At 70.2% G+C, this 56,107-nt stretch carries 52 protein-coding genes, 3 pseudogenes and 5 riboswitches (1 of these 60 cut by a window edge); of the genes and pseudogenes, 31 read left to right on the top strand and 24 right to left on the bottom strand.

Annotated features, from left to right (window positions below; all coding sequences use genetic code 11):
• The 4 genes from ACIP5M_RS16345 to ACIP5M_RS16330 all read right to left on the bottom strand — a co-directional run.
• Window positions 1-84, bottom strand: partial view of a copper chaperone PCu(A)C gene (locus tag ACIP5M_RS16345; protein WP_401197347.1) — the 5' end (the start) only. 444 nt of this gene lie to the left of the window's left edge; 84 of the gene's 528 nt are visible here — the first part of the coding sequence; it begins with the start codon at window positions 82-84; the stop codon falls past the left edge of the window.
• Entirely contained in the window at window positions 81-2,387 is a 2,307-nt protein-coding gene (locus tag ACIP5M_RS16340; protein ID WP_401197345.1) for a heavy metal translocating P-type ATPase, read from the bottom strand. Before ACIP5M_RS16340 ends, ACIP5M_RS16345 begins: the two co-directional genes overlap by 4 nt.
• The gene (locus tag ACIP5M_RS16335; RefSeq protein WP_401197342.1) at window positions 2,384-2,632 is read right to left on the bottom strand and encodes a hypothetical protein; all 249 of its coding nucleotides are present in this window, start codon (window positions 2,630-2,632) and stop codon (window positions 2,384-2,386) included. The genes ACIP5M_RS16340 and ACIP5M_RS16335 overlap by 4 nt, the downstream gene beginning before the upstream one ends.
• Before the next feature lie 151 nt (window positions 2,633-2,783).
• Window positions 2,784-3,728: a 5'-nucleotidase gene (locus ACIP5M_RS16330; protein WP_401197340.1), complete on the bottom strand. Its 945-nt coding sequence runs from the start codon at window positions 3,726-3,728 to the stop codon at window positions 2,784-2,786.
• 278 nt (window positions 3,729-4,006) lie between these two features.
• A riboswitch (cobalamin riboswitch) is annotated at window positions 4,007-4,235 on the top strand.
• 168 nt (window positions 4,236-4,403) lie between these two features.
• On the opposite strand from ACIP5M_RS16330, the gene metE reads away from it, so the two are divergent.
• Window positions 4,404-6,728, top strand: coding sequence for a 5-methyltetrahydropteroyltriglutamate--homocysteine S-methyltransferase (metE, locus tag ACIP5M_RS16325; RefSeq protein WP_401197337.1), 2,325 nt, complete (start codon window positions 4,404-4,406; stop codon window positions 6,726-6,728).
• A gap of 71 nt (window positions 6,729-6,799) precedes the next feature.
• Here the strand turns inward: metE and ACIP5M_RS16320 are convergent, their stop codons facing one another.
• The 8 genes from ACIP5M_RS16320 to ACIP5M_RS16285 all read right to left on the bottom strand — a co-directional run bounded on the left by ACIP5M_RS16320 (window position 6,800) and on the right by ACIP5M_RS16285 (window position 14,439).
• On the bottom strand, window positions 6,800-7,639 hold the full coding sequence (locus ACIP5M_RS16320; protein WP_401197334.1) for a CbtA family protein: 840 nt from the start codon (window positions 7,637-7,639) through the stop codon (window positions 6,800-6,802).
• A gap of 13 nt (window positions 7,640-7,652) precedes the next feature.
• A complete protein-coding gene (locus tag ACIP5M_RS16315) occupies window positions 7,653-7,880 on the bottom strand; it encodes a CbtB-domain containing protein (protein WP_401197331.1) in 228 nt (75 codons plus the stop codon).
• Window positions 7,881-8,224: 344 nt separating this feature from the next.
• Entirely contained in the window at window positions 8,225-8,830 is a 606-nt protein-coding gene (locus ACIP5M_RS16310; RefSeq protein ID WP_401197328.1) for a cadmium resistance transporter, read from the bottom strand.
• Window positions 8,831-9,022: 192 nt separating this feature from the next.
• Window positions 9,023-9,799 carry an enoyl-CoA hydratase gene (locus ACIP5M_RS16305; RefSeq protein WP_401197326.1) on the bottom strand — a complete coding sequence of 259 codons (777 nt, stop codon included), beginning with the start codon at window positions 9,797-9,799 and terminating at the stop codon, window positions 9,023-9,025.
• Window positions 9,796-10,710: a 3-hydroxyisobutyrate dehydrogenase gene (gene mmsB, locus ACIP5M_RS16300; RefSeq protein ID WP_401197323.1), complete on the bottom strand. Its 915-nt coding sequence runs from the start codon at window positions 10,708-10,710 to the stop codon at window positions 9,796-9,798. The genes ACIP5M_RS16305 and mmsB overlap by 4 nt, the downstream gene beginning before the upstream one ends.
• Entirely contained in the window at window positions 10,707-11,792 is a 1,086-nt protein-coding gene (locus tag ACIP5M_RS16295) for an enoyl-CoA hydratase/isomerase family protein (protein ID WP_401197321.1), read from the bottom strand. The genes mmsB and ACIP5M_RS16295 overlap by 4 nt, the downstream gene beginning before the upstream one ends.
• Window positions 11,789-12,943: an acyl-CoA dehydrogenase family protein gene (locus tag ACIP5M_RS16290; protein WP_401197318.1), complete on the bottom strand. Its 1,155-nt coding sequence runs from the start codon at window positions 12,941-12,943 to the stop codon at window positions 11,789-11,791. The genes ACIP5M_RS16295 and ACIP5M_RS16290 overlap by 4 nt, the downstream gene beginning before the upstream one ends.
• Entirely contained in the window at window positions 12,940-14,439 is a 1,500-nt protein-coding gene (locus ACIP5M_RS16285) for a CoA-acylating methylmalonate-semialdehyde dehydrogenase (protein ID WP_401197316.1), read from the bottom strand. The genes ACIP5M_RS16290 and ACIP5M_RS16285 overlap by 4 nt, the downstream gene beginning before the upstream one ends.
• A gap of 191 nt (window positions 14,440-14,630) precedes the next feature.
• Window positions 14,631-14,816: riboswitch (cobalamin riboswitch) on the bottom strand.
• Window positions 14,817-14,862: 46 nt separating this feature from the next.
• Here ACIP5M_RS16285 and ACIP5M_RS16280 point away from each other — a divergent pair.
• Window positions 14,863-15,777 (top strand): cobalamin-binding protein, encoded by a 915-nt coding sequence (locus ACIP5M_RS16280; RefSeq protein WP_401197313.1) that lies wholly within the window; start codon window positions 14,863-14,865, stop codon window positions 15,775-15,777.
• Between the two features lie 3 nt (window positions 15,778-15,780).
• On the opposite strand, the gene ACIP5M_RS16275 is transcribed toward ACIP5M_RS16280, so the two are convergent.
• Window positions 15,781-17,184 carry a short-chain fatty acyl-CoA regulator family protein gene (locus tag ACIP5M_RS16275; RefSeq protein WP_401197310.1) on the bottom strand — a complete coding sequence of 468 codons (1,404 nt, stop codon included), beginning with the start codon at window positions 17,182-17,184 and terminating at the stop codon, window positions 15,781-15,783.
• A gap of 382 nt (window positions 17,185-17,566) precedes the next feature.
• Between ACIP5M_RS16275 and aceA the strand changes: the two genes are divergently transcribed.
• The 4 genes from aceA (at window position 17,567) to ACIP5M_RS16255 (ending at window position 22,796) form a co-directional block, all read left to right on the top strand.
• On the top strand, window positions 17,567-18,853 hold the full coding sequence (gene aceA / locus ACIP5M_RS16270) for an isocitrate lyase (RefSeq protein WP_401197307.1): 1,287 nt from the start codon (window positions 17,567-17,569) through the stop codon (window positions 18,851-18,853).
• Window positions 18,854-18,963: 110 nt separating this feature from the next.
• Window positions 18,964-20,556: a malate synthase A gene (gene aceB / locus ACIP5M_RS16265; protein WP_401197304.1), complete on the top strand. Its 1,593-nt coding sequence runs from the start codon at window positions 18,964-18,966 to the stop codon at window positions 20,554-20,556.
• Window positions 20,553-21,422, top strand: coding sequence for a 3-hydroxybutyryl-CoA dehydrogenase (locus ACIP5M_RS16260; RefSeq protein ID WP_401197301.1), 870 nt, complete (start codon window positions 20,553-20,555; stop codon window positions 21,420-21,422). The genes aceB and ACIP5M_RS16260 overlap by 4 nt, the downstream gene beginning before the upstream one ends.
• Before the next feature lie 598 nt (window positions 21,423-22,020).
• Window positions 22,021-22,168: riboswitch (cobalamin riboswitch) on the top strand.
• A gap of 133 nt (window positions 22,169-22,301) precedes the next feature.
• A complete protein-coding gene (locus ACIP5M_RS16255; protein ID WP_401197298.1) occupies window positions 22,302-22,796 on the top strand; it encodes a DUF4430 domain-containing protein in 495 nt (164 codons plus the stop codon).
• Window positions 22,797-22,856: 60 nt separating this feature from the next.
• Here ACIP5M_RS16255 and ACIP5M_RS16250 read toward each other — a convergent pair whose 3' ends face one another.
• Window positions 22,857-24,266, bottom strand: coding sequence for a prenyltransferase/squalene oxidase repeat-containing protein (locus ACIP5M_RS16250; RefSeq protein WP_401197295.1), 1,410 nt, complete (start codon window positions 24,264-24,266; stop codon window positions 22,857-22,859).
• Between the two features lie 108 nt (window positions 24,267-24,374).
• Window positions 24,375-24,511, bottom strand: a riboswitch (cobalamin riboswitch).
• A gap of 110 nt (window positions 24,512-24,621) precedes the next feature.
• Window positions 24,622-24,694, top strand: a riboswitch (cobalamin riboswitch).
• Between the two features lie 136 nt (window positions 24,695-24,830).
• Here ACIP5M_RS16250 and ACIP5M_RS16245 point away from each other — a divergent pair.
• The 7 genes from ACIP5M_RS16245 (at window position 24,831) to ACIP5M_RS16215 (ending at window position 33,531) form a co-directional block, all read left to right on the top strand.
• The gene (locus tag ACIP5M_RS16245; RefSeq protein WP_401197292.1) at window positions 24,831-27,629 is read left to right on the top strand and encodes a prenyltransferase/squalene oxidase repeat-containing protein; all 2,799 of its coding nucleotides are present in this window, start codon (window positions 24,831-24,833) and stop codon (window positions 27,627-27,629) included.
• The gene (locus ACIP5M_RS16240; RefSeq protein ID WP_401197290.1) at window positions 27,626-28,555 is read left to right on the top strand and encodes a hypothetical protein; all 930 of its coding nucleotides are present in this window, start codon (window positions 27,626-27,628) and stop codon (window positions 28,553-28,555) included. The genes ACIP5M_RS16245 and ACIP5M_RS16240 overlap by 4 nt, the downstream gene beginning before the upstream one ends.
• A 4-nt stretch (window positions 28,556-28,559) precedes the next feature.
• Window positions 28,560-29,747: an energy-coupling factor transporter transmembrane component T gene (locus ACIP5M_RS16235; protein ID WP_401197288.1), complete on the top strand. Its 1,188-nt coding sequence runs from the start codon at window positions 28,560-28,562 to the stop codon at window positions 29,745-29,747.
• Window positions 29,744-31,402 (top strand): ABC transporter ATP-binding protein, encoded by a 1,659-nt coding sequence (locus ACIP5M_RS16230; protein WP_401197285.1) that lies wholly within the window; start codon window positions 29,744-29,746, stop codon window positions 31,400-31,402. Before ACIP5M_RS16235 ends, ACIP5M_RS16230 begins: the two co-directional genes overlap by 4 nt.
• A 53-nt stretch (window positions 31,403-31,455) precedes the next feature.
• Window positions 31,456-32,214 carry an ECF transporter S component gene (locus tag ACIP5M_RS16225; RefSeq protein WP_401197996.1) on the top strand — a complete coding sequence of 253 codons (759 nt, stop codon included), beginning with the start codon at window positions 31,456-31,458 and terminating at the stop codon, window positions 32,212-32,214.
• A 127-nt stretch (window positions 32,215-32,341) separates the two neighbouring features.
• The gene (gene tsaD / locus ACIP5M_RS16220; protein ID WP_401197994.1) at window positions 32,342-33,400 is read left to right on the top strand and encodes a tRNA (adenosine(37)-N6)-threonylcarbamoyltransferase complex transferase subunit TsaD; all 1,059 of its coding nucleotides are present in this window, start codon (window positions 32,342-32,344) and stop codon (window positions 33,398-33,400) included.
• Complete coding sequence (locus tag ACIP5M_RS16215) at window positions 33,397-33,531, top strand: hypothetical protein (RefSeq protein WP_401197282.1); 135 nt, start codon at window positions 33,397-33,399, stop codon at window positions 33,529-33,531. The genes tsaD and ACIP5M_RS16215 overlap by 4 nt, the downstream gene beginning before the upstream one ends.
• A gap of 53 nt (window positions 33,532-33,584) precedes the next feature.
• Here ACIP5M_RS16215 and ACIP5M_RS16210 read toward each other — a convergent pair whose 3' ends face one another.
• Complete coding sequence (locus ACIP5M_RS16210) at window positions 33,585-34,004, bottom strand: arsenate reductase ArsC (RefSeq protein ID WP_385193576.1); 420 nt, start codon at window positions 34,002-34,004, stop codon at window positions 33,585-33,587.
• Between the two features lie 42 nt (window positions 34,005-34,046).
• Window positions 34,047-34,391 carry a low molecular weight phosphatase family protein gene (locus tag ACIP5M_RS16205; RefSeq protein WP_401197279.1) on the bottom strand — a complete coding sequence of 115 codons (345 nt, stop codon included), beginning with the start codon at window positions 34,389-34,391 and terminating at the stop codon, window positions 34,047-34,049.
• Window positions 34,392-34,409: 18 nt separating this feature from the next.
• Here ACIP5M_RS16205 and merB point away from each other — a divergent pair, with 18 nt between their 5' ends.
• Together merB and ACIP5M_RS16195 are read left to right on the top strand one after the other, a co-directional pair.
• The gene (gene merB, locus ACIP5M_RS16200) at window positions 34,410-34,703 is read left to right on the top strand and encodes an organomercurial lyase (protein WP_401197277.1); all 294 of its coding nucleotides are present in this window, start codon (window positions 34,410-34,412) and stop codon (window positions 34,701-34,703) included.
• 83 nt (window positions 34,704-34,786) lie between these two features.
• Window positions 34,787-35,353: a DinB family protein gene (locus ACIP5M_RS16195; RefSeq protein WP_401197274.1), complete on the top strand. Its 567-nt coding sequence runs from the start codon at window positions 34,787-34,789 to the stop codon at window positions 35,351-35,353.
• On the opposite strand, the gene ACIP5M_RS16190 is transcribed toward ACIP5M_RS16195, so the two are convergent.
• Window positions 35,346-35,840, bottom strand: a complete 495-nt coding sequence (locus ACIP5M_RS16190) for a GNAT family N-acetyltransferase (RefSeq protein WP_401197272.1) — start codon at window positions 35,838-35,840, stop codon at window positions 35,346-35,348. The two genes, ACIP5M_RS16195 and ACIP5M_RS16190, sit on opposite strands and share 8 nt — an antisense overlap.
• Entirely contained in the window at window positions 35,837-36,199 is a 363-nt protein-coding gene (locus tag ACIP5M_RS16185; RefSeq protein ID WP_401197269.1) for an ArsR/SmtB family transcription factor, read from the bottom strand. The genes ACIP5M_RS16190 and ACIP5M_RS16185 overlap by 4 nt, the downstream gene beginning before the upstream one ends.
• A 115-nt stretch (window positions 36,200-36,314) precedes the next feature.
• On the opposite strand from ACIP5M_RS16185, the gene ACIP5M_RS16180 reads away from it, so the two are divergent.
• From ACIP5M_RS16180 to ACIP5M_RS16155, 6 genes and pseudogenes are all read left to right on the top strand, one after another.
• Window positions 36,315-37,679 (top strand): FAD-dependent oxidoreductase, encoded by a 1,365-nt coding sequence (locus ACIP5M_RS16180; RefSeq protein WP_401197267.1) that lies wholly within the window; start codon window positions 36,315-36,317, stop codon window positions 37,677-37,679.
• Between the two features lie 5 nt (window positions 37,680-37,684).
• Window positions 37,685-38,044 (top strand): annotated as a pseudogene (locus ACIP5M_RS16175) (MFS transporter); the annotation flags it as partial.
• A gap of 777 nt (window positions 38,045-38,821) precedes the next feature.
• Window positions 38,822-39,673, top strand: a complete 852-nt coding sequence (locus ACIP5M_RS16170; protein ID WP_401197264.1) for an RICIN domain-containing protein — start codon at window positions 38,822-38,824, stop codon at window positions 39,671-39,673.
• 184 nt (window positions 39,674-39,857) lie between these two features.
• Window positions 39,858-40,325 carry a tyrosine-type recombinase/integrase gene (locus ACIP5M_RS16165; RefSeq protein ID WP_401197261.1) on the top strand — a complete coding sequence of 156 codons (468 nt, stop codon included), beginning with the start codon at window positions 39,858-39,860 and terminating at the stop codon, window positions 40,323-40,325.
• Entirely contained in the window at window positions 40,229-40,429 is a 201-nt protein-coding gene (locus tag ACIP5M_RS16160) for a recombinase (RefSeq protein WP_401197992.1), read from the top strand. The genes ACIP5M_RS16165 and ACIP5M_RS16160 overlap by 97 nt, the downstream gene beginning before the upstream one ends.
• A 59-nt stretch (window positions 40,430-40,488) precedes the next feature.
• Window positions 40,489-41,640: a hypothetical protein gene (locus ACIP5M_RS16155; RefSeq protein WP_401197259.1), complete on the top strand. Its 1,152-nt coding sequence runs from the start codon at window positions 40,489-40,491 to the stop codon at window positions 41,638-41,640.
• A gap of 164 nt (window positions 41,641-41,804) precedes the next feature.
• On the opposite strand, the gene ACIP5M_RS16150 is transcribed toward ACIP5M_RS16155, so the two are convergent.
• Window positions 41,805-42,059: a hypothetical protein gene (locus tag ACIP5M_RS16150; protein WP_401197256.1), complete on the bottom strand. Its 255-nt coding sequence runs from the start codon at window positions 42,057-42,059 to the stop codon at window positions 41,805-41,807.
• Between the two features lie 214 nt (window positions 42,060-42,273).
• On the opposite strand from ACIP5M_RS16150, the gene ACIP5M_RS16145 reads away from it, so the two are divergent.
• The 4 genes from ACIP5M_RS16145 (at window position 42,274) to ACIP5M_RS16130 (ending at window position 47,024) form a co-directional block, all read left to right on the top strand.
• Entirely contained in the window at window positions 42,274-42,477 is a 204-nt protein-coding gene (locus ACIP5M_RS16145) for a hypothetical protein (RefSeq protein WP_401197254.1), read from the top strand.
• 276 nt (window positions 42,478-42,753) lie between these two features.
• Window positions 42,754-43,473, top strand: coding sequence for a peptidase inhibitor family I36 protein (locus tag ACIP5M_RS16140; RefSeq protein WP_401197253.1), 720 nt, complete (start codon window positions 42,754-42,756; stop codon window positions 43,471-43,473).
• Window positions 43,470-44,942 carry a phosphodiester glycosidase family protein gene (locus ACIP5M_RS16135; RefSeq protein WP_401197251.1) on the top strand — a complete coding sequence of 491 codons (1,473 nt, stop codon included), beginning with the start codon at window positions 43,470-43,472 and terminating at the stop codon, window positions 44,940-44,942. The genes ACIP5M_RS16140 and ACIP5M_RS16135 overlap by 4 nt, the downstream gene beginning before the upstream one ends.
• Window positions 44,943-46,436: 1,494 nt before the next feature.
• Window positions 46,437-47,024, top strand: coding sequence for a lipopolysaccharide kinase InaA family protein (locus ACIP5M_RS16130; protein ID WP_401197248.1), 588 nt, complete (start codon window positions 46,437-46,439; stop codon window positions 47,022-47,024).
• A 483-nt stretch (window positions 47,025-47,507) separates the two neighbouring features.
• On the opposite strand, the gene ACIP5M_RS16125 is transcribed toward ACIP5M_RS16130, so the two are convergent.
• Window positions 47,508-48,374, bottom strand: coding sequence for a tryptophan 7-halogenase (locus tag ACIP5M_RS16125; protein ID WP_401197246.1), 867 nt, complete (start codon window positions 48,372-48,374; stop codon window positions 47,508-47,510).
• Between ACIP5M_RS16125 and ACIP5M_RS16120 the strand changes: the two genes are divergently transcribed.
• Complete coding sequence (locus ACIP5M_RS16120) at window positions 48,360-48,830, top strand: phage tail protein (RefSeq protein WP_401197244.1); 471 nt, start codon at window positions 48,360-48,362, stop codon at window positions 48,828-48,830. The genes ACIP5M_RS16125 and ACIP5M_RS16120 overlap by 15 nt on opposite strands.
• Window positions 48,831-49,151: 321 nt before the next feature.
• Here the strand turns inward: ACIP5M_RS16120 and ACIP5M_RS16115 are convergent, their stop codons facing one another.
• Window positions 49,152-50,402 (bottom strand): Vps62-related protein, encoded by a 1,251-nt coding sequence (locus ACIP5M_RS16115; RefSeq protein ID WP_401197242.1) that lies wholly within the window; start codon window positions 50,400-50,402, stop codon window positions 49,152-49,154.
• A gap of 343 nt (window positions 50,403-50,745) precedes the next feature.
• Between ACIP5M_RS16115 and ACIP5M_RS16110 the strand changes: the two are divergent.
• The 4 genes and pseudogenes from ACIP5M_RS16110 to ACIP5M_RS16095 form a co-directional block, all read left to right on the top strand.
• A pseudogene (locus ACIP5M_RS16110) lies at window positions 50,746-51,348 on the top strand (cadmium resistance transporter); the annotation flags it as partial.
• Window positions 51,349-51,708: 360 nt separating this feature from the next.
• On the top strand, window positions 51,709-53,244 hold the full coding sequence (locus ACIP5M_RS16105) for a hypothetical protein (RefSeq protein ID WP_401197239.1): 1,536 nt from the start codon (window positions 51,709-51,711) through the stop codon (window positions 53,242-53,244).
• Window positions 53,245-53,268: 24 nt separating this feature from the next.
• Window positions 53,269-53,802 (top strand): recombinase family protein, encoded by a 534-nt coding sequence (locus tag ACIP5M_RS16100; protein ID WP_401197237.1) that lies wholly within the window; start codon window positions 53,269-53,271, stop codon window positions 53,800-53,802.
• A 388-nt stretch (window positions 53,803-54,190) separates the two neighbouring features.
• Window positions 54,191-54,538, top strand: a complete 348-nt coding sequence (locus ACIP5M_RS16095; RefSeq protein ID WP_401197234.1) for a hypothetical protein — start codon at window positions 54,191-54,193, stop codon at window positions 54,536-54,538.
• Between the two features lie 102 nt (window positions 54,539-54,640).
• Here the strand turns inward: ACIP5M_RS16095 and ACIP5M_RS16090 are convergent, their stop codons facing one another.
• Window positions 54,641-54,922 (bottom strand): DUF6233 domain-containing protein, encoded by a 282-nt coding sequence (locus ACIP5M_RS16090; protein ID WP_401197232.1) that lies wholly within the window; start codon window positions 54,920-54,922, stop codon window positions 54,641-54,643.
• 16 nt (window positions 54,923-54,938) lie between these two features.
• Here ACIP5M_RS16090 and ACIP5M_RS16085 point away from each other — a divergent pair.
• Window positions 54,939-54,995: pseudogene (locus tag ACIP5M_RS16085) on the top strand (IS630 family transposase); the annotation flags it as partial.
• A 357-nt stretch (window positions 54,996-55,352) separates the two neighbouring features.
• Here ACIP5M_RS16085 and ACIP5M_RS16080 read toward each other — a convergent pair.
• Both ACIP5M_RS16080 and ACIP5M_RS16075 read right to left on the bottom strand, forming a co-directional pair.
• Window positions 55,353-55,559 (bottom strand): hypothetical protein, encoded by a 207-nt coding sequence (locus ACIP5M_RS16080; RefSeq protein WP_401198026.1) that lies wholly within the window; start codon window positions 55,557-55,559, stop codon window positions 55,353-55,355.
• A gap of 83 nt (window positions 55,560-55,642) precedes the next feature.
• Complete coding sequence (locus ACIP5M_RS16075) at window positions 55,643-55,984, bottom strand: hypothetical protein (protein ID WP_401197230.1); 342 nt, start codon at window positions 55,982-55,984, stop codon at window positions 55,643-55,645.
• Window positions 55,985-56,107: the final 123 nt, after the last annotated feature.

The raw sequence follows: 56,107 nt of genomic DNA, 5'->3' as shown, positions 1-56,107 counted from the left end.
GGCCGCGGCCAGGTAGGCCTCGCGCAGCCGGGTGCGGACCGGGAGCCGGTGGGCCGCGTCGTCCGGTCGGTCGGCGGAAGTCATCGGACGGAGCCCCCTCGGGCGCGACGCGGGCGGGACGATCCGCCCCGATCCGGGCTCCAGCCCCTGAGACGAAGGCTGTTGCCCACGACCAGCACCGAGCTGGCCGACATCGCGGCGGCGGCGATCATCGGGCTCAGCCAGCCCACGGCCGCCAGCGGCACGGTGACCAGGTTGTACCCGAAGGCCCACACCAGGTTCGCCCGGATCGTCGCCAGGGCCCGCCGGGCCAGGCGGACCGCGTCGGGCATCGCTTCGATGCCACCGCGTACCAACGTCACGTCGGCCGCGCCGATGGCGACGTCCGTACCACTGCCCATGGCGATGCCCAGATCCGCGCCCGCGAGTGCGGCGGCATCGTTCACCCCGTCACCGATGACGGCGACCCGTCGGCCCTCCGCCTTCAAGTGCGCGACGAGTTCGGCCTTGCCTTGCGGGGTGCAACCGGCGTGCAGCCTTGTGATGCCCAGTTCCGCCGCGATCGCCCGGGCAGGCGCCTCACGGTCTCCCGTGGCGAGGATCGGCTCCACTCCGAGCCGGCGCATCCGCTCGACGGCCCGGTAGCTTCCCGGCCGCAGGACGTCCCCGAGCGCGAGGAGCGCGCGAGCGGTGCCGTCGACCCGTACGACGACCGGGGTGAGCGCCGCGGATTCCGCGGCGACCAGCGCTTTCGCCAGTACCTCCGGCAGCTCGCCCGCGGGGGCGCCGACCTCGACCACGTGCCCCTCCACCCGGCCGGTCACGCCCGCACCGGGCGTGGCCCGGAAGTCCTCGACCGGTGGCAGCACTTCGTCCGGCCGTGCGTGCCGTGCGTGGGCGGCCAGGGCGCGGCCGACAGGGTGCTCGGAGCCCTGCTCGACCGCCCCGGCCAGCCGGAGCACCGCATCGGCGTCGAAACCGTCCGGTGCCACCGTCAGCCGTGCGACGCTCATGATCCCCGTGGTGAGCGTGCCCGTCTTGTCCAGCACGATCGTGTCGATGCGGCGCAGGGACTCCAGTGCCCGCGGTCCACGCACCAGAATGCCGAGTTGGGCGCCGCGGCCGGTGGCGGCCAGCAGTGCGGTGGGTGTGGCGAGGCCCAGTGCGCAAGGACAGGCGACGACCAAGACGGCTACCGCCGCCGTGATCGCGGGCTGTGCGTCGGCTCCGGCTCCCAGCCAGAAGCCGAGTACGGTGACGGCTACCGTCAGGATGACGGGGACGAAGACCCCGGCCACCGCGTCGGCCAGCCGCTGGGCCGCCGCCTTGCCCGCTTGGGCGTCGGTGACCATACGGGTGATGCGGGCGAGCTGGGTGTCCGCCCCGACGGCGGTCGCCCGGACGACGAGCAGCCCTCCCGCGTTCACCGCCGCGCCCGTCACCCCCTGACCCGGCCCGACTTCGACGGGATCGCTCTCGCCCGTCACGAGCGAAAGGTCCACGGCGGAACTCCCCGAGACCACCACACCGTCCGTGGCGACGCGCTCGCCCGGACGGACGATGAACTCCTGCCCCACGTTCAGCCGGTCGACAGGGATGCGCCGCTCCCGCCCGTTCTCCCGGACCGCAACATCCTTGACGGCCAAGGCGGACAGCGACCGCAGGGCCTCCCCGGTGCCGTGCCGGGCCCGCTCCTCCAGGAAACGCCCCGCCAGCACGAACAGCGGCACGCCCACGGCCGCCTCCAGATAGACGTGCGCGACACCACCGGTGGCCGACGGCCACACGGTGAAGGGCATCCGCACGTCCGGAACTCCCGAACCACCCAGGAACAGCGCGTACACCGACCAGGCGAATGACGCGGCGACCCCGAGGGAGACCAGGGTGTCCATCGTGGTCGCCGAGTGTCGAAGGCCCCGTACGGCACGCTCGTGGAACGGCCAGGCGCTCCAGACGACGACGGGAGCGGCGAGCACGAAGCAGAGCCACTGCCAGTTGCGGAACTGGAGGGCCGGGACCATGGACAGGACGAGCACGGGGACGGAGAGCAGTGCGGTGATCAGCAGCCGCTCATTCGCGCGGCGCCCGTCCCGCTCGGCCGGCGTCGCCTTCGCGTCCTGCTCGGGGGAGGCGGGCGGCGGATCGGGTAGGGCGGCGGTGTAACCAGCCCTCTCCACGGCCGCCACCAGGTCGCCCACCGTGACCTCGGCCGGGTGGCGTACGCGGGCCTGGCCCGTCGCCAGATTGACCGTGGCGGTTACACCGGGGATCCGGCCGAGGCGCTTCTCCACACGGTTCACGCAGGCCGCGCAGGTCATGCCGCTGACGATCAGGTCAGTGCCGACCCGGTCCGTGCCGGTCATGGCGACCGTCTGACCCGCGGTCATCGCGGCCCTCCCGAGTGCGCGCCGCCCGAACCACCGTGGCCGTGGCCGCCGGAACTCCCGTTCTCCACGGGCACGGTCTCGTCGGCGTGCATGCCGGGCGCGACCGGACCGGCCAGCGAGCCGACCCCGTAGGAGACGGCGAACACCAGGACGAGCAGGGCGAGGAACCCCGACAGGGCTGGTGGCGGAGCCCAGCGCCTCCGGGAGGGGCGCGATTCACCGGGAGTCTGCTGCTGTCGGGCCATCGTCGCTCCTGAACGGGCCCCTGGCAGGTGCCCCTCGCCTGTGTCCGTTCCGTGCTCGGGGCACGGTGACCTGCCCGTGCGGGTGCTTGGGCAGGCGCTTCCTGGCAGGTAGTCGTCGCCACCCGGGCGGGAGTTCCCGACGTAGCTGGTCTCATCCAGGCGTGCGAGGAGGTGCGTTGACGACTCCGAACGGTACGTGGACGCTCGGGGTGGCCGGCGCCGTGCCGTTCAGGTGCGAGACCTGGTCGTCGAAGAAGATGTGCGGATCGAGGGCGCGCATCACGGCGGCTTTGTCGATGCCGCCGAGGAAGAACGCCTCGTTGACGCGAAGTCCCCACTGCTTGAGACTCCGCACGGCACGTTCATGCGCGGGGGCGTCCCGGGCGGTGACCAAGGACACCCGGAGGCGGGGTTGATAGGCGGGATCCTTGCGGCGCTCTTCCTCTTCGCGGCGCTGGATGCGGTTGATGCCTGAAAGGAAGTCCTTCAAGGGGCCGGGGTCGTGCGGGGTGGTCGCGTTGAGGACTTCGTGTGCGCGGAACTCGTCGATGCCGGCGCTTTGGTAGATCCGCTCGGAGGAGTCGCCGGCCAGTACGCCGTCGAAGTCGAAGGCGATGCGGAGCTCTTGGTCGGCGTCGTCATCGACCCGTTCTGTCTTGAGTACATGGCCCGCCGGCATTCCGTCGGCCACTGCTGCGCGCACGTCCGAACCGTTGGCCGACAGGAACAGGGACATGTTCAGAGCGGGCATGAAGCGGTGTGTCGACCGACCCTGCCGGAACACGGCCCGGCTGATGTGCAGGCCGTGCGCCGCGATGGAACGCATGACGCGGAGCCCGGTGTCCGGGTCGTTGCGCGACAGGATGATGACTTCGACCAGCGGATCGAGGGGCTCTGCGAGGTCGTTCAGCGACAGCAGGCGCCGGACGAAGGGGAAGGCCACGCCCTTGTCCAGGACGTCGTCCACGTGGGCCTCTTGGTAGGCGCGATACGCGTCCTCACCTTGCTCCCGGAACACCGCGTCGCAGTCGGTGAGGTCGAACAGGGCGCTGGAGGCGATCCCTATGACGAGGCGGTCGGACAGGTCGTACTTCATCTCGCCCCCTGCTGGCACACGTGCAACATTGAGAGCATTATCGCCTTTTCGAATATGCCGAAAACATGTTCGGCTACTTCGTGGGGGTGTGAGTGAACGCCGCGCAAGAGGGCGGTCGTCGGCGCCGGACGCGGCGCGGTGGGAAGAGGATCTGCCAGGCATGACCGACCGGTCGGGCCTGCTGGAGCCGCTCGGCAGTCAGCTGTGCTCCCGCGGGCCTGTCTCGTGTGAGTGTCCGAATGATGGACGACGGTCGTCGCGTAGCGGGCGCTCGGCCTACTCTGGCCGGTGCAGCTGGTTCGCCCCGTCCGCCAGGCGGGATGCGTCGTAAGAGGGAACCCGGTGGGAATCCGGGACTGCCCCGCAGCGGTGAGCGAGAACGACCGCCGTCATACGCACTGGGACCGGACAACGGTCCTGGGAAGCGACGGCCAGTAGGTGCCCGCCGGGAAACCCCGGTAGGCGTGCCCGCGAGTCCGAAGACCTGCCCGTTGCCCGCACCCGGACGGTTCCGTGTGCGGATATCCCGGTGACCTCGTGGGCGGGTCGGCGTACACAGCGAGCGGCACGTGCGGGCATTCGTCCCGTGGTGGGGGCCGCCCGTTCTGTCGTTCCCTTCGCGTCCGCGTCCCGTCGCCGGGATGTTCCTGGAGACATCTCGCGAAGGAGAGATCCGTGACAGCCAAGCCCGCAGCCGCGGCAGTACGAGCCACCGTGTACGGCTACCCCCGCCAGGGGCAGAACCGCGAACTGAAGAAGGCCGTCGAGGGCTACTGGAAGGGCCGCGTCACCGCCGACGCCCTCCGGGCTACCGCCGCCGAACTGCGCCGTTCGAACTGGCAGCAACTCGCCGAGGCCGGCATCCACGAAGTACCGACCGGTGACTTCTCGTACTACGACCACGTCCTGGACACCAGCGTCATGGTCGGCGCTGTCCCCGCCCGCCACCGGGAGGCGGTCGACGCGGACGCGCTCGACGGCTACTTCGCCATGGCGCGAGGCACGCAGGACATGGCCCCGCTGGAGATGACCAAGTGGTTCGACACCAACTACCACTACCTGGTGCCCGAACTCGGTCCCGACACCGTGTTCACCGCGAACCCCGCCAAGCAGGTCGCCGAACTCGAGGAAGCGGTCGCGCTCGGGCACACGGCCCGCCCTGTCCTGGTCGGCCCGATCACCTACCTCCTGCTGGCCAAGCCCGCTCCGGGCGTGGACGCGGACTTCGAGCCGCTGACGCTGCTGGACCGGCTGCTCCCGGTTTACGCCGAGGTGCTCGCCGCACTGCGGGCGGCCGGAGCGGAATGGGTGCAGCTGGACGAGCCCGCCCTGGTGCAGGACCGCACCCCGGCCGAGCTGAACGCCGCGGCCCGCGCCTACCGCGACCTCGGCGCCCTCACCGACCGACCCAAGCTCCTGGTCGCCTCCTACTTCGGCCGCCTCGGCGAGGCCCTCCAGATCCTCGCCGCCTCGCCCGTCGAGGGCCTCGCGCTCGACTTCACCGACACCGGCGCGGCCAACCTCGCCGACCTCGCCGCCGTCGGCGGCCTGCCCGGCAAGCGCCTGGTGGCAGGCGTGGTCAACGGCCGCAACATCTGGATCAACGACTACCAGAAGTCCCTGACCACCCTCGGCACTCTCCTCGGCCTTGCCGACCGGGTGGACGTCGCGGCGTCCTGCTCCCTCCTGCACGTTCCCCTGGACGCCTCGGCCGAGCGCGACATCGACCCGCAGATCCGGCGCTGGCTGTCCTTCGCCCGCCAGAAGACCACCGAGGTCGCCACGCTCGCCCGCGGCCTGGCCCAGGGGACCGGCGCCATCACGGCGGAACTCGCCGCTAACCGCGCCGACCTCGCTTCCCGTGCGAGCTCAGCCCTCACCCACGACCCCGCCGTCCGGGCCCGGACCGCGGCGATCACCGATGCCGACGGACGGCGCTCCCAGCCCTCCGCGGAGCGGGCCGTCGCCCAGCGGGCCCGCCTGGGGCTGCCGCTGCTCCCCACGACCACCATCGGGTCGTTTCCGCAGACTGACGAGCTCCGCGTGGCCCGCGCGGACCTGAGGGCCGGACGGATCGACACCGCCGGCTACGAGGCGCGCATCAAGGGCGAGATCGAGGAAGTGGTCTCCTTCCAGGAGAAGACCGGCCTCGACGTCCTGGTGCACGGTGAGCCCGAACGCAACGACATGGTGCAGTACTTCGCCGAGCAGCTCACCGGCTACCTCGCCACGCAACACGGCTGGGTCCAGTCCTACGGCACCCGCTACGTCCGCCCGCCGGTGCTGGCAGGGGACATCTCCCGCCCCGAGCCGATGACTGTGCGCTGGACCTCGTACGCGCAGTCCCTGACCGTGAAGCCGGTCAAGGGCATGCTCACCGGCCCGGTCACTATGCTCGCCTGGTCCTTCGTACGAGACGACCAGCCGCTCGGCGAGACCGCCAGGCAGGTGGCGCTCGCGCTGCGGGACGAGGTGAACGACCTGGAGGCGGCCGGGACGGCGGTGATCCAGGTGGACGAGCCCGCACTGCGCGAGACCCTGCCGCTGCGCGCCGCCGACCACGCGGACTACCTGGCCTGGGCCACCGAGTCCTTCCGGCTGACCACCAGCGGGGTCGGGCCGAATACCCAGATCCACACACACATGTGCTACGCGGAGTTCGGCGACATCGTGCAGGCCATCGACGACCTCGACGCCGACGTCATCAGCCTGGAAGCCGCGCGCTCACACATGCAGGTCGCCCGCGAACTCGCCGCCCACGGCTATCCCCGCGAGGCCGGCCCCGGCGTGTGGGACATCCACTCACCGCGCGTCCCGAGCGCTGAGGAGGTCGCCGGTCTGCTGCGTACCGGTCTGGAGGCCATCCCGGCCGAGCGGCTGTGGGTCAACCCCGACTGCGGACTGAAGACCCGCGGCTGGACCGAGACCCGTGCCTCCCTGGAGAACCTGGTCTCCGCCGCCCGTGAGGTCCGAGCCGGTCTCGTGGGCGAAAACGCCTGACGGATACGGCCCGGGGCCGGACACGACGTCGTGTCCGGCCCCGGGCCGTCGAGCGCCAGTGTGGATCTGGCTCAGCCGAGAGCCGACGCCGTGCGGGGCGCGGGCGCTTCCGCACCGACGGTGTCGGTGCGGGTGGCCAGCAGTCGCTGGGCGAGGACGCCGAAGACGATGGCGAACACGGTCCACAGCACGACCTGGACGGCGATGGACGCGACCCGGAATTCCCACAGCAGGGCGGCGGGGAACTCGGGCTTGACCGCGTCGGTGTTGTCCGGGAGGACGAGGAAGGCCAGGCTGGCGGCGACGACGAAGCCGGCGCCTGCGGTCAGGGTGGCGTTCCAGTTGCCCAGGCGGGGCGCCAGGCGCCGGCCCAGGATGATCGCGCCGACGCCGAGCAGGACGCTGAGCAGGATCATCAGGAAGAACAGCGTGGTGCGCTGGCCGATGGTGTCCGGGTTGCCGACCGCCGGCGGGGTGGCCGGGTACTTCAGGAACGGCACCAGGTAGACCAGTGCGAACGCGCCGCCGGCGGTGAGGGCGGCCGTCGCCCGCGGGCTGAAGCGGCCGACGCGGTTGAGGGCGAAGGAGAACGCGAGGGAGGCGATGCCGCCCAGCGCGACCCCGTAGACCAACACGCCGGTGGCGAGACCGACGGTGGACTGCACGGGCCGGCTGACGAGTTCTTCCTCTTCCTCGGCAGCGGCCGAGGCGTCGCCGCCACCGTGACCGCCGTGACCGGCGTGACCGGCCGCGGGGGCGGCTTCCTTGGCGGCCGCGGCCTCTTCGACGGCGATGGAGCCGCGCACGGGCGGCTCACCGACCACGTAGGCGACGGCGAAGGCGAACAGTCCGGCGATCAGGCCCGCGAGCATGCCGCGGACCAGCAGACCTCTGACAGTGGAGGCGTACATGTGCGTGAGCCTCTCAGTGGCAGGGGAAGCCGAGCAGGTGGCGGCCGTCGTGCACCCACTCGTGCACGCCCTCGCCGGAGAACACGGCGGTGGCTCCCTGCTCCGCTCCGACGAAGTACAGGGCCACGAGCATCAGCAGGCCGACGAACAGCGCCCAGGGCAGCACGGCCTTGACGGGCAGCGGAGCCGACGGCGAGAGGGCGGGGGTGGGTATGGCAGCGGAAGCGACGGCCTCGGCCATGGTGGAACCTCCTCGGGGAACAACGCGTCCCATGTGGTGGTGCGGGACGACGGTCCTCGGGTCTGACTCGCCGCGCCGCCACCCCGGGAGGGTGCCGTCGCAGCACACAGTGGCGCGACCATGCCGGATTCACACCGGGCTTCCGTCTCGCCGTCGTCGCTATGTGTCAATGTCGCCGTGACGCTACCGCCCGCACGCTGTCCGACCAAGTGGATGAGTCCCTGATCACATGGGACGTCCGCGCCGCGAGACCAGGATGTGCACGTCTCGATCCCTCAGTAGGGACACTTCGGGCACAGGAATTCCGGGTCAATCGACGACACGACGGTTCGCGCCTCGACGTGTCACAGGCCGAAGGCGCCGCCTTCGACAAGGATGAGCAGGCCGATGGTGATGAGGACCAGGGGCAGCAGGATGTGGCCCCAGCGGGCAAGGGCCCTCGCGATGACGGGTCGGGTGGCGAAGAACCGGCCGGCGAAGCACCACACGGCCACCAGTGCAAGGAAGACAACGGCATAGACGGCCATCCCGCCGCTCCCGGCGGTGGCGAACACGGGCACGTAGACACCGATGTTGTCGCCCCCGTTGGCGAAGGTGACCGCGGCGACCTCCAGCGGGCTGGGGCCACCCTCCTGGCGCGGTGCTTCCTCCTCGTCCGTACTGCCACCGCGGTGGTCCTTCCACGCCTGCCAGGCGGCTTTGAGACCGAGGGCGAGCGGCAGCAGGCCGAGGTAGGGGGTGGCCGACTCCGGAAGGAACGTGGCACCGAACGCGGCGGCCACGGCCACGGTCAGGATGGCGGCGAACCCCAGGTATTGGCCAAGCACGATACGCCGGGTGGAACCGTGGTGGCCGGCGCCCTGGGCGAAGAACAGCGCCAGGATCAGGATGTCGTCGATGTTGGTAACGGCGAACAGCCCGGCGGCCTGCCCGATGATGCCCAGGTCCACGACTCGGTGCCCTCTTCTTCCGTACGGGTGCCCCCGTGACGTTACCCGGCGCCCAGGCAGCGTCGTCCGCCCCGCCCTGCCTCAGGACCGCACCGGGCTGTGCTGCCACCGGTGACGCGCGGGCCGTACGCGAGACTGGGGGAGGGGACGGTTGGTGTCCGTTCGGTCCCCCAGTCACCGGGTGTGCCGTGCTCAGCCGTGGGTGAAGTGGGGCGGGCGCTTGTCCACGAAGGCGGTCATGCCCTCCTTCTGGTCGGCGGTGGCGAACACCGCGTGGAACAGACGGCGTTCGAAGCGGACGCCTTCGGTGAGGGTGGTTTCGAAGGCGCGGTTGACGGCCTCCTTGGCCATCATCGCGACCGGCTTGGACATGTCGGCGACCGTCGTGGCCACGGCGAGGGCCTCGGCAAGCAGTTCGTCGGCTGGGACGATCCGGGAGACCAGCCCGGCGCGCTCGGCCTCTGCGGCGTCCATGGTGCGTCCCGTCAGGCACAGCTCCATGGCTTTGGCCTTGCCTACGGCCCGGGTGAGGCGCTGGGAACCGCCGATGCCGGGGATGACGCCGAGCTTGATCTCGGGCTGGCCGAACTTCGCGGTGTCGGAAGCGAGGAGGATGTCGCAGAGCATGGCCAGTTCACAGCCGCCGCCCAGGGCGTAGCCGGAGACCGCGGCGAGGGTGGGGGTGCGGACCTGGCCGAGACGGTCCCATGCGGTGAACCAGTCGGAGAGGTACATGTCCATGTAGGTTTGCGGGCGCATCTCCTTGATGTCGGCACCGGCGGCGAACGCCTTCGCCGACCCCGTGAGGACGATACAGCCGACGTCCGGATCCCGGTCCAGTGCCTCTGCGGCGGCCACGACCTCGGTCATGACCTGAAGGTTGAGGGCGTTGAGCGCCTCGGGCCGGTTGAGGGTGAGGACGGCCACCCGCCCCTTGCGCTCCAGCAGGATGGTTTCGTAGGTGGTCATGCCGTGGCTCCGTTCTGGTACGGTCCGGCGGGCCGGAGGGTGCGGACGATCGCCGAGAAGTCCAGGTCCGCGCCCTCGCCCTCGGCGAACGCGGCGTACATCTCCGCGGCCTTGAGGCCCAGCGGTGCGTCCACGCCGCCGGCCTTCAACGCGTTCGCGGCGAGGCCGAGGTCCTTGGCCATCAGCGGGGCGGCGAATCCGGGCCGGTAGTCGCGGTTGGCGGCGCTGGTCGGAACCGGCCCCGGGACGGGGCAGTTGACGGTGAGGGCCCAGCACTGGCCCGAGGCGGTGGAGGCGACGTCGTAGAGGGCCTGGTGGTCGAGCCCCAGGCTGTCGGCGAGCACGAAGGCTTCGCTGACGCCGATCATCGAGACGGCGAGGATCATGTTGTTGCAGATCTTCGCGGCCTGGCCGGCACCGGGCCCGCCGCAGTGCACGGCCTTCTTGCCCATGGCACCGAGCAGCGGTTCGGCGGCGGCGAATTCGGCTGCTCCGCCACCCGCCATGAAGGTGAGCGTGGCCGCCTCGGCACCCACCACCCCACCCGACACGGGGGCGTCCAGGGCGCGGTGGCCGGCGGCGACGACGGCCTCGTGTGCGCTACGGGCGTCGGCAACGTCGATGGTGGAGCAGTCGATGAACAGGGTGCCGGGCCGGGCGGCGGCAAGCAGCCCCTGTTCGCCGTACAGGGCGAGGACGTGCCGGCCCTCGGGCAGCATGGTGATGACCACGTCGGCTCCGGCGGCGGCCTCGGCCGAGGAGGCGGCGGGATCGACTCCGGCGGCGGCCGCGTTGGCCAGCAGCTCGGGCACGAGGTCGAAGCCGAGGACGCGGTGTCCGGCCTTGACGAGGTTGGCGGCCATGGGTCCGCCCATGTGGCCGAGCCCGATGAATGCGATGGTGCTGTTCACCAGACGACCTCCTGGGACGATGCGGTCGCGACGAGCCGGAGCTCGTTCGCGTTGAGCGGGGCGAAGAACCGGTCCACGTCCGCAGGGGTGACGTCTTCCAGCGTGGCCGGGGACCAGTGCGGATCGCGGTCCTTGTCGATGACCTGGGCCCGAATGCCCTCCACGAGGTCGGGCGAGGACAGCGCCGCGCACGAGACGCGGTACTCCTGCTCCAGCACCCGTTCCAGAGGTCCTAGCCGCCGGGCCCGGCGGAGCGCGGCCAGGGTGACTTTGACCGCTGTGGGGGACTTGGCCAGCAGGGTGTCGGCCGCGTCCTTCGCGGCTGGCACGCCCGACGCATGCAGCCGCGCGAGGATCTCCTCGGCGGTGTCGGCGGCGTAGCAGTGGTCGATCCACTCCCGAGCGGAGCCGAGAGTGCCTAGCGGCGGCTGTTCCACGTACCGCTGCAGAACGGAGTGCACCGGGTCGGTGGCCAGGTCCCGGGCGAGCGCCGCCAGCGCTGCCGAGGGGACGAAGTGGTCGGCAAGGCCGCACAGCAGCGCGTCGGCGGCGCCGACGGGTGCGCCCGTGAGCGCCAGGTGCGTGCCGAGTTCGCCGGGTGTGAGCGCGAGGAGGTAGGTGCCGCCGACGTCGGGGATGAAGCCGATGCCGGTCTCGGGCATGGCGACCCGGGAGCGTTCGGTGACGATGCGGACGCTGCCGTGGGCGGAGACACCGACCCCGCCGCCCATGACGATGCCGTCCATGAGGGCGACGTACGGCTTGGGGTAGCGGGCGATGAGGGCGTTGAGCCGGTACTCGTCGCGCCAGAAGGCGGCCGAGGCGGTGCCGCCCGTGCGGGCGTCCTCGTGGATCGCGCGGATGTCCCCGCCTGCGCACAGGCCGCGGTCGCCGGCGCCCTCGATGACGACCAGCTCGACCTCGGGGTCGTCCGCCCAGGCCGAGAGTGCCTCTTCGATGCGGAGCACCATGGGGTGGCTGAGGGCGTTGAGAGCCTTGGGACGGTTGAGGGTGATGTAGGCGGCGTGGCCCTCGGTGCGCAGCAGGACGTGGTCGTGATCAGAGGAAAGTTCGTTGTTCATCGCAGGGTCTCCGTCAGTCCGCGCGCGACGATGACGCGCATGACCTCGTTTGTGCCTTCCAGGATCTGGTGGACCCGCAGGTCGCGGACGATCTTCTCAATGCCGTACTCGCTGAGGTAGCCGTAGCCGCCGTGCAGTTGCAGGGCCGCGTCGGCCACCGCGTACCCGGTGTCCGTGGCGAATCGCTTGGCCATGGCGCAGAGGCGCGGGGCCAGCGGGTCCCCGGTGTCGAGGGCTTCGGCGGCCTGCCGGACGAGTGCGCGGGCGGCGGCGAGTTCGGTGGCCATGTCGGCGAGGCGGAATTGCAGGGCCTGGGCGTCGAGCAGCCTGGCGCCGAAGGCTTCGCGGTCGGCGAGGTAGGACAGTGAGCGGTCCAGGGCGCTCTGGGCGCCGCCGAGGGAGCAGGCGGCGATGCCGAGGCGGCCGCCGTTGAGGCCGCTCATGGCGATGCGGAAGCCGTCGCCCTCGGCGCCGAGCCGCCGGTCGGCGGGGATGCGGACGCCGTCGAGGATCACCTGGCGGGTGGGCTGGGCGTTCCAGCCCATCTTGCGTTCATTGGGTCCAAAGGACACCCCCGGATCGGTTCGTTCGACGACGAAGGCGGAGATCCCGCCGGGGCCCGGTTCGCCCGTCCTCGCCATGACGACGTAGAGGCCGGCGGCGCCGGCGCCGGAGATGAACTGCTTCACCCCGGTCAGCACGTAGTGGTCGCCCTGCCGCTCCGCGCGGGTGCGCAACGCGGCGGCGTCCGATCCCGCGCCGGGCTCGGTCAGACAGTAGCTGCCCAGCGTCGCGGCGGAGCACAGGGCAGGCAACCACCGCTCGCGCTGGGACCGGTCGCCGTAGCGGTCGATCATCCAGGCGACCATGTTGTGGATGGAGAGGTAGCCGGCGATGGAGGGGCAGCCGGTGGCGAGGGTCTCGAAGACGAGGACGCCGTCGCTGCGGGACAGGCCCGAGCCGCCGTGGTCCTCGCGTACGTAGACGCCGGCGAGCCCGAGGGCGGCGGCCCGGCGGATGACGTCGACGGGGAAGTGCTTGTCCTGGTCCCAGGCAACGGCGTGCGGAGCGAGCTGCTCCTGCGCGAAGTCGAGGGTGACCTCGGCGAGGGCGAGCTGGTCCTCGGTGAGGGTGGTGGTCACGGCGCTCACCCCATCGTCGGGATGGTGAAGCTCGCGCCTTCCTTGACCCCGGAGGGCCAGCGCGAGGTGACGGTCTTGGTACGGGTGTAGAAGCGGATCGAGTCCGGGCCGTGCTGGTTGAGGTCGCCGAAGCCGGAGCGCTTCCAGCCGCCGAACGTGTGGTAGGCGACGGGGACCGGGATGGGGACGTTGACGCCGACCATGCCGGTGTTGACGCGGCGGGTGAACTCGCGGGCGGTGTCCCCGTCCCGGGTGAAGATCGCCACGCCGTTGCCGTACGGGTGCTCACTGGGAAGGCGCAGCGCGTCTTCGAAGTCGGCGGCCCGTACGACGGTCAGCACCGGGCCGAAGATCTCCTCGCGGTAGACGCGCATCTGCGGCGTCACCCGGTCGAAGAGGGTGGCCCCCGCGAAGTAGCCGTTCTCGTGGCCGGGGAGGGTGAACCCGCGTCCGTCCACGACGAGTTCGGCGCCCTCGTTCACGCCGATGTCCACGTAGCGGCGCACCCGGTCCAGGGCGTCGCGGCTGACCAGTGGACCGAAGTCGGCCTCGGGGTCGTCGGAGCGGCCGATCTTCAGGGTGGAGATCCGGTCCTTCAGGGCGGCGACCAGGCGGTCGGCGGTCTCCTCTCCGACGGGCACGGCGACGGAGATCGCCATGCAGCGCTCGCCGGCCGAGCCGTAGCCGGCGCCGATGAGGGCGTCGACGGCCTGGTCGAGGTCGGCGTCGGGCATCACGATCATGTGGTTCTTGGCGCCGCCGAAGCACTGGGCGCGCTTGCCGTGGGCGGCGGCGGTGGCGTAGATGTGCGCGGCGATCGGGGTGGAGCCGACGAAGCCGAGGGCCTGGACGCGGGGGTCTTCGAGGAGGGTGTCGACGGCTTCCTTGCCGCCGTTGACGACGTTCAGGACGCCGGGCGGCAGGCCGGCCTCCAAGAACAGCTCCGCGAGCCGCAGCGGTACGGACGGATCGCGCTCGGACGGCTTGAGGATGAACGCGTTTCCGCAGGCGAGAGCGGGTGCCGCCTGCCAGAGCGGGATCATCGCGGGGAAGTTGAACGGGGTGATGCCGGCGACGACGCCGAGCGGGCTGCGCAGTGAGTGGACGTCGATGCCGGTGCCCGCGTTGTCGGTGAACTCGCCCTTGAGGAGGTGCGGGATCCCGGCGGCGAACTCGACTACCTCCAAGCCGCGTTGCAGGTCGCCGTGGGCGTCGGCGATCGTCTTGCCGTGCTCGGCCGACAGCATCCGGGCTAGATCGTCACGCTCGCCCTCGACGAGCTGGAGGAAGCGCAGCAGGACGCGCGCCCGGCGCTGCGGGTTCCACTGGCCCCAATCGGCCTGCGCCTCCTCGGCGTTGGCGATGGCCGCCTCGGTGTCGGCGCGCCCGGCCAGGGGCACGCGCGCCTGAACGGTGCCGGTGTTCGGGTCGTACACGTCGGCGAACAGCCCGGACGTGCCGGTGGTGTGCTTTCCGCCGATGAAATGGGTGAGTTCACGGACCATGGGTGCCTGCTCTCGTCAGGTTGGATCCGGGGATGGCACGGCAGACCGGCGGACGGCACCCGGATGGGGGTGCGCCGCTGCGGAAAGCCGTGAGAACTACGAGCGCACGAAAGTGGTGTGCGTACGCTCCGCCGGATCACCAGGGTCGTGGGTACAAACCGGTGCCATGCGTGTCTGCTCCATCCTCGTGGACAACACGGAACATCCGCGGCCGGTATCCTGACTCCCGGATCCCCGCGCGCCGCCCGCCTTCCCGACAGAGCTCGTCAGTGGCGTGTGGATGGCAGCACACTCCCCGGTCACAGTGGCGGGACCGTGCCGGACTCACACCGGCTTCCCTGCACCGCGGACCTTGTGCCACGAACATATAGTTGGACGTCCTAGTAAGTCCAGAGCCTCCGGCCGCGCGCCTACAGTCGGAGCATGCGCATCGTCTCCCTGCTCCCTGCGGCCACCGACATCGTGGCGGACCTCGGACTCGCCGCCGACCTGGTCGGACGCACCCATGAATGCGACTGGCCGCCCGCAGCGGTCGCCTCCGTACCCGTCGTCACCCGCGCCGAATTCGACGCGGACGCACTCAGCAGCCGGGAGATCTCCGAGGCCGTCGGCGGTGCCGCGCACTCCGGCTCCTCGCTCTACACCCTGGACACCGAAGCCCTCGCCGCGCTCGCACCGGAGGTACTGCTCACCCAGGACCTCTGCCAGGTCTGCGCGGTCTCCTACGAGAGCGTCACCCGGGCCGTACGCGTCATGGACGCCGGACCCCGCGTCCTGAGCATGGAACCGAAGACCCTCGACGACGTGCTGGACTGCCTGGTCACCGTGGGCGACCTGCTGGGGGTACGGGAGCGGGCCGAGCAGCGCCGAACGGAGCTGCGCGGCCGGCTCTCCGAGGTGCGGCGCCGTACGGAGGGCCGGCCGAAGCCCCGGGTGGTGGCCATCGAGTGGCTCGACCCGTTGTGGCCCGCCGGCCACTGGGTACCCGAGCAGATCGCCGTGGCGGGTGGCGAGCCGCTGCTGGCCGAGGCGGGTGAGCACACGAAACCGATGACGTGGGAGTCGGTACGTGAGGCGCGCCCGGATGTGGTCCTCGTGCTGCCGTGCGGCTTCCCGCCCGAGCGGACCCTGACGGAACTCGACCTGCTCACCTCACTGCCCGGCTGGGACGAGCTGCCTGCCGTACGGGCTGGGGAGGTATGGGTCCTGGACGGACCCGCGTACTTCAACCGGCCGGGCCCCCGCGTGGTCCGCGGCGCCGAGGTGCTCGCGCACGTGCTTCACGGAGTGCCGGCGGGTGACCCGGTGACCGAGGCGGAGGCGCGCCGGCTGGGGTGAGTCTCACCCCTGGGGGTGGGCGACCGGGTAGGGGATGAAGGTGCTGCTGTTCTCGTCGACCGCGAGCGGGCGGCCGAGCGGCGGGACGGCGCGTTGCGGGCAGTCGAGGCGTTCGCAGAGGCGGCAGCCCATGCCGATGGGGGTGGCGGCGGAGGCGTTGTCGAGGTCGAGGCCGTCGGAGTAGACGAGCCGGGACGCGTGGCGGATCTCGCAGCCGAGGCCGATGGCGAAGGTTTTGCCGGGCTCGCCCCAGCCGCCGCGGTGGCGGGTGACGGCCCGGGCGGTCCACAAGTACCGCTGCCCGTCGGGCATGGCAGCGACCTGGACGTGGATGCGGCCGGGCGCGGCGAAGGCCTCGTACACGTTCCACAGCGGGCAGGTGCCGCCGGCCCGGGAGAAGTGGAATCCCGTGGCGGACTGCCGCTTGGACATGTTCCCTGCCCGATCGACGCGGACGAAGGAGAACGGAACGCCGCGCAGCCTGGGCCGCTGGAGGGTGCTCAGGCGGTGGCAGACGGTCTCGTAGCCGATGCCGAAGTGGTCGGTGAGGCGTTCGATGTCGTAGCGGTACTCCTCGGCGGCGGTGTGGAAGGTCCGGTACGGGAGGATCAGCGCGGCGGCGAAGTAGTTGGCGATGCCGATGCGGGCCAGCCCGTGGGCTGGGGAGCCGGAGGGGAAGTCCTCGGCGGCCAACTGGTCCAGCTCGTCCCCGTGTTCCAGGAGGGCCAGTTGGGTGGCCATCCGGAACGCCTGCTGGCCCGGGCGGAGCCTGCCTGACAGGTGCAGGACGCGTGTCCGTCCGTCGAAGTGATGGAGGCGGTCGGAGTCGGACGCGAGGCGGATCCCGTGGTGTTCGGTCAGACGGTTCGAAAGCACCCGGACGACCTCCCCAGGGCGGATGCCGATCTCCTGGGCGAGGCCCTCGGCGGCGAGGTCGGTCTCGTGGAGATAGTTCTGGCGCCGGTAGAAGAACTCACGGATTTCCTCGTGCGGTGAGCGTGGTGCCGCCCGGCCACCGTCCCGTCCGTCGGCGGTGTCCGCCAGCCGCTCCGCCAGGAGCTGACTGCGCCGCCCCAGGTCCAAGAGGACGGAGGCGACAGCGGGCATCCGGCTGGCGAGTTCGGCCAGGTCGGAGGTGGAGACGCGGGCTTCGGCGACCTCGTTTGCCAGGGCCTCGCGGAGGTCGGCGACGAGGCGGCTGGTGTCACGCTCGGAGAAGAACCCCGGGTCGACGCCGAACGCCTCGGTCAGCCGCAGCAGCACCGGGACGGTGAGCGGGCGGGAGTCGTGCTCCATCTGGTTCAGGTAGCTGGGGGAGATGCCGAGGACCCGGGCCAGCTCGGCCTGGCTCATCCGGCGCTCCTCGCGCAGCCGCCGCAGCCGCGCACCCGCGTACGTCTTGCTCACCTGGGCTCCCTCGGCTTAGTCCGCCAGGGCTTCAGAGTACGCACGATTCTGCTGCTGCCAACCTTCGCAAGCTTGGCAAATACGCCGCAGAAGATTCGCAGAACTTGGCAGATGTACCTCATTGATGGCACCGCGTGCCGCTGCCAGAGTCTGTCCTGCGGCCCGCCGGACCCCAGCGGCCCAGGCGGACAGTCCGGGCACCGATTCGCGCCCTGACATCGGAGATCCCGGCAATCTGACCTGGCTGACCTGCATCATTGCTCAGCTCCTCCCCAGGTGGGGCCGGCGGCCGCAACCCACTATCAAGGCACACAGTGCCAACGTCTCGTCCGCGACGGACAGACGTTGGCAGACCAAGCGATTCACGGAGACGGTGACAGTCATGGCAGACACGAACACGACGGCGGCGGCCGAGCAGCTCAAGCAGCGGTGGGCCGACGACCCCCGGTGGGCGGGCATCGAGCGCACCTACTCGGCCGAGAACGTGGTCCGGCTGTCCGGCAGCGTCCGCGAGGAGCACACCCTCGCCCGGCGCGGCGCCGAACGCCTGTGGCGCCAGCTCCACGAACTCGACTACGTGCACGCCCTGGGCGCGCTGACCGGCGGCCAGGCGGTGCAACAGGTCCGGGCCGGCCTCCAGGCCATCTACCTCTCCGGCTGGCAGGTGGCCGCCGATGCCAACCAGGCCGGGCACACGTACCCGGACCAGTCCCTCTACCCGGTCAACTCCGTTCCCCAGGTGGTCCGTCGGATCAACAACGCGCTGCTGCGTGCCGACCAGATCGCGACCGCGGAGGGCGGCGCGGACGCCACGGACTGGCTGGCGCCGATCGTCGCCGACGCGGAGGCCGGCTTCGGCGGCCCGCTGAACGCCTTCGAGCTCACGAAGGCGATGATCGCGGCTGGTGCCGCGGGCATCCACTACGAGGACCAACTCGCCTCGGAGAAGAAGTGTGGCCACCTCGGCGGCAAGGTCCTCGTCCCGACCTCCCAGCACATCCGCACCCTGAACGCGGCCCGCCTCGCCGCCGACATCGCGGACACCCCGACCCTGATCATCGCCCGCACGGACGCACTCGCGGCGAACCTGCTGACCAGCGATGTCGACGAGCGGGACGCGCAGTTCACGACCGGCGAGCGCACCGCGGAGGGCTTCTACCGGGTGCAGAACGGCATGGCCCCGGTCATCGCCCGCGGCCTCGCCTACGCACCGTACGCCGACCTCATCTGGGTCGAGACCGGCACCCCGGACCTCGCCCAGGCCCGCGAGTTCGCCGAGGCGATCCACGCGCAGTACCCGGACCAGATGCTCGCGTACAACTGCTCGCCCTCGTTCAACTGGAAGGCGGCTCTGGACGACGACCAGATCGCCAAGTTCCAGCGCGAACTCGGCGCGATGGGCTACAAGTTCCAGTTCATCACCCTGGCCGGCTTCCACTCCCTCAACCACGGCATGTTCGACCTCGCGCGTGGCTACGCCGAGCACGGCATGACCGCCTACGTAGACCTCCAAGAGCGGGAGTTCGCCGCCCAGGAACACGGCTTCACCGCCGTCAAGCACCAGCGCGAGGTCGGCACCGGCTACTTCGACCTCGTCTCCACCGCCGTCAACCCCGCCTCCTCCACCACCGCACTCACCGGCTCCACAGAGGAAGAGCAGTTCCACTAAGACGCTCCGCCCCTCCCCGCCGGCCCGCCCATGGCCGAAGGTCCGCGTTCAGCGGGAGCCGGACGACCGTCTCCGTCCGGCTCCCGCCCCACCCCTCGTCAGGAGACCGCATGACCACCACCGCCACCACGCACCGGGTCCGGGTCCTCGCGGCGCCGGGCGACCGCCACGACGAGATCCTCACGCCGGAGGCGCTCGACTTCATCGGCCGCCTCGACGCAGCATTCGCCCACCGCCGCGACGAGATCCTCAAGGAACGGCGCCGGCGCAAGGACCGCCTCGTCTCGGGATCCCCGCTGGACTTCTCCATCGCCACCGCTGCCGTCCGTGACGACCCCGACTGGCGCGTGGCTCCGCCGGCCCCGGGCCTGGAGGACCGCCGAGTGGAGATCACCGGCCCGCCGGACCGCAGGATGACGGTCAACGCCCTCAACTCCGGCGCCAGGGTGTGGATGGCGGACTTCGAGGACGCCACATCCCCCACCTGGAACAACGTCATCGACGGCCAGCTCAACCTGCTCGACGCCATCGAGCGCCGCATCGACTTCACCACGCCCGAGGGCAAGGAGTACCGCCTCGGCGGGAACCTGGCGACCATCGTCGTCCGTCCCCGAGGCTGGCACCTCCTCGAAGAGCACCTGGAGATCGACGGTCGGCCCGTCCCGGCGTCGCTGGTGGACTTCGGGCTGTACTTCTTCCACTGCGCGCAGCGGCAGATCGACGCCGGGTACGGCCCGTACTTCTACCTCCCCAAGCTGGAGAACGCGGGCGAGGCCCGCCTCTGGAACGACATCTTCGTCCTCGCACAGGAACTCCTCGGCATCCCGCGCGGCACCGTCCGTGCCACGGTCCTGATCGAGACCATCACCGCGGCCTTCGAGATGGAGGAGATCCTCCACGCGCTCCGGGAACACAGCGCCGGCCTCAACGCGGGCCGGTGGGACTACCTGTTCAGCATCATCAAGACCTTCGGCCACCGCACCGACTTCCAGCTCCCCGACCGCGCCCAGGTCACCATGACCGCGCCGTTCATGCGCGCCTACACCGAACTCCTCGTACGCACCTGCCACCGGCGCGGCGCGCACGCCATCGGCGGCATGGCCGCCCACGTGCCCTCCAAGGACCCGGAGGCCAACATCGCCGCCCTGGCCAAGGTCCGCCTGGACAAGGAACGCGAGGCCGAGGACGGCTTCGACGGCTCCTGGGTCGCCCACCCCGCCCTGGTCCCCGTCTGCCGCGAAGTCTTCGACGGTGTTCTCGGTGAACGGCCCCACCAGCTCGACCGCACCCGCGACGACGTCGCCGTGACGGCGGCGGACCTGCTCTCCGTCCGCCGCATCAGCGCGCCGCCCACGGTGGAAGGGGTTCGCGCCAACGTGGCCATCTCGCTGCGCTACTTCGAGGCCTGGCTGCGCGGCCACGGAGCGGTCGCCCTCTACGGCCTGATGGAGGACGCGGCGACCGCCGAGATCGCCCGTGTCCAGCTTTGGCAGTGGCTGCGCCACCGGAGGATCGACCGGGACCAGCTGCTCGCCGTGCTCGACGAGGAATGCGACGCGCTCACCGCGGAACGGCCCTATGCGCTCGTAGCCGAGGCCAGGGCCGTGCTCGAGCGGGCCGCGCTGGAGCGCGACCTGCCGGCCTTCTTCACCCCCGACACCTACAGCCGCCACCTCGTCCACCGCACGGAGGTGCGGTCATGAGCGCCGGTATCCGCCGCGTCGGAGTCGTCGGAGGCGGGCAGATGGGCGCCGGCATCGCCGAGGTCTGCGCCCGCGCCGGACTCGACACCGTCGTCTGCGAAGCCGACGCGACCGCCGCCCGTGCCGCCCGTGAACGGGTGGCCGTCTCCCTCGAACGAGCCGTCCAGCGGGGCAAGCTCGACCGGATCTCCGCCGAGGACGCCCTCGCCCGCCTCGTCTTCACCGGCAGTCTCGACGACCTCGCCGACCGGCAGCTCGTCATCGAAGCGGTCACCGAGAACGCGGACGTCAAGATCGAGACCTTCGCGGCTTTGGACAAGATCGTCGTCGACAGCGAGGCGATCCTCGCGACGAACACCTCCTCCTTGCCCGTCATGCGTCTGGGCATGACGACCGGGCGCGCCGACCGGGTCGTGGGCCTGCACTTCTTCAACCCCGTGCCCGTCCTGCCACTGGTGGAGGTCGTCTCTTCGCTGCATACCTCCCGGGAGACCGTGGAGACGGTGGAGGCCTTCGCCCGGGAGACTCTGGGCAAGACGGCGATCCGGTCGCAGGACCGGGCCGGCTTCGTCGTCAACGCCCTCCTCGTCCCCTACCTGCTGTCCGCCATCCGGATGGCCGAGTCCGGCTTCGCCACCCCGGCCGACGTCGACGCCGGCATGGAGCTCGGCTGCGCCCACCCGATGGGCCCGCTGAAGCTCGCCGACCTCATCGGCCTCGACACCGTCGCCGCCATCGCGGAGTCGCTGCACGCCGAGTTCAAGGAACCCCTCTACGCCCCGCCCCCGCTCCTGATGCGGATGGTGCAGGCTGGGCTGCTGGGCCGGAAGACCGGCCGGGGGTTCCACACCTACGACCGGGGCTGATGAGGGACCCGGTGCTGCCGCCGGGCTGAGGGGCCCGGCAGCGTGGTGGAAGGGGGTGCGGCGGAGTGGTGTCCGCCGCACCCCGCTGCGTTGTCCACGCCGACTGCGGTGCCTGCAGGTTCTGGTCTGGTCATGACCGCAGGAACCCAAACCCCCTCCTATATGTTGAAGTTGGGGCAGGCGACCGCAGCGAAAACCCAGGGGGCACCGATGAAGCGGCAGGGCGGCATACCCATCACGCAGGACGAGCCGACGGTGACCATACCGGCCCGCGACTACGACAACCTCCTCGCCGCCCGTAGGCAGCTCGGCGCGCAGAACGCACGCGTCCGGTCCCCTGAAGCAGACGCTCGGCAGCCTCGTCGAATACGTGGAACTGCTGGAGGGGCCCTTGGTGCAAGCCACCCGGGCTCAGGGCGCTGCGCAAGGTACACCTCCGCAGGACGCAGCGGAGGTCGCCGCCGAACTCGGCCGACGTCTGCAGCGAGCACGCGGGATGATCGGACCGCGCGGGTAGCACCTCGCGCTTCGAGCCTGCGGTAAGACCCACTACCTCTGATTCCAGGGGCACTTGGCCGCGGCCGGTGCTGCCCGTACGATGCCACTGCCCGGCTGCGGCCGGACCACAACCAAATGGCTGTGCGATCGGGGGAAGCCGGTGGGAATCCGGCGCTGACCTGCAACCGTGTGCGGCGCGATGACCTGCGCCGCGAGTCGGGATGCCCGCCGCGCGGCAGCATCCGCTTCCACTGTCATGGTCTGCAGCGCGAAGCCCGGTTCCGCCGGAACACCACGTAGTGCGCTCGTGCGACTGCCGGGGTGGGCCGCGCCGGTTGCGGGTTCCCGTCAGCGGACCCGACCGGTCAGAAAGGCCACCCCATGCGCCTGAGCCTCACCCGTCGCGCCGCCGTTACGACGGCCGCCCTGGGCCTCGCCCTCACCGGCCTCACCGCCGTCCCGGCCGTCGCCCACGCCAAGCCGGTGAACACCAACGTCCCTGTCAAGGTCAATCTCACGGTGCAGGGCCCCGACGGCCTGCTGTTCCAGGGCAAGATCACGACCAAGGGTCATGACGTGACCACCGCCACCGGCGGCACGCACAAGTGCGACGGGACCAACGGCGGGGCGAACCCGAGCAAGGTTCCCACCCCGACCGCGGCCCTGGACGACGCCGCCCGTCTCAACTACTTCGCTTGGGACGGCACCTGGTACGCCTCGTTCGACGACTTCTCCGTCGACACCATCAAGAACGTCAGCGGCGGCGGCTCCGCCTACTGGAACATATCCGTCAATGGCACGCCCACCCCGGTCGGCGGCTGCCAGTTCAAGCTGAACGCCGGCGACCAGGTGTCGTTCGTCTGGACGTCCTTCTGATCCGAACGCGTCGCACTGGCGGGCGGGGTGCGCAGCCGCGGACCCCGCCCGGCATATGGATCAGGCGCCCCAGCGCAGCGCGATGGTGTCACCTACGTTGATCACCTTGTCGCGGGTGGCGCCGGCGAACGCGGAACCGTCCACGCTCACCTTCCAGGTGTTGGAGCCGCTGTTGGCCTTGCCGTTGACGGCCGTGATGGTGCCGGTACCGGAGGACGGGGTGACGCTCGTGACGCAGCCCGACGGGGTGGCGGAGCCGATCGCGGAGTTCAGGACGTCGCCGAGGGTGCTGGTCGTGCCGGTCGGCGTGAAGGAGACCGAGCAGACCTTCAGGTTGCCCGCACCGTCGTCGACGGTAAGTGCCAGCTTGGTGGCCGTACCTGCGGTGAACGCCGACTGCGCGACCCACTGCGGCGCCCCGGGGGTCACCGGGACGGGCGGGGCGGAGGTGAAGCCACCGCCGGCGACCGCCCGGAGCGAGTCGATGGAGGCGTAGGCGGACGGGGCCGTGTCGCTGGGCTTGTACTTGAAGCCACCGCCGGGGTTGTACTGGTTGGCGATGAGGAAGTCGATCGGGGTCTTCCCGGCGGTGGTGAGGAAGTCGCCGGTCTGGGGGTTGATACCGCAGGCGTTGAGGCCGGCTACCGCCCAGCCGTTGGAGCTGGTGTTGACGCCGTACATCGAGTTGAAGGCGCCCGAGGTGGTGACGAGCTTGCTCTTGAGGAAGTTCTTCGCCTGGACCACGTCGGTGTCGGTGTTGGGGACGCCGGAGGCGCACAGAGCGGCCATGGCGGCGCCGGTCATGTCGATGTCACCGGCGGTGGCGAGGGCAGTCGGGTTGCCCTCGGCCTTGCTGTACTGCCAGCCGCCGTCATTGTGCTGGTTGGCGCGGATGCGGGCGACGAGGGAGTCGGTGAGCGACTGGGGCACTCGGGCGCCGCCGGCCTGGGTCTTGGCGCCGAGGGCGAGGGCGGCGAAGACGGTGCCGTTGAAGTTGGAGGAGGGACCGAAGTAGCCCGGCTCGGCGGTCTGCCAGTAGGAGTAGATGTTCGCGATGAGGTTGCGCGAGGCGGAGATCCGGGCCGGGTCGATGCCGGCCGCGTAGGCGTTCAGCGTGCCGCGCTCGTAGTCGGTGACGACCGGGGAGGCCGAGGGCCAGCTCGCCGTGGAGAGCAGGTTGCGGTAGACGGTCCGCGCGTTCTTTGTCGTGTCCCCGCCCGGGGCGACGTCGACGACCGCCGTGCCCGCGGCGGCGAACGCGCTGAACGCCCACTCGTTGGACAGTCCGGACCCGGCGTACGAACCGTCCGCTGCTTGAAGGGACTTGAGGTACGCCACACCGTTGGTCTTGGACGTGGCGATCTGCGCCGGAGTCGACGTCGCGAAGGCGGGCAGGACGGTGAGCGCGAGGGCCCCGAGTGCGGCGGGCGCCGCGAGCGCGAGACGGCGGGAGGTACGGGAACGGTTCATGGCCTGCTCCTGGAATCGGCGGACGCCGACCGACCTCGTCCCTGATGGCAGGCCGTACGACGGCGCGACCGGGGGAGGGGCCGCCGTCCGGAACGCGTGGTACGGCTTCCTGATGCTTCGTCACCGCACGGGCATTCGGGCTCGGCACGGCGTCTGCCGTGCCACACCGCTGCGCGTCAGCCCCGGATTCTCACCGGATTCCCCCATGTGGCGCCCAGGACGCTACCCGAGTGATCAAGGGTCCGCCAGCGTGCGGCAACCCTGGGCCAACAGCCCCCAGTTGATGAGACGCAGCCCACCTTGACGGCGTTGTCGCAGCCGTGTTCCATGACGGCTGATACGTACTCAGCCCCAGGGGAAGCCGGTCGAATTCCGGCGCTGACCCGCAACCGTAGGCCCGGCACCCGTCCCGGGCGAGCCGGATTGCCTGTGGCCCGGGACACCGAACGAAGAACGCCGTCGTGGACTGCGGCGTGGTCGTCACCGCCCCTGCGCGCTCGCGCACGGGGCGTTTCGCCACGTACCCCGCCGTACGCCCGCCCGGCACGGACGAGGGGGCAGCGGGTGGAGACCGAACACCGGCCGATCCGGCACACGAGCACCAGACAGAGGCTGCTGTCCCTGATGGCGGTCGTCCTCCTCGTATCCGGCGGCATCATCGCCTTCCTCACGCCGGCTACCACGGCGAGCGCCGATCCGGTGAAGGACTGCACGGCGACGGTCGGCGCGATCGTGGCCGTCGACTTCGGCCCGTTCGGTGGCAAGGTGGAGCGCGGCTGTGACGCGACGCCGACCACCGGCTACGAACTGCTCCATGAAGCAGGGTTCAGCACAACGGGCACGGTCCACGACGGCCCGGGCTTTGTCTGCCGGATCGGCTTCGGAGCATTCAACTCCGGTACGCAGTACCCAACCCCGGACAAGGAACCCTGCGAGCTGACCCCGCAGGCATCCGCCTACTGGTCCTACTGGATCGCCTCTCCGGGGCAGAAGAACTGGACCTACAGCCCGCTCGGCGCGATGGCCCGCACCCCCAAGCCGGGCGACGTGGACGCCTGGGTCTTCGGCGGAACGGACGTCGGCGGCAGCACCGGCAAGCCGACCTTCACCCCGAACGACGTCCGCGCCGGCGGCGGGGCCTCGCCCAAGCCGACCGAACCCACCGGCCCCGTCGTCCCGCCCGGCGCCGTCGACGTGGCGGCGGCCACCCGCTGGATCACCGGCCAGTTGAAGGACGGCGAACGGATCGTCGACGAGGGCTCCACCACGCCCAACTACCTCCTGACCGCCGAGTCCGCCCTCGCCCTCGCCGCGGCCGATGCGAAGAGCCCCGTGGCCGCCAAGGCGGCCTCCTTCCTCGCCCGGCCGGAGCACACCGATGCCTACGCCTACCCGACCGGCAAGGACCAGTCACCGGAGACTGCTGCCGCGGCCAGGCTCGCCCTTGTGGCAGAGGCGACCGGCGGCGACCCGCGCGCGTTCGCAGGCCACGACCTCCTGGGTGACCTCGTCAAGTACTTCTGCGCCAGCGGCTCTGATGCCCCCGCACCCGCCCCCGGCTGCACCGTGAAGGGCGACTTCCCCACCACCACGGGCCAGGCCGAGGGCCAGGCCCTGGCCGTCATCGCCCTGCTCGGCGCCGACGTGCGGCCCCCGGCCGACGCGGTGGCACGGCTAACCGACATGCAGTGCGAGGACGGCGGCTTCACCAGCATGCTCATCCGCCGTGGCGACTGGTGCGACAGCGAGCCCGGAGCCACCGGCCTTGCCGCCCTCGCCCTGAAGCGGGCCGGCGGGCACGACGAGGCGGTGGGCAAGGCACGCGCGTACCTGAAGAAGGTCCAGCTCGCGGACGGTGGCCTGCCCGCCGCCTCGTACGGCACGGTGGGCAGCGCGTACGCCACGGGTTTCGGCGCCCAGGCCCTGCGATACCTCGGCGACGCCGACCGGGCGGACGCGGCAGTTTCCTGGTTGTCCAAGCAGCAGCTGCCGGGCGGTGCCTTCGCCTTCGAGGCTGGCGGCACCGACCCGCTGCTGTTCGCCACCGTGCCCGCCGTCGTTGCGGGTGCCAAGAGCGACCTGGTCATGCTGACCACCAAGAAGCCGGAGCCCTCACCCTCGTCGACCGGTCCCACCACCGGCCCGACCCCCACAACGGGCCCGACGCCCCGACCCGACGGCGGCCCGGACCTCACGAAGGGATCGGCCTACCTCACCGACCCCAAGCGGCTCATGCAGGGCCACTACTACGAGAGCACCGCCGGCACCGGCTTCGCGGACTTCGGCCTGACCATCGACGGCGCGTACGCCTTGGCCGCCACCGGTGCTGACAACGCGGCCCTGCGCGGGATCGTCGACTTCCTCGACCACGGCGGCAAGGACGGCACCGGCCGCACCCTCGACAAGTGGACCAACATCGGGACCAAGTATGCGGGGGGTGGCTCCCTCGGCAAGGCGGCGGTGCTCGCCGAAGCTGTCGGCCGTGACCCCCGCAACTTCGGCGGCCAGGACCTGATCACCGCGCTCGCCAAGGCCGTGTGCCCGGCCAAGACCCCGGCCCCGGATCGCTCCTGCGCCGACAAGGGCGCCTACACCAACGCCACCTCCGTCTTCTCCCAGTCCTTGGGCGTCATCGCCCAGGTCCGGGCGGGCGACAACGCCGCAGCGGCCGAGCCGATCGCCTACCTCAAGAGCCTCCAGCAGCCGTCCGGCGGCTGGGTCAGCCTGATCGGCGAGCCGAGCACGGAGGAAGTGGACTCCACGGCGATCGCTGCCATGGCCCTCGACCTCCTGCCCGACCAGCAGTCCCAGGCGGCCGTCGACAAGGCCCTGGCCTGGCTCGCGACCCAGCAGAAGCCCGACGGCGGCTTCCCCGGGGCCTCCGGCAACTCGGTCAACTCCGCCGCACTGGCCGTCCAGGGCCTGTCCCTCGACAGCACCAAGTACAAGGCGCAGATCACCAAGGCCCTCGCCTTCCTCACCTCCCAGCAGAACGCCGACGGCGGCTTCAACATCGCCAAGGACGCCCAGCCCGGATCCGACCTGCGTGCCTCCACCCAGGCCGTCGGCGGCGCCACTGGCACCTCCTTCGGCACCCTCACCCGCAGCCTCGACGGCACCACCCCGCAGCCCACCCCCACCGGGACGGCCCGACCCTCGGGCACGCCGACCACTCCCAGGATCGTCACTCCCGGCGAGAACGGCGGCGGATCCGGCGGCAACGGGGGAGGGGGCGGCGGGCTCGCCCACACCGGTACGCAGGTGATCGGCATCGGCGGGGCGGCCGTACTCCTCACCGCTCTCGGCTACGGATGCGTGCGCGCCGCCCGTACCCGCCGCACGACCAAGGGGGCGCACCAGTGAGCAACCGGTTCGCACGCACCATGGGCCGCCTTGCCACGGCAACCGGGCTCGGCCTGGCCGCACTGACCGCCACCACGTCACCTGCCAGTGCGGCCCCGCAGCCGATGGGCCAGTGCACCACCTCTTCGGGGGTCGTCCTGGCCGTGGACTTCAGTCACTGGGGCGGGCCGGTCTACCGCTCCTGCGGTACGACCCCCACCACCGGGTACGAACTCCTCAACCAAGGCGGCTGGGCCACCACCGGCACCGGTCACGACGGCCCGGCCTTTATCTGCCGCATCGGCTACAGCGGGCACCAGGGCGGCAAGCAGTACCCGACGCCGGAGCAGGACGACTGCGTCCTGACCCCGCCCGCCTCCGCGTACTGGTCGTACTGGCACGCCGACCCGGGTCAGAACAGCTGGACCTACAGCCAGCTCGGCGCGATGCTCTACAAGCCGAAGCCGGGGAGCGTCGACCTGTGGATCTTCGGCGGCACGAACATAGAGGGCACGGAAGGCAAGCCCACCGTCACCCCCGACCAACTGCGCGCCCACAACACCAAGCCGACCGGCGGCAGCCAGCCCGAGCCCAAGGACACCCGCACCGCAGCGCCGGTCCCGCCCGGCACCAACACCGGACCGAAGCCGGAACAACCAACGTCCGCGCCCCCACAGCAGTCCCAGTCCCCGTCGCCGACGATGTCGGTACCCGGCCCCAGTGCCTCGGTCCCTCCACCGCCCAGCGCGTCCGCAGCCTCGCCTCCCCCCAGCGCCGCCGCGGCGGCAGCGCCCAGCACCGGCCCCAAGGTCGTCGACGCGGCCCCCGCTGCGGACGCCGGGCACGATGCCGGCTCGTACTTGCCCGCGGTGGCGACCGGCGCTCTGGTCCTGCTGATCGGTGGAGCGGCCGCGTACGCGGCCAAGCGCCGCCGCCGCACGGAGTAGCCGCGTGGCACGCACCCTCCCCGCGGCGGCAGCCACGCCGCCCGTGCCCCGACCCGCGCCGGACACGGGCGGCCGCCGCCTGCCCCGCACCCTGCACCCGGTCGCCTGGTGGATCTGGGCCCTCGCCCTGGCCACCGCTGTCAGCCGCACCAACAACCCGCTGCTGCTCTTCCTCGTCCTGGCCGTCCTCGGCTACGTCATCACCATGCGCCGCACCGAGGCTCCGTGGGCCCGCGGCTTCAAGTACTACCTCTACCTGGCCCTGACCGTCGTCACGATCAGGGTGGCCTTCCGGGCGGTCTTCGCCACCGGCATCACCCCGCACGACCACTTCCTCTTCTCCCTCCCGCACATCCCCACCCCCGACTGGTACGCCGGCATCCAGCTGGGCGGTCCCGTCTCCCTGGAAGCCCTGCTCTCCGCGGCCACCGATGGCTTGCGGCTCGCCTGCATGCTCTGCTGCATCGGCGCCGCCAACACCCTCGCCAACCCCAAGCGGGCCCTGCGGGTGCTGCCCGGAGCCCTCTACGAACTCGGCGTCGCGGTCACCGTGTCGATCAGCGTCGCCCCTCAGCTGGTCCAGAGCGTCCAACGAGTGCACCGCGCCCGGCGGCTGCGGGCGGGCCGGACCAAGGGCCTGCGTGCCCTGCGCGGGATCGTCGTCCCCGTACTCGAGGACGCTCTCGAACGCTCGCTGCGCCTCGCCGCCGCGATGGACTCCCGCGGATACGGCCGGGCCGGCACCGCCACCCGCCGCTCCCGCCGGATCACCGGCATCCTCATGCTGCTGGGCATGTGCGGCATGTGCGCCGGCGCCTACGGCCTCCTGGACGCCACCGCGCCGAAGCTGCTGGGGCTGCCTGCCATGGCCGCGGGGGCTCTGCTCTGCGTCGCCGGACTGCGGCTCGGTGGCCGACGGGTCACTCGCACCACCTACCGGGCGGATCCCTGGCTGCTCCCCGAGTGGGCAGTGGCCGGCTGCGGAATCCTCTCGGCGGTCCTGCTCTTCAGCAATGCGGGCTTCAACGCCGCCGAGCTTAACCCGTCGATCTACCCGCTCAGCTGGCCCACCCTCCCGCTCGTCCCCGCCGCCGCGATCCTCCTCGCAGGCGCCGCCGGTTTCATCGCACCGCCCCCGGCTCCCCGCCCCGTGACCCCCGTCCCCGCACCGCGCACCGAGGCAGCCAAGTGATCACCCTCGACCAGGTCACCGTCCAGTACGAGGACACCGCCGAACCCGTCCTCAAGGACATCGACCTGACCGTCGAGGAAGGCGAGCTCTGCCTGGTCGTCGGCCATACCGGTGTCGGCAAGTCCACCCTCCTCGGCGCCGTCAACGGCCTCGTCCCGCACTTCACCGGCGGCACCCTCTATGGCCGCGTGCTCGTAGACGGACGCGACACCGCCTCGCATCCTCCGCGCGAGCTCGCCGATGTCGTCGGCGTGGTCGGCCAAGACCCCCTCGACGGATTCGTCACCGACACCGTCGAGGAGGAACTCGCCTACACCATGGAGCAGCTGGCGGTCCCGCCCGCCACCATGCGCAAGCGCGTCGAGGAGACCCTCGACCTCCTCGGCCTTGCCGACCTGCGCCACCGCGCCCTGCACGAACTCTCCGGCGGACAGCAGCAGCGCGTCGCCATCGGCTCGGTCCTGACCGCCCACCCCCGAATTCTGGTCCTGGACGAGCCGACGTCCGCCCTCGACCCGACAGCTGCCGAAGAGGTCCTGGCCGCGGTTACCCGCCTCGTCCACGACCTCGGTGTCACCGTGCTCCTGGCGGAGCACCGCCTGGAGCGCGTCGTCCAGTACGCCGACCGCGTCATCCACCTCCCCGGCAACGGTCGGGTCCTCTCGGGCCCGCCCGCAGAGGTCTTCCGCACCACCTCCATCGCGCCGCCCATCGTGGAACTCGGCCGCGCCGCCGGCTGGAACCCGCTGCCCCTGTCCATTCGCGACGCCCGCCGAGCCGCCGCCCCGGTGCGCACCCGGCTGGCCGGCGCTACACCCAGCCCCGCCAGGCCGCCCCTCCCGGCGGACCGCCCCGAACTCCTCACCGCGCGCGGGATCACCGTCACCTACCAGGGCGTGCCGGCAGTCCGGGAAGTCGACCTGGCCCTGCGTGGAGGAGAGATCACGGCCCTGATGGGCCGCAATGGCTCGGGCAAGTCCTCGCTGCTGTGGGCACTCCAGGGCTCCGGCCCACGGGCGGCCGGCACCGTACGCATCCCGCAGCCGGCTCCGGCCGGACCCGCCGACCCGAAGAAGCTCCCGGCCGCCGAAGCGCGAAGGCTCGTCGGCCTCGTCCCGCAGACCCCCACCGACCTGCTCTACCTCGAAACCGTCAAGCAGGAACTCGCGCAGGCCGACACCGAATCGGACGTGAGCACGTCCGGCACCACGGCCCGCACGATCCTCGACCGCCTGGCACCCGGAATCCCGGACACCACCCACCCCCGAGACCTCTCCGAGGGACAGAAACTCGCCCTGGTCCTCGCCATCCAACTCGCCGCGGCCCCGCGCGTCCTCCTCCTCGACGAACCCACCCGAGGCCTCGACTATCGCGCCAAGGAACAACTCATCCGCATCGTCGACGACCTCGCGGCCGAAGGGCGAGCCGTCGTGATCTCCACCCACGACGTCGAGTTCGTCGCCCGCGCCGCCGACCGCGTCGTCGTCATGGCCGAAGGCGACGTCGTCGCCGACGGCCCCACCACCGAGGTCATCGTCGCGTCCCCCGTCTTCGCCCCGCAGACCGCGAAGATCCTCGCCCCACTCCCGTACCTCACCGTCTCCCAGGCAGCCGACGCCCTGCGCAACACGCCCGGAACGGGCGGTGAGGCGTGACCGCGCTCAGCCCCGCCATCCGCATCGGCCCGCGTGCTGGGCTGGTCATCGGCATGGCCGCCTTCCTCGGGGTCGTCGCGTTCTTCTGGCCCTTCCTCGTCGCTCCGGGGAAGTTCGGCTCGAACTACGCACCGCCCCTGATCTTCGGCGTGCTCCTGGTGATCGTCCTGTCCGTGGTCATATCCGAGATCGCCGAAGGCGGGATCAACTCCAAGGCCCTGGCCATGCTGGGCGTCCTCTCCGCAGTCAACGCGGCCATCCGCCCCCTCGGCGCGGGCACCGCGGGCATCGAGACGGTCTTCTTCATCCTCGTCCTCGCGGGCCGAGTCTTCGGACCCGGCTTCGGCTTCACCCTCGGCTGCACCTCGCTCTTCGCCTCCGCCCTCATCACCGGCGGGGTCGGGCCCTGGATGCCGTACCAGATGTTCGGCTGCGCCTTCGTGGGCATGCTCGCCGGCTTCCTGCCGAGGGCCACGGGCCGCCGCGAGGTCCTGCTGCTCGCCGTCTACGGCTCCCTCTCCGGCTACCTCTTCGGCTTCCTACTCAACCTCTCCTTCTGGCCCTTCTCCCTCGACCCGAACAGCTCCATCGCCTGCCTGCCCGGCCTGCCCTTCACCGAGCAGTTCCAGCGCTACCTCGCCTTCGACCTGGCCACCTCGCTCGGCTGGGACACCGGCCGGGCCGTCACCAACCTGATCTGCATCCTGCTCGCCGGCCCGGCCGTCCTCACGGTCTTCCGCCGCGCCGCCCGCAAGGCACGCTTCCAAGCCCCGGCGCGCTTCGACCGTGGTGGCGGGGCGACCAAGGCCTGAGCCCGGACGCTGCCACCCCGCCATGGGACTGCCGGCGCACCGCAGCTCGACAGGCGGGCGGAGTACCTTATTGCACATTGCTTGCAACTGCGTCAGTGATGCGAAAGAGGTCGACGTGGCAGCTCCGGTGGTGCTCGGGATCGAGTCGTCGTGCGACGAGACGGGCGCAGGCATCGTCTCCGGCGGGAGACTGCTGGCCCACGTCGTCGCGTCGAGCATGGATGAGCACGCGCGCTTCGGCGGTGTGGTGCCGGAGATCGCGGCCCGTGCGCATCTGCAGGCCTTCAACCCGGTCGTGCAGGAGGCGCTCGACCAGGCCGGGCTGCGACTGCGGGACATCGACGCCGTCGCCGTCACCACCGGCCCGGGCCTGTCCGGTGCCCTCCAGGTCGGTCTGGCCGGGGCGAAGACGCTCGCGTACGCGGCGGGTGTGCCGCTGTACGGCGTGCACCACCTCGCCGGGCACGTCGCCGCCGACACCCTGGAGCACGGGCCGCTGCCCAACCCCTGCATGGTGCTCATCGTGTCCGGCGGGCACACCTCCCTGCTCCTGGTACGGGACCTGGTCCGCGATCCGATCCTGCACCTGGGTGACACGGTCGACGACGCGGCCGGCGAGTGCTTCGACAAGGTCGCCCGGGTGTTCGGGCTGCCCTACCCGGGCGGGCCCGCCATCGACCGCGCCGCTCGCGCGGGCAACCCGTGCGCCGTCGCCTTCCCGCGCCCGCTGACCGGGCCGCGCGACGCCCCGTACGCCTTCTCCTTCTCTGGCCTGAAAACCGCAGCCGCGCGGTGGGCCGAGCGGCACCGGCAGAGCGGGGAGGAGATTCCGGTGGCCGACGGTGCCGCGTCCCTGCAGGAGGCGGTCGCGGACGTCCTCACCCGCAAGGCACTGGCCGTCTGCAAGGAGTACGACGTTCGCACGCTCGTCGTGGTGGGCGGTGTGGCCGCGAACTCGCGCGTGCGCGCCCTGGCCGAGGAGCGGTGCGCGGCCGCGGGGGTCGAATTGCGGGTCCCTCCGCTGACCCTGTGCACCGACAACGGCGCGATGATCGCCGCCGTCGGTGACCTTCTGGTCCGCGCCGGCTCCGACCCCGCCCAGCTCGACCTGTCCATCGACCCGTCCGCGCCCCTGGAGTACGCCGCCCTGCACCCCGTCGCCCGTACGGCCGCGACAGTGGCGTGACCGCGGTGACGGTGCGCCGGGTGTCCGGTGCCGAACTGCTCGCCCGGCAGGACGCTAAACGCCACGTCTACGCGGAGGCGTTCGCCGAGCCGCGGTGGAACGAGGACGGACGCGCGACCGGCCGGAGCTGATGATGATGACGTTGCGTAAGTCGTCGCCGGTAGCGGTCGGGTCGGTCACAGGATCAGCCCTGCTTCTTCGCGTCGATCTCGGCGATGAGGCCCTCGATGAGGCCCTTGATCTCGTCGCGGATGGGGCGCACGGCCTCGACGCCCTGGCCCGCCGGGTCCTCGAGCTGCCAGTCCAGGTAGGTCTTGCCGGGGAAGTACGGGCAGGCGTCCCCACAGCCCATGGTGATGATGTAGTCGGACGCCTGGGCAGCCTCGGGGGTCAGCACCTTCGGCTTCTGGTCGGAGATGTCGATGCCCAGCTCGGCCATCGCGGCCACCGCGGAGGGGTTGATCTGGTCACCGGGCATGGAGCCGGCGGAGCGGACCTCGACGCGGTCCCCGGCGAGGTGACGCAGGAACCCGGCCGCCATCTGGGAGCGGCCGGCGTTGTGGATGCAGACGAAGAGGACGGACGCGGCAGGGGTGGAGGACATCGTTCTTCCTTGGGGATCAGGCAACTGCGGGGTTTGGCGGTTTCAGGCGCCGAGCTCGGTGAGCAGCTCGGCGATGTGGGCGTCGATGGCGTCGCGGATGTCGCGGACGACGGCGATCGGCGCTCCGTCGGGGTCGGCGACCGGCCAGCCGAGGTAGCGGCGGCCGGGGACGACGGGGCAGGCATCCCCGCAGCCCATCGTGATCACGATGTCGGCGGCATGGACGACTTCCTCGGTCAGCGGCTTGGGGTAGGTGTCGGCGAGGTCCACGCCCGCCTCGGTCAGCGCCTGGGTGATGTGCGGCTCCACCTCGTCGGCCGGGTGGGTGCCGGCCGACGAGACGGTGACGCGCTCTCCGGTCCGGTGGGCGAGGAGGGCGGCGGCCATCTGTGAGCGCCCGGCGTTGTGGACGCCAGCATCGCTTCCTGTGACCCGGTCGACGGACGTCCGGTCACGGTCAGGTTCACCGACGGCACCGCGCACTGGGAGCCCGCCGAAGCGGTCGTCTTCGTGGGACAGCGGGCGAAGGCGGGCCCGGCGGCTGCGGTGTGCTGCGACGCGCTGAACTTCTTCGCCGACCCCTTTACGGCTCAGGCGTGGGCCCGCCAGCATCCGGAGGTCCACGGCCGGATCACCAGCCAGGCCGAAGCCCTGCGCATCGCCGAGCAGACCTTCGGCACGCTCCTGGACGAAGACTGACGGCAGCCGGGGTCGCGGTTCCGCCCCCGGCCCGGGCGGGAATCATCCATCCCCGAGCACGAGTACGGGTGGAGCGGAGCACCATGGGCGAGCACGCGGCGATGGACCGGCAGGCCGTACGCGACGACTATGCGCGGGCGCGGCAGACCTTCCACGCCCTCGTGGACACTGCCTCGCCCGGCCGCCTTGACCGCCCGAGTGACGGCACCCGGTGGACCAACCGCCAGCTGCTGTGGCACATGCTCTTCGGCTACATCATCGCCCGCGTTCTGCTGGTTGTGGCGGGTGCCTTCGGCCGGCTGCCCCGATGTCTGAGCCGAGGTTTCGCCAGGCTGCTCGACTCGGGTACCAAGCCGTTCGACCTCGTCAACTACCTGGGACCCTGTGGGGCCGCCAGGGTCGTCAGCCCGCAGCGGATGGCCGCCGTGTTCGACCAGGTCACCGGCGCGTTGGAGCGGCGCCTTGCTGCCGAGTCCGACGCCGACCTGGCCCGGGGTATGCACTACCCCGTCCGGTGGGACCCCTTCTTCAAGGACTTCATGACGCTCGCGGACATCTACCACTACCCGACGCAGCACTTCGACTTCCATCACCGGCAGCTCACCCTGAATAGCGGCGGCGGCCCCCAAGGGGAGGCTGTGGTCAGCTGATCCGCGGGCTACGGCGCTCCAGCAGGACCACGTCCCGCCACACGCCGTGACGGCGGCCGATGCGCTCGCGCGTGCCGATGACCCGGAAGCCCGCCCTCTGATGGAGGGCGAGGCTCGCGCGGTTCTCGGGGAAGATGCCGGACTGGATCGTCCAGATCCCCGCGGCCTCCGTCGAGCCGATCAGGGCGGTGAGGAGCTGCATGGCGACGCCACGCCCACGGGCGGCGGGGTGGACGTAAACGGAGTGCTCGACCACGCCCGCGTACGCGCACCGGTCCGAGACCGCGCTCGCCGCGACCCAGCCCAGGACCTTGCCGTCCTCGCCGATGGCGGTGAAGCGGTGCTCGGGCAGCTTGCCCGCCTCGAACACCTGCCAGGTGGGGGCAGTGGTCTCGAAGGTGGCGTTGCCCTCGTCGATCCCCGCCTGGTAGATCGCCAGGACCTCATCCGCGTGCGCTTCGCCCAGCGGCGCGATGGTGATGCTCATGCGGAGGCCGCGCGGGTCAGGAGCTGTCCCATGGTGGCGAGCACCGCGGGCTCCACCCGGTAGTACACCCAGGTGCCGCGCCGCTCGGAGGACAGCAGCCCGGCCTCCCGCAGCTTCTTCAGGTGGTGGGAGACCGTCGGCTGGGACACGCCCACGTCCGAGATGTCGCAGACGCATGCCTCGCCGCCCTCATGCGAGGCGACCAGCGAGAACAGGCGCAGGCGGACCGGATCGCCCAGGGCCTTGAACATGACGGCGGTCCGTTCGGCCTCCTCGGCCGTCAGCGGGCGCTCCGACAGGGGCGGGCAGCACGCAGCCACAGCCTCCGGCTCCAGCAGCGGCAACACCTTTGTAGTCATGGCTCCATCATCCGCTGAAATTCGACAGATGTCTATGTTGACGAATGTCGATCCAGGGCCCACTCTGGAGTGCGTCAGGACATCGACAGACGTCGAAACAATTGGGGAGCTAGCCTTGAACGCATCCATCGAAGCCGAAGCCCTGCCCGTTCTCGTGATCGGCGCCGGCCCGATCGGACTTGCCGCGGCTGCCCGCCTCATCGAGCGGGACATCGAGCCCCTGGTCCTGGAGGCCGGAGCGGCCGCCGCCTCCGCGGTGCGCGACTGGTCACACGTACGGCTCTTCTCCACCTGGTCCGAGGTCACCGACCCGGCAGCCGAGAAGCTCCTCGCCCCCACCGGCTGGGTCAAGCCGGACGGCGCCGCCTACCCGTCTGGCGGCGACTGGGCCGAGCTCTACCTCCAGCCGCTGGCCGACGTCCTCGGTGAGCGCGTCCGCTACACCGTCACCGGAGTCTCCCGGGCCGGACGCGACCGCATCGTCGACGCCGACCGCGAGAGCCAGCCCTTCGTCGTTCACCTCACCGGCCCCGACGGACGTGAGGAGCGGATCTTCGCCCGCGCCGTCATCGACGCGTCCGGTACCTGGTCCACCCCCAGCCCGGCCGGCGGCAGCGGCCTGCCCGCCCTCGGCGAGAAGAGCGCGGCCGACCGCATCACGTACCGCGTCCCCGACCTCAAGGACCCCGCCGTCCGCACCCGCTACGCCGGCAAGCGCACCGCCGTCATCGGCTCGGGCGCCTCCGCCTTTACCGCTCTGGCCTACCTCGCCGACCTCGCCAAGAACGAAGAGCACGGCACCGGAACGCACGCCACCTGGATCCTCCGCCGTGGGATCAGCGGCTCCACCTTCGGCGGCGGTACTGCCGACCAGCTGCCCGCCCGTGGCGCTCTCGGCCTCGCCGCCAAGGCCGCGGTCGACGGCGGATACGCCGATGCGGTCACTGGTTTCCGCACCGATGCGATCGAACGCGACGGGGACGGCCGCCTGGTCCTGGTCGGCGAGGACGGCCGCCGCCTGGACCCGGTCGACGAGGTCATCGTCCTCACCGGCTTCCGCCCCGACCTCACCTTCCTCGACGAGCTCCGCCTCGGCCTCGACGAGCGCCTCCAAGCCCCGGTCGAGCTGGCGCCGCTCATCGACCCCAACCAGCACTCCTGCGGCACGGTCTACCCCCACGGCGCGAACGAGCTCTCCCACCCGGAGAAGGACGTCTACCTCGCCGGCATGAAGTCCTACGGCCGCGCCCCGACCTTCCTCGCGATGACCGGCTACGAGCAGGTCCGCTCCATTGCCGCGGCCCTCGCCGGTGACCGCGAGGCCGCCGAGCGCGTGGAGCTGACCCTCCCGGAGACCGGAGTGTGCGGCGGCGCGGGCCTCTTCGACCAGCCCGAGGTCGCCGAAGAGACCGGCGGCGGCTGCTGCGCCGCCCCGGCCACCCTCACCATCGGAACCCCCGCCTCCTCCGGCGGCTGCTGAACACCGTGCCCAACACCCAGGCCAGCGTGGCCGCGACCGGAACGGGGGTCCGGTCGCGGCCACGCGCCGCCCTGCCCGCCCTGTGCTCCACGCAGATCACCAGCTGGGGAATCGTCTACTACGCCTTCCCCGTCCTGAGCGCCCGCATCAGCACCGACACCGGTTGGTCCCTGGCCGCCACCACCGCGGCCTTCTCCGGCGCCCTGCTCGTCTCAGCCGTCGCGGGCATCCCCATCGGCCGGATCCTCGACCGCCGAGGACCGCGTGCCGTGATGACCGCCGGCTCCGTGCTCGGCACGCTCGCCCTCCTGTTGATCGCAGCCGCACCCAATCTCACCGCATTCTCTGCGGGTTGGCTGCTCGCCCACGGCAAGACTGGGGTGGCGCCCATCGGGATGCCTCAGCCTCGCTGCTTTTCGCCGGCGCCCGGCGCCGTACGTTCCGGGCCCGCCACCTGGTCCTGGCCGACGACACCGAGGGGGAGGACCGGTTGTCCGGCTGGTCCACTGATGCGGGCGCCGGCGGGCTGGCGGCCCTGCGGCGGGGGAGTTCGGGGCGCTGGTGGGCCGGCTGACGGCGCCGTTGGCGGCGCTGGGGGAGGTGCGGATGATCGAGCGGTTCCGTTCGCGGTCGGTGGCCTGCGCTTGACGTTGTCCTGGTCGGTCGGCTGCGGGCAGCGTGGAGGGGGATGGCGGACGGGGTGGTCCGACTCGGCGTCGCGCTCGCCCGGTCTGGGGAGGGTGTGCGGTCGCCGGTACGAGTGCCGGGGCCCGGTGACGGAGTGGCATCCCGGCGGGGGACATCCCGCCCCGACCACTTGGTCTCAGCGGCCTCGGGCGAGCACCAGACCGCGGATAATGCGAAAGTGGAATATATCGCCCGCGATGAAGCGGCCCCTAAGGGTTGTTGTCCCGTAACTGCTGTCGCAGATGAGATGGTCTTGGGGTGGCTGGCAGAAGAGACGGGAGGAGCGCCGGCCTGCGGCAAGTGCCCCTCCAGCGGATCGCCGACACGGAGCCCCCCGGTCACGCAAGCAGGTGAGGTGGCCTATGTTCCACCCGTTGATAGGCGCCGGGAAGGCGCGGAAACGGACACGTACACACGCTGCACGCCGCACGCTATTCGAGGCGAGTGCGTCCGTAGTGGCCGTCCTGGCAGGTGCAGTGATGGGAGGCGGGGCAGTCGCCGCCGAGGCGCCAACAGATGCGAGACGGGGCGCCGACCAATGCCGCGAGGGGTACGAGTGGCGTCTGACCAAACGCTGGGACCACGTGTGTATTCCAAGCGAGCAGAAGGGCGCGATTGTCTTCGACGACATACTCGCCAACGAGCGCAAAAATCCGGACACAGGTTCGTGCAGGGCGGGATACGTGGTCCGCGACGCCGTTCCTGGCGACGACATTTGCGTCGAACAGGTATCACGGGACATCGTGCGGGAACAGAACAAGGCGGTGGCCTTCGGATGGGTAGGCACTGCCAGCCGGGACCCAGAGACCGTCATTGTCCTGCACCCCTTCAACACGGACAAAGCCGTCTACACGATCACCAGCGCGTACACGGACCCCAAGAAGCCGCTCGTGGCGGATGTGCAGGGAGCGAGCACCAGCGACGGGGCCAGCTTGTTCGTGTGGCGGAAGGAGTTGGGGGACAACCAGAGGTTCTGGTTCAGGGCGGCTCGCACCCGGGATGACAGCGTCTTCCAGAACAACTTCGAGATCATCGCGAGGCACAGCGGGAAGTGCCTGGACGCAGCGGGGTTCGGAACGGCGAACGGCACAAAGGTCATCCAATACCGGTGTACCGGCACGATCAACCAGAAGTGGTACCTCTGGCGGCGCGCCGACAACGAATGGGAGATTCGCTCCCTTCAGAGCAGTAAGTGCCTTGACGCCCACAGCCCGTCCCTCCGAGCTCCCCAACAGGAAGCCGTGCTGCAGCTGTGGACCTGCCACGGCTTCCACAACCAGGCCTGGCACCTGCGGTCCGCCAAGTGAAGGCCGCCCGGCAGAGCTCTACGGGGTTCAGGAGGCCGGGGAGGCCGCGCCAGCCGTGTCATCCCGATGTCTCCCGATCTCTTCCACGCCATCGCTCAGGGTCGTCCGCCGCCAGACCCGGAACCGGCGGGCCATCCCGCTCGTCAGCCGCTACGACCCGCAGGAACGACTCTGGTCGGACCCCATGCCCTTCCTGTTCCAGCGCCAGCGGGGAACAGCCCACGACGTTCTTGCATCCCGCACCATCGCGGGGATGCTGAGGCGGAGCTGCTACGAGATCGCCCAGACGAATCCCGTGTTCGCCGACACGAAGTTCTCCCCACACGACTTCCGCAGGCTCTTCGCCACCGACATCGTCAACGGTGGCCTGCCCATCCACGTCGGCGCCGCCCTATTGGGTCACCTGAACCTGCAGACCACCCAGGGTTACGTCGCGGTTTTCGCCGAGGACATCGTCCAGCTACCAGGAGTTCCTGAACCACCGCCGAAGCCAGCGCCCGGAGGGCGAATACTTCGATGTCGCGCCAGAGGAGTGGGGCGGAGTTCGCGAAGATGCTGCCCAGGCTCGCGGAGATCGAAAGAGACCTGGTCCTGCGCCGCAAACGCGCCGAGGAAGAACAGTGGCTCGGCGAGATCGAAGGCATCGACATGACCTTGACCTTCGTCCGCACCAAACAGGCCGACGCCGCCCGCACCGCCCAACGCGCACCCGTCGCCCTCGGCATCCCAACCACCCGCCGACCCGAAGGAGCCTGAAGCTCGTCGGACCGTCCCTCGGACGCGGGGACTCGGATGCAGCCAGCTAACATCCGGGCATGAGACGAGACCAACCGCCGAGGCCGGTCGCCGCCGGCGACGTCGTCGCTGTGTATTCCGAAGCGCTCGGTGCCTGGACCGCCTCACAGGTCACCGGCATCGACGCCGCAGCAAAATCCGCTGCGGTCCTCGAACTGGACTGGTCCGGGAGCGAGCCTTCGACCGTGGCCGACCTGGGCGACGTACAGCCGCTCCGGCTCACGCACCACAGCTGGGGCGGCAAGCTCTCCCACTGCAACCATGGGTGGCTCCTTCCGAAGAGCTTCACGGTGATCGGCTCCCTGCCCCCGCTGGTGACCAGACCCTCGTATGCCTATGGCCCGGCATGGGGGCGGGGCGAACAACTGGCCCGGCAGCGGCACTGGGACAGTGGCGACCGCGAGGACTGGACTGCCCCATATGCGCTGACGTGCACAGCTGACGAGCTGGCTGCCGAACACACCAGCGGCAGCGTACGGGCGGGCGTCGAACACCTCACGGTCCGCGGGATCACCCGGCTCGACTGCACCCTCCTCGTCGCTGCCTTTCCGGATCTAACCCGCTTGTCGCTATGGGGGAACCTGGGCACGCTCACGTCGGCGGCAGCCCTGAACCAGCTGCCGCGGCTGCAAGGGCTCACAATCACAGAACTGTTCGGGATGGACGCATCCGACTGTCTGCTGCCGCACCATGTCCCGGACATGGAGGAGGTATCGCTGTACGGCATTCCGGCGGACTACGCGGCCGCGATGCGCAAAACCTGGCGCCCCCACGTGCGACACGGAGTGCAGCTCGACGTCCGCGGTGCCCGCAAGCCGGAATGGGTCGCTGCCAACGCCACCAACCCGCTCCGCGACTGGGACGGCCGCGAGCACATCCCCCGCACCGTCTATCGCAAGGCCGTTGCCCAGTACAAGGCCACCAGGGACGCCTTCCTCGCCGAGGTCCCCAGCGGCGAGCAGCATGGCAACATCGAGGACATCGGGCGCGCCTTCGCCTCTGCCCTCAACGCGCTGGACAGCCACTCGCCCTGCATCGAGACCGTGGAACGCGAGGAGCTGTTCGACGCTCTGGACTTCCTGGTGGACGAAGCACAGACAGCCACCGGGCGCGACCTGTCCGCCGCTCGCGCGACGCTGATCGAAGGCGCGAACTCCACCCGCGACTGGTGATCGCCGCCCATCCACTGCCACCCCGTCTGTTACGACGGATGCCGTTCGAGTCGGCTCGCCTTCACTAGTGCAGAGAAGGTGGCACCGTGCGCAGGGTCCGGTCTGACTGGGGGCCCAGGTGACCGGTACGACCTGCGGGCGGGGCTTGGCGGTGGTCTGCTCGCTCATGATGCTTGCCGTTCCGTTGGGGCCGAAGCGTGGGTGCGGGCGGCGCGGCGGAGCTCGACGCCGCCGGCCCGCCAGCCGGCGGGGACCGCCCAGGAGGGATGGGTGCACAGCCGCCCGGAGAGGGTGATCAGCCGGCGCCGCAGCACGGTCGTGCCGGCTCCGGCAGGTGCCTGCGCGAGATCCGCGTAGGTCTGCTGCCACGCCCTTTCGAGGGCCAGCAGGTCATCGGGGAAGCGGAATGGTGCTCTCACACCCCAAGTGAAACACGTGTTCGATTTTCCTCGCGAGCGGCCCGTCGGCCACCCGGGGCCGACCTGAGACTTAGCGCTCTACTTGGCCCTTTAGCGTTGCAGTTGGCCCCAGTGCGCGTTCTAAGTGGCCCGCGGGGCGACAACGCCCGCCCCTACCTGCGATGGCTTCGGGGGAACCCTGTGCGGGCCGCCCCGGGTCTGGTGCGCTGGCTGCATGGACTCCGCAGTCGAGCGACGAGATCCGCCGTTCAGGTTGAGATTCTCCGTCGATGGCGGCTGGATGGAGCACACGCCAGGCTTCCTGGCGGTCCTGCCGGGTACAGCGATTCTCATCGATGTCCGCCCGGGGCACCTGATCAAGGACCGAGATGCGGTGAGGTTCGCCGCGTCGGCGGTGGCCACGGCTGCGGCGGGGTGACGCCGTCAGGTGGGGGCGGGGCTCGACGCGCTGTCCGTGCGGCGTCGCCCGATGGCCGATCCCCTCGACCTCCAAGGCCAGGTCCTCGACCTGGTTGGGGAACGCCCTCGGTTGTTCGGGGATCTCGTCGCGGCGACGTCGGTGCCGGCGGCCGCCCGTGCGTACGCCGTGCATCTGCTGTAGCACCGGCAGCTGGCCATGGACTTGGGCCAGCCGCTCGCAGATGCCACCTGGCGACCGTATCCCCTCGCGATCGACGTGGCAGACTGCCCCTCCGTGAAGATCAATATTTTGCGCGGCTCCCTCCTCGCGGGAGTGCTTGCGCTGTTCTGCTCAACGCTCGTGGCCGCACCGGCCGAGGCCGCGTTCGACCAATGCCCCACAGGGGGCCTATGCCTTTATGACGGGCCGACCGGCGGCGGTAACCAGAAGTCGGATACACAGTCGGTCGAGCGGGTCTACGGCACCTGGGATGACAAGGCTCGGTCGGTACAGAACAACACCTCCTCCTGGGCTTGTCTGTACGAGGAGACCGAGTACGGAGGCAGTTTCCGCGCCGTAGCTCCCGGCAGCTCCGTGGACGACCTCGCGGTGGGTACGGGCCCGATAAAGCCCAGTTCCCACAAGCTCGTGCCATCCCGGGGCCACTGCTTCACAGGCTTCGAGCGCTGCATGCCCAAGCAGTTGGACGGCCACGTCTGTCTTTTCACCGATGTCCGCGGGCGCGGCCAGATGTTCGCAACCACTACAACGACGATCAATGTGTATGTGGCGCCGTGGGAAAACAACATCCAGTCCGTCATGAACCGTGGCGCGTCGCCGGTCTGTTTCTACAACGACAGGTATCTCCAGGGCACCTGGACGGACTCGGACAACAAGGCGTATGAGGCGTTCATCGTGCTCCCCGGCGAGTCCGCCACCATGCCGCCGGCCTTCCAGAATTCCTTCAGCTCCCACCAGATCGACACTTCCGGCAAGGACTGCAAGCGCCCGTGAAAATCTCCCGTACCCGTCGTCTGCGCCGCCTGGGCGCCTCTGTAACCGCCCTGAGTGCTCTGCTGATAGCCGCGCCCGCCAACGCCGCCGGCGAGGACGCAGGGCAATTCATCCCAGCTAAGGCCTGGAAGCTGAGCGCAACTGAAAAGCTGTCCGACGGCGTGGTCTACACCCGGTACACCGAGGAAGAACCGCAGCCCGGCCGTAAGGATCCCCGCATCCTGAACGTCGTCCAGATCAACCCGTCGATGGGTGGCATGACGCTGCACAGCACTGTCGGCGCAGCGGCCATCCTGGCCGAGACCACGTCCTACCAACTCGGCAAGGTCACCCCCGAACAGCCCATCGCCGGCACCAACGGCGGCTACTTCTCCCCGGAGCCCGCGCACCCGGAGATCGGTCTCGACACCATCGCGTTCAACGGCAGTGCCGTCGAGAACGGCAAACTGCTCGGAGCGACCTGCCACAACGGCGGCGAGGGCAACATGGCCGTGGTGCTGCAGCACGGCGTGCCCTACATCACCCGGATCAAGACCAACCTGTCGGTCAGTGTCGGCAGCGCCAAACCAGCCGACCCCGCATCCGAACTGACAGCTCGGATCGACGACATCAACCGCAACCCCGGCCGCGCCCCCGGTTGCGCACGCGACGCCGACGACAGGGAGACGACGGTAACGGAGGCCGCCGGCGCGCCCCAGAAGGTCTACACGGACGCCGACGAGATTGTCCTGTTCAATGACAGCTACAACGCCTACACCCCGAAGCCCCGCGTCGACCCCACGATCATCACGGACGACCCTGATGGCGTTGAGGTCGTGCTGAACCCAAACCACACGGTCAAGAGCTTCCGTACAGGTCGAGGTGGAACGATCCCTGGAGCCGGCGAGACCATCCTCCAGGGCATCGGCAGCGGAGCCGACTGGCTGACGAAGAACGCGGGAACGAGGGGCACGCAGCTGTTTCTCGAGCAGACCGTCACCGACATGCGCACCGAGAACCTGATCCCCCTCGACTCATCAGTGGACATCGTCAACGGCGTCCACGAGCTGCTCCACAGCGGCAAGTACGTAGTGCCGTCCCTCACCAATCTCCTCACCCGCGGGCAGTGCGGCCGCCTCTTCGACGCCGCAGGGGAGGTCAAGGCGGATAAAACGCCCGGGGCTGCAAAGAACGACGACTTCTGCCGAGACGCGCGCACGGTCATCGGCATCGACACCGCCGGCCGCACCGTCCTCGCCACGATCACCGGCAGCAAGGCCATGGACGGCGCCTTCCCCGAGGAAATGGCCGGCTACCTGCGCGACATGTTCTCGGTCACGGACGCCCTCAACCTCGACGGCGGCGGCTCCACCACCCTCTACACCGGAAAGACCCGTCAGACCCTCCCCGGCAACGAGAACAGCACCGTGGAACGTCCGGTGTCCAACGCTGTCTACACCAGCCGCAGCGGCTACGGGATAGAACAGTAACCACACCGTGCCTCCGCCCAGAGCACCGCTCCAGTGCCCAGTGGCGAGAGATGCCCTCTGAGTACGGGCCCTGGGCCTGAGCTGCTCGGAATGCCGATCGGGCGCCGCGAGTGACGGTGGCAGCCCTGCGTTGCGTCCCCGTCCCCGCTCGGGTACGGACACGGCAACAGCCCGAGTCGGTCTCTACGGGGCCACACTCGCCGCGGCATGGGCTGAGCGTGCAGTTGGCCAGACGGGCCAAGTACAGCGCTAAGTCACACGACCGGCCGTGTTGGCCTACTCGCGCTGGACCGCCTTACCTGCGCCGTCTTCGTAGTCGTCTTCGTCCCAGCTGCCGGAAGCGTCGTTGCCGTCGTGTTCGTCTGAGAAGACCTTGGGGCGGGCCGCCTCGGTGTCGCTGGCCTCCTGGGTGGACAGGTCCGGCTTCTCGGGCAGTCCGGCTTCTTTCGCGGCATCGTGCCTCCATGGGTAGAGGCGCGGGGAAGGCGTACTTCCCCAGTAACCGCTCCCGGCGGGCCGGATGTTTGCTGGGCTGCTCCGCCCGAGGGAAGCGCTTGCGGTAACGGGGCCCAGCCGTAGGTCTGGTGGCACAGCGCGGTGACGGCGGGGCTGGTCACGCCGTGCGCCGCGCGGCACAGCTCCGCCATGTCCGCCGCCCCCCTGCCAGGGCCGGGTGCCGGTCGTACAGGCCGGTGCGGTGCGGGCGTGCGGCTGTTCGGGCGTGCCTTCGCCTTGCCCTTCGGCTTGGGCTTGGCCGCGGGGCGCACAGGGCCTCGGCGGGTTTGCCCTGCGCGGCCGAGCTGGCGCCGGAGCGGCCGTTCTGCGGGGGCGCCGTCCGGGCCTGGTGACCCTCGCCGGATGCTTCCCGCGCTGCGGGTGCGGGGCGGTCGGAGCCGGGCTCGCGGCCCGCCTCGGTACCGGCGTCGGCCGGGGGTCCGGGTGGGGGCCCGGGCAGGCGGGAGAGGGGCAGGGCCGTCCCGGTGCCGGGCTGAACGGGGCGGGGAGCGCCGGGGGGCTTGTGGTCCGCTGGCACCGTGGCAGAGGAGGCTCCGGCGGGCCGGGCCGGGCGGGGACGGGATGGACGGTGACGCATCCGGAGGCCGCGAGGAACGCGGCGAGGAGCAGAGGCAGGGACCAGCGGCGCATGGCTGTCACCGTGCCGCAGCCGGCCGCGTCGAGATGCCGGTGGAGGAGAAGCCGCATCCGGACGGGTTCCCAAACGGCGGCCGGTAAGGCGGGCGGGGTGGGACGGCCGTTCGCGGGATACCGTGTGTTTGCCCTGGTCAGCGGGCGTAATGGGCGGGCCGTGTATCGGGGCGAGGACGGAGATGGTCAGCCTGTCGCGGTTCGTGTGCTGCCCCAGGACGCGAAGTCGGGTTTCCATGGCTTGCTGGACAACGAACGGGCATGTCTGACATGGCTGGCGGGCGCAGGCCCGGCACCCGCCTTCATCGCCTCCGGCCAGGAGGAGGGGTTGCGGTTCCTGGTGAGTCGGTGGCTGCCTGGAGTGACCTGGGGGCGCTCTGTCGTCGCGGGTACGGCCCGGACCCGCAGCATCTCCTGCCGGCCGCTGCGTTCGCGCTCGCCGAACTCCACGCAGCGGGCGTCGCCCACGGTGATCTGAACTCTCGCGATATTCTCGTTGATGACCACGGCACCGTCGGCTTCATCGACTTCGAGTCGGGAGTCGTTCTCGGCGATCCGGCGCCCGTGAACCTGATGACGTATGTGGCCTGGGCGCTGGCCGCTCCCGAGCGGTTTCACCGCGTGCCTGACGGGTGCCGCCCGCGGGCGACACCGGCCGGGGACCAGTACACATTGGCCGCGCTTTTCCACCGGCTTCTGACCGGTTCCCTGCCACGGGACAACCCGCCTGGAGTCGGCCCCCGCAACCCGCCTCCATCCGTCCCCGCACGGAACCTGACCGGCGAAGCCGCCGAACGCTGGCCCCTTCTTCCTGCCGTCCTGGCGACTGCTCTGTCTCGCGATCCCGCACACCGCCACCCGACCAGCTGGAACTTCGCGCACGGTATCGCCCACGCCATGGTCAACGCGGGGACGGAATACCCACCCACCCCATGACCCCCTACCCTCACCGCCGAGGCGTTTGGGCTCTCCTGCACGCCGTCCCCGAAGCCATCCAGTGCTTGATCTCGGCCAACCGCGTGAGGTCTAGGACGAGGGGAAGGCCGCGGACCGGGGTGGCGGAGTTCAGCGCCGTTGACCGGGGCGTTTACCGGCACCTGCTCAGGTTCCAGCGGCTGCGTCTGGACGTGACCGCCGGTGACGTCCCGCTCGTCGGCCAGGGCCCGGCCGCGTCCGCTGGCTGACGCCTGTCTCGCGCTGACGAACGGAACCCTCGGGGCCGGCGCGGCTGCGTGCCGGACCTCCGCGTGGTGTCCCCCAAGGAGTGATTCCGGCCCTCGCGTCCGCCCTCGTAATCGCGTGGCGTCCTTCCGGCAGGCCTGACCGTCCCGCTCCGGCAACCGTACGCACAGTCGCGTGTGCAGCGGGGTCGGCAGTCGCGGGTCGCGCAGCGCGCGTGCTTCGCAGGCCGGCTGTGTGTCAGGCAGGGCGGAGGGTGGGGTAGGGGGTGAGGGTGAGGTAATGGCCTGCGGTTGCGTGGTCAGGGGTGATGGGCAAGGGGAGCATGTGGCTGGTTCCGTGGCCGCCGAGCCCTTGGCCGGCCCGGCCGGACAGGGGGTTGCGGAGCTTTGCGTAGAGGTGGTCGGGGGAGAGGGATCGGGCGTCGTGGAGGTCTTCGGTGCCGGTGATGATGTTGAGGAACGATTCGTGCAGCCGCAAGGGGCGTTGGTCGCGGTGGCTGAGTTGCTGGGCTTGCCGGAAGTAGGCGTCACGGCCGTCATGGATGCGGTAGAAAGCGCCGACGAGGATCAGCAGGCGTTCGTAGGCATTGCGGTAGGCGGTCTGGTAGAAGGCCCGCGCGGCCTCGGCTTCGACTTCGCCGCGCAGGACGGCGGTGATCGCGGCAGCGGAGAGCAGCCCGCTGTACATGGCCAGGTGCACGCCGGTGGACAGCAGCGGGTCCAGAAAGCAGGCGGCGTCGCCGGCGAGATACCAGCCCGGTCCGCAGAACGCTTCGGCGGTGTAGGAGTAGTCGCTTTCGGTCTTCAGCACGGAGTCCTGACGCGCCCCTTGGAGGATCCGCCCCAGCAGGGGGCACCGGCCGAGTGCTTCCTCGTAGACAGCGTCTATGGAACCAAGGGTGTCGCGGGCCTGCTGGAAGGAGCGTTTGTCGGTGACCAGGCCGACGCTGAGGGTCCCATCGTGGAGCGGGATGGCCCAGAGCCAGCCATGGTCGGGCAGTGAGAACACGCCGATCGAGCCTGCCGGGGCCTGCGGCAGCGCAGTAGCGCCGCGCCAGTAGCCCCACACGGCGACGTTTCGGAAGACGTCGTGGACCCGCCGCACCCCCAGCTGCCGGGCCCCCAGTACACCGGCCCGGCCCGTGGCGTCGACCAGCTGGGTGAAGCCGATGCACCCGTCGCGGCCGTCCTCGTCCAGCCACAATCCGTCTCCGGTCTACCCTTCGGGTTCGATGCCGTCGAGGTCAAGCAGATCAGTAAGAACGGCCAGCTGATCACCAGAAAGCAGGCCGGCCCCGCGAACGGGGAGGTCACAATCGTCCGCGGCCTGGACAAGAGCGATGCGTTCACCGCTTGGGTGAACAAGACGTTGGCCGAGCAGAAGCCCGACGAGGCCAGCCCGAACTTGACCATCGCCCAGCACGACGAACAGGGCCAGCCGGCCCACCGCCTCACCCTGACCAACGCCTACGCCACCGGTTCCAGCAGCCTCGGCGCGTTGGAGAGCGAGCCGGCCATTGAGAAGGTCACGATCGTCTACGAGGACATCGCTATCGAATAGCGGGCCTGCGGGCTCTGTGCGGGCCCAGCCACGCATGTCTTCCTGGGGCCGACACCTCCGGCGTGGCGGCCCTTTCACCTGCCCGGCATCCGCCACCTACGCCGGACAGCAGCGGCGGAGGCCGACCCAGAATGACATGGGCCCGCCCGGGCAGGCCGCCGCCTTCCCGCTCGATGTATTGCGTGAGGGCCTGGACGCCCTTGTGGAAGTTCAGCAGTCCGGAGAACCGGTCGGACAGGGCCAGGGTCTGGCCGGCGAGAACGTCGGCGATGCGGAGGGAGGCCCCCGCGTTGTGGCGGGGGCCTGGCTGGGTGGGGGTGGTTAGTCGGGGAACTCGTCGAAGTGGGTGCTGTCTCCGTGGAAGGTCAGGGGGGTGCCGACGTGGGTGCCGTCCTGGCGGGTGACCTGGATGGTGTGGTCGCCGACCCACATGGCGGCCGCCTTGTTCGGAGGCGTCGTCAGAGTGTGGGTCACCGACTTGTGTTCGAGGTTCTTGGTGGCGGTGCTGCGGGAGTAGCCCAGTGCCAGGCTGTAGGTGGTGGTGACCGAGGCGCTTGCGACGCCGGAGCTGACCCCTACCTGTGCGCTGACGGAGATGCCCACTTCAGCGCTGAAGGTGTCGCTCCTGTCCTTCTCCACGCCGACCGTCACCGTTTCCGAGACGGACTGCGGGGAGCTGGTGGTGTTGTTGACGAACCGGTGCATGTACCACGAGGCCAGGCGTTCGATCCGGTAGAAGGGGGAGTTGGTGAGCTTCCACGACGCCGGCTTGTCGTCGTCCTTCACGGCCATGAACGGCACCCACACCGCGTTGACCGTCGTCTCCGGCGTACGGTCAGCCGGCCGGGTCCTGCCCGTCAGCTTTGGGAACCCGTCCGGATGCGGCTTCTCCTCCACCGGCATCTCGACGCACAGGACCCGACGCTCCGGCGCTCCCTTGGAGGGCTCGTCCCAGCTCGATGCCGCGGTGAAGGTGTTCGGTGCGACCAGCGCCCGGTGGCCGCCGTCTCGTCCGTCCTGGTAGGCGGGGGGCACCTGATTCGCCCACACGCTGAAGTAGTCCTTCGCCCCGGTGCCCTTGTCCTCGTAGACCCACTTCAGGTCCGCCATGTGCGTGAGGTCCTCCCGCACACACATCACTGCCGTCAGCGCGGGCTTGTCGTAGGTGTTCTCCGACATGACACAGCCCATTGCCACGTAGCCCCCGGGCGGGACCGGACGCCAGCACGCACCGTAGTGCTTGCCGCCGCTGCCCACGTCCTTCCAGACGACGGTGTAGTCCTCGGGATGCGCCAGGGGCGGCTTCTTGCCCTCACTCGCCTTGGCCGGGCCGTCCTTCACGCACAGCGAGACGATGTGTTCCTTGACCTTGGTGGTGGGGGTCTTGGGGTTCAGATTCTCCGATCCCCACGCCGGCAGCGCGACCGACCCGAGCGCGTGGAAGCCCTGCGGGGGCTTGGGGTGCCAGAAGCTCACCCAGTACTTGCCGCCCGTGCTCTCGTCGTCCCAGCACCAGCTGTACTGGTCGGTGAAGGCAAGCTCAAGCTCGCCGAAAACCATTGACTTGGTCAAGGTTGCTCCCTTGCGGCGGATTCATCCGCGTTGACGGAATTCCTTGATCCAATTGGGCCATGCGCCTTCCCCGCAAAGGAACCGCCTTCACTCCACCGGCGGAGCGCACCATCAAGCTCTCAGGAGCATGTCCACGGCGCACGCCCGGACGGGGCAGCAGTTGCCTCATGCCGGGCGCCCCGCACGGGCTCCGGAGCCGAACACGCCCCCTTCCCACAAGCGTGGATGGCTTTGATCACGAGAAAGCGAGGATGGACAGCACCAGCCTGTGACCCGTCGGTCGCCGCGGTTCGGGCTCCCGGTAGCGTCACCGGGGCACCGAATTGAAGGAGACCGGCTACTCGTGGCACTGGGCATCATTGGGTCGGCGGCTGGCCTGTTCGTCGTCACCAACATTGACGACATCCTGATTCTGGCGCTGTTCTTCGCTCAGGGTGCCGGCCACCCGGGCTCCACCCGCCGGATCGTGCTGGGGCAGTACCTGGGCTTCGCCGCGATCCTCGCCGTGGCGGTGGCCGCCGCGTTCGGTGCCACCTTCCTGCCCGAGTCGGCTATTCCCTACCTCGGTCTGCTGCCGCTGGCCCTGGGCTTCAAGGCCGCCTGGAAGGCCTGGAAGGACCACCGGGACGGCAGCGAGGACGAGGCGGAGCAACAGGCCAAGCAGGGCGGGCCAGGCCCTCTGGAGGTTGCGGCCGTCACCTTCGCCAACGGCGGCGACAACATCGGCGTCTACGTGCCGGTCTTCGCCACCGCTGGCGTCGGCGGGATGACGGTGTACGCCGCGGTGTTCCTCGTGCTCGTGGCGGTGTGGTGCTACGCAGGCAAGTTCTTCGCAACCCGGCCCGTCATCGCCAAGGGCCTCGCCCGCTGAGGCCACATCCTGCTGCCCCTGGTCCTGATCACCATCGGCCTGCTCATCCTCATCGAGGGCGGCGCCTTCGGCCTGTGGCCCGAGGCGGCCGCCACCGGACCAGTGGCCCTGACGGCTCCGTTGCGCCGTTTGGACGGGTGATGCGGCGGCCGTCCTCGGTCCGGCCCGCTCGTGGCTGTTCTGGCCGACTCCTGGAAGTGGGGCGATCGCGAGGGAGGCCGCGGGATGGTGCTCAGGCCGCCGGTGGAGCCGATGCTGGCGCAGGCCGCGGAGCGGCTGCCGGGGCCGGCTGTGCTGCGGTCGGGGGTGGCCTTTGAGCAGAAGTTATGGACAGGGTTTTGTGGTGTCCGGTGTCCGGCCAGTCATGCTGAGCAAACCCTCCAGTATTGAGACCGTGCACGATCTGGTGTCAGCGGCGGCTGTTACGGTCCGGCCATGACACGCCCCGACCACGTACTTGCTGTCCTGCGCCGGAATCCTGATCTGGTGAGGCTGGCTGCGGGATCCTTCGATTTTGATCTTGACCGGGCTGAGCACGTGGAAGAGGTCCGTCTGGCGAGCGGAGCGCCGCTGACGGCCGTGGCGGGCGACGACACCGGTGGAACCTATTTCACTTGTGCCGACGGTGCTGTGCTGTACGCGAGCTCCGAGGGCGAAGCCGGCCTCATCGGCGCCAGCATGGACGAGGCTCTGGAGATCCTCTTCGGTCTGCCAGGCTGGCACGACTACACCGAACTCGACCTCGCGGCCGATGACGAAGCGCTGGAGGCGGTGTTCAACCGGACCGAAGACGAGATTCGGGGCTCTTTCGGCCCCGAGCTGGACGCCGATCGCAGCACGCTGCTCAGCGGGTTGGGTCTGCGCGAGCTCCCCAGGAGGGACCTACTGCACAGGCTGCAGGAGTCCCTTCTGCGGACCGAGCCGGAGTACCTGCTGCTGAACGCGGATGAAGGCTGCGCGTACGAGTTGCTGGACCGTCTTCGGCGTCCGCCGCTCTGGCAGGCGGTTCTCGCTCCCGGCCGGACCGATCTGGCCCGGATGCGGGCGGACGGCGACTGCTGGGACGCGATTGTGCGCGATCCGGCACGGCGGGCCACCGTTTTGCGCGCTGCCCAGTACGACCGCCAGCCGGGCGACCTGCAGCTTCTGCGCACACTTCTGCGGCAGGAAGTCCGCCGCGGCCCCACTGAAGAACTCCGCCTCGCTGCGGTTCTGGTCGCCCTGCACGGTGAGACGCAGGACCACGCTCTGCTGTGGTCCCTGCGGGACTCCGACCCCGATCTCCACTTCCTACTCGGTGGTTTCCCCGATTTCGCACCAGCCCTCACGCAGTGGGCGGCGGACCTCGACGAGTCGAACTACGGCCAGGATCCTCACGACGAATACGACCTCACCTGGACGGCGCTGGCCCGCCGCCAAGGGCAGACCGAACTGGCCCGTGCCGCGCTCATACGCCTCCTCGACGACACAGGCCCGCATGATGTAGCCCTGCTCGGGTCTATCGCGAACGAGCTCGAGATCCTCGGGGACCTTGGGCAGGCGATCCGGGCACGCCGCCTGCACGCGTCCCTGCAGGACGACGCCGGCAAACGCGGCGCGGCCCTCGTCGACCTCGCCTCTTTGCAACGCCGCCACGGCGAGGTAGAGGCAGCCTGGCAGTCCCTTCAACGGGCAGTCACGCTACTCGACGGCCCGCCACCACTGCCGCCTGCCAACCAGCCGGCGCTCGATCCTGATCTGTCAAAACCGTCTTGTCAGACCTTGACTTGGCGGGAGCTCGGCCTGGGAGTCAGGGTCACCGAGGAATACTTCCTCATCACACAGGCCGCCGTGCCGCTCGGTCTCCACGAGGTGGCCCGGGCGGCACTTCGGTCGGGGAAGACCCTGCTCGACGGCCTTGCTCACCCCATCGAGAACCTGCGCCAGACCGCAGAGGCTGCGCAGACACTTGCAGTACCACGGCCCGCCTGAGAATCGCCCTGGAGCGCGGTCGGCGTGCTGGTGGACGGCACGGTCCCCCGGCCCGGTGTCATCTTCACCGTGTACGAGATGAAGCGCCTCGGCCGCGACGCCGCCGAACTCACCGCACTGGCCGACCACCTCGCGGCCCACGGCCTGATGCTGGAGATGCTCGCCGGCCCCCTGCCCGGGATCTACGACCCCACCGGGCCGGGCAAGCTGCTGTTCGCGTTCCTCGCCGCGATGGCGGATACCGAGCGGGAGAAGATCCGAGAGTCGACGCTGGAGGGGCTCGACACCGCGGTCCGCAAGGGCAAGCACGGCGGCCGGCCGCCGGTCATCACCGACGACATGCTGCACACCGTGCTGCGGCGCCGGGCGCTCGGCGAGTCCGTCGAGCAGATCCAGCCCGACCTGTTCATCCCCACCGGCAAACGGAAGGGACAGAACCCCTCCCTCGCCAACATCTACCGGGCGCTCGCGGACGCACGAGAAACGGGCCGCGTACCCGGAAGCCGTCGAACAGGCCCGCGCCGACTTCCCCGCCCTCACCGGCGGCGAGGTTCCTGAACCTCGCACAGAGGCCAAGGCTCTAACGACACGCTGAGTAACTTGTCACTTCGCGGCAACTTCGGGAAAACAGGACCACCACCCGCACCCCGGCCGCAGACCGTACGGGGCAGAAGAAGGGACGCGCTCCGCGCGACGCACCCACAACGCGAGGCCAGGGCCCTCCCCCCGGCAGCGGAGCCCGCTGCGCCGAAGCCGCGGTCACGCGCATGTACGGCCTCGCTCAGGGAAGGGTGATCATGGCGCCCTGCCCAGGCGGCAGGCTCGCGCTGGCTCCGGGGCTCTGGCCTCCGGAAGAGCGGAGCGAAGACCGGCCAGACAAGACTGTCACTGATAGTAATGATGAGAATACGGAAGCGCTGGCATAGACGGGAAGGTGCAGAGACCGATGGGCCATGTGTACGAGAACGAAGACGGGCAAAAGCACGACCTCAACGACCCCCTGAGGTTCTCCGACGACATCCTGTGGCTCACAGGGGGATGGGACAGGAAGAGCGGGTACACCGAGTACGAGCTGACAGCCACGTACGGCGAACCCGAGCAAAAGACGGTGGCCCTGGGCACGGCGAAGGGCAAAGCCGACGATGACGAACTCAAGATCGAGTACCGGGACCGCGACGGCTACGCACAGGCGCGGGTGAGGACGAACGACCTCGGCCACCTGGTACTGACATACGACTGCGCATTCCTCGGCAAGTCCTCTCGCGGCGACGAGGTCCGCATCGACGCCGACTGACCCGAGCCGAGTCGCAGCGCACGCGCCGCCCGCCCTGCTCGTCGGGCGGGTAGACGATCACGCGCAGGCCAGGGCTCATTCCTCCACGGTGGGTGCGGCCGGTCATTCCAGCACCCCCAGGGCGGTGTCGGGGCGGCAGGCCGGGCAGGCCTGTACGCCGTCGGCGACGGGGCGTCGTGCGAGGTCGGTGGTGGCGGGCTTGCAGCGGCTGCGGGTGTCCCCAGCTGCTGCCGACGAGCCCCGCGCAGTCGGCCGACCTGCGCCGATCCCGTACTCGATCAGCCACTCCGGAGGCGGCGGCGCAGGCCTGCGCGCCGCCTCCACCGACGGCGTCCACCAGCTCGTAAAGGCGCCGATCGTGCAGGTCTGGGATCGTCTGAACACCCACGTCTCCCACGCCATGCGCGAGTTGGTCGCCGAGCGCGCCTGGCTGAAGGCGTTCCTACTTCCCGCCTACTCGCCCAACCTCAACCCCGTGGAGTGGGTCTGGGCACACGTCAAACGCAGCCTGGCCAACCTCGCGGTCATGGCCCTCGACCGACTCGAGGCCCTCGTACCCAACCGGCTCAAATGCCTGCAGTACCGACCCGATACCCTCGACGGCTTCATAGCCGGCACCGGCCTGACCCTCGACACCCCAACGTCACCCTGGCAAGCCAAGTCAGTAGCCGCTCGAACCTGCTTCACGCCGTACTTGAGCCAGTCGGAGCGGTGTCCCGCCCAGTACGGGGAGGTGCGTGCTCGTTGGGCCGGGACACGAGGTGACGGAGGGGCCGAGCAAGCTGGTCGGGTTCGCCTGGCCGGTTCGGCAAGCTCAACGGACGAAACCACAGACCTTGGCGGGCGGGCACGGCATGCCACCGCCGGGGTCGTTGGTGAGCGCAATCAGGAAGCACACCGCCACCATCAGCAAAAAGCCGCCTATGGCGACCCACAGCGCATTGCGGCCCCACCAAGCCGTCATCTTCTCGTGCCGGATGCGACGAGCCGGGCCGGCCCCGTCGTGACGGTCACCCGTCATGATTCCCCCCAGGATTGCTCACTCATGAGTACCCGGGCTATTCCCACCTCTGCCCGATGGCATGCGGATCGCCCCGGGACAGTTCACCCGGACTCGCCGACGTCGATGACACGCCACGCTCTGGCCCCGGTGACGTACCGCTGTCCCATGGCCTTGACCACGAGACCCTCGACGCCTGACATATCGGTCCAGTTCTCCAACCACTCACGGGCCACGACATCCGTGGCCATGGGACAGAGCGTCCACGGCGCGGTCAGAGAGCGGGCGGCGAACAACGCCTCCAACCGTCTGCGGCGCTCCCTGTAAGGCAGTGACAGGAGCTCTGTGCCGTCCTGCTGCAGGATGGCGAAGACCACGTAGTGGGCGGGCAGGCGAGCTGCGAGGGTTGCGGCGGAGCGGCTGTGGGCTGCGGCCCGGCGTTGCAACCCCTAGCGCTCGATTTGGCGGAGCCGAGCCCTCTGGTCGCCGGGTCCGGCGTCCTCCCCGTCGGGACCGGGGGTGGCCTGCCCCAGGCCCCGGCGGATCGCGATCTCCACGGGTGAGTACGC

It is taken from the genome of Streptomyces sp. NPDC088762, assembly GCF_044750905.1.
Classification (GTDB): Bacteria; Actinomycetota; Actinomycetes; order Streptomycetales; family Streptomycetaceae; genus Streptomyces.
Note: the sequence above shows the minus strand (reverse complement) of the source record. Positions and strands in the feature narration are given on the sequence as shown.

Bases quoted from the DNA above. Each gene is read 5' to 3' on its own strand.
- ACIP5M_RS16340 (WP_401197345.1), bottom strand. From the start codon at position 2,387: ATGACCGCGGGTCAGACGGTCGCCATGACCGGCACGGACCGGGTCGGC.
- ACIP5M_RS16335 (WP_401197342.1), bottom strand. From the start codon at position 2,632: ATGGCCCGACAGCAGCAGACTCCCGGTGAATCGCGCCCCTCCCGGAGG.
- ACIP5M_RS16330 (WP_401197340.1), bottom strand. From the start codon at position 3,728: ATGAAGTACGACCTGTCCGACCGCCTCGTCATAGGGATCGCCTCCAGC.
- ACIP5M_RS16320 (WP_401197334.1), bottom strand. From the start codon at position 7,639: ATGTACGCCTCCACTGTCAGAGGTCTGCTGGTCCGCGGCATGCTCGCG.
- ACIP5M_RS16315 (WP_401197331.1), bottom strand. From the start codon at position 7,880: ATGGCCGAGGCCGTCGCTTCCGCTGCCATACCCACCCCCGCCCTCTCG.
- ACIP5M_RS16305 (WP_401197326.1), bottom strand. From the start codon at position 9,799: ATGACCACCTACGAAACCATCCTGCTGGAGCGCAAGGGGCGGGTGGCC.
- ACIP5M_RS16295 (WP_401197321.1), bottom strand. From the start codon at position 11,792: ATGAACAACGAACTTTCCTCTGATCACGACCACGTCCTGCTGCGCACC.
- ACIP5M_RS16285 (WP_401197316.1), bottom strand. From the start codon at position 14,439: ATGGTCCGTGAACTCACCCATTTCATCGGCGGAAAGCACACCACCGGC.
- ACIP5M_RS16280 (WP_401197313.1), top strand. From the start codon at position 14,863: ATGCGCATCGTCTCCCTGCTCCCTGCGGCCACCGACATCGTGGCGGAC.
- aceA (WP_401197307.1), top strand. From the start codon at position 17,567: ATGGCAGACACGAACACGACGGCGGCGGCCGAGCAGCTCAAGCAGCGG.
- aceB (WP_401197304.1), top strand. From the start codon at position 18,964: ATGACCACCACCGCCACCACGCACCGGGTCCGGGTCCTCGCGGCGCCG.
- ACIP5M_RS16260 (WP_401197301.1), top strand. From the start codon at position 20,553: ATGAGCGCCGGTATCCGCCGCGTCGGAGTCGTCGGAGGCGGGCAGATG.
- ACIP5M_RS16255 (WP_401197298.1), top strand. From the start codon at position 22,302: ATGCGCCTGAGCCTCACCCGTCGCGCCGCCGTTACGACGGCCGCCCTG.
- ACIP5M_RS16250 (WP_401197295.1), bottom strand. From the start codon at position 24,266: ATGAACCGTTCCCGTACCTCCCGCCGTCTCGCGCTCGCGGCGCCCGCC.
- ACIP5M_RS16225 (WP_401197996.1), top strand. From the start codon at position 31,456: ATGGCCGCCTTCCTCGGGGTCGTCGCGTTCTTCTGGCCCTTCCTCGTC.
- ACIP5M_RS16210 (WP_385193576.1), bottom strand. From the start codon at position 34,004: ATGTCCTCCACCCCTGCCGCGTCCGTCCTCTTCGTCTGCATCCACAAC.
- ACIP5M_RS16205 (WP_401197279.1), bottom strand. From the start codon at position 34,391: ATGGCCGCCGCCCTCCTCGCCCACCGGACCGGAGAGCGCGTCACCGTC.
- ACIP5M_RS16195 (WP_401197274.1), top strand. From the start codon at position 34,787: ATGGGCGAGCACGCGGCGATGGACCGGCAGGCCGTACGCGACGACTAT.
- ACIP5M_RS16190 (WP_401197272.1), bottom strand. From the start codon at position 35,840: ATGAGCATCACCATCGCGCCGCTGGGCGAAGCGCACGCGGATGAGGTC.
- ACIP5M_RS16185 (WP_401197269.1), bottom strand. From the start codon at position 36,199: ATGACTACAAAGGTGTTGCCGCTGCTGGAGCCGGAGGCTGTGGCTGCG.
- ACIP5M_RS16165 (WP_401197261.1), top strand. From the start codon at position 39,858: ATGCCCTTCCTGTTCCAGCGCCAGCGGGGAACAGCCCACGACGTTCTT.
- ACIP5M_RS16155 (WP_401197259.1), top strand. From the start codon at position 40,489: ATGAGACGAGACCAACCGCCGAGGCCGGTCGCCGCCGGCGACGTCGTC.
- ACIP5M_RS16145 (WP_401197254.1), top strand. From the start codon at position 42,274: ATGGACTCCGCAGTCGAGCGACGAGATCCGCCGTTCAGGTTGAGATTC.
- ACIP5M_RS16105 (WP_401197239.1), top strand. From the start codon at position 51,709: ATGACACGCCCCGACCACGTACTTGCTGTCCTGCGCCGGAATCCTGAT.
- ACIP5M_RS16095 (WP_401197234.1), top strand. From the start codon at position 54,191: ATGGGCCATGTGTACGAGAACGAAGACGGGCAAAAGCACGACCTCAAC.
- ACIP5M_RS16080 (WP_401198026.1), bottom strand. From the start codon at position 55,559: ATGACGGGTGACCGTCACGACGGGGCCGGCCCGGCTCGTCGCATCCGG.